This window comes from Siphonobacter sp. BAB-5405, from assembly GCF_002872335.1.
Lineage (GTDB): Bacteria > Bacteroidota > Bacteroidia > Cytophagales > Spirosomataceae > Siphonobacter.
Genome location: NZ_NJAG01000016.1, coordinates 1 through 55,818, shown reverse-complemented (window position 1 = coordinate 55,818; position 55,818 = coordinate 1). Strand labels below are relative to the sequence as shown.

General features: G+C 46.2%; 68 protein-coding genes, 3 tRNA genes and 1 pseudogene (1 of these 72 only partly in view). 54 read left to right on the top strand and 18 right to left on the bottom strand.

Features of this window, described 5'->3' with window-relative positions; translation table 11 throughout:
• Window positions 1-78, top strand: partial view of an HlyD family secretion protein gene (locus BWI97_RS14530; RefSeq protein ID WP_102201508.1) — the 3' end only. Its footprint begins 984 nt before the window's first position; the window shows 78 of its 1,062 coding nt (coding positions 985-1,062); its start codon lies beyond the left edge, outside the window; it ends in the stop codon at window positions 76-78.
• Between the two features lie 2 nt (window positions 79-80).
• Window positions 81-1,664, top strand: a complete 1,584-nt coding sequence (locus BWI97_RS14525) for an MFS transporter (protein WP_102201507.1) — start codon at window positions 81-83, stop codon at window positions 1,662-1,664.
• Window positions 1,665-1,738: 74 nt separating this feature from the next.
• Here BWI97_RS14525 and BWI97_RS14520 read toward each other — a convergent pair whose 3' ends face one another.
• The 8 genes from BWI97_RS14520 to BWI97_RS14485 all read right to left on the bottom strand — a co-directional run bounded on the left by BWI97_RS14520 (window position 1,739) and on the right by BWI97_RS14485 (window position 14,449).
• A complete protein-coding gene (locus tag BWI97_RS14520) occupies window positions 1,739-3,268 on the bottom strand; it encodes a glutamate synthase subunit beta (protein ID WP_102201575.1) in 1,530 nt (509 codons plus the stop codon).
• 107 nt (window positions 3,269-3,375) lie between these two features.
• Window positions 3,376-7,980 carry a glutamate synthase large subunit gene (gene gltB, locus BWI97_RS14515; protein WP_102201506.1) on the bottom strand — a complete coding sequence of 1,535 codons (4,605 nt, stop codon included), beginning with the start codon at window positions 7,978-7,980 and terminating at the stop codon, window positions 3,376-3,378.
• Between the two features lie 557 nt (window positions 7,981-8,537).
• The gene (locus BWI97_RS14510) at window positions 8,538-9,950 is read right to left on the bottom strand and encodes a glycoside hydrolase family 28 protein (protein WP_094816925.1); all 1,413 of its coding nucleotides are present in this window, start codon (window positions 9,948-9,950) and stop codon (window positions 8,538-8,540) included.
• Window positions 9,951-10,064: 114 nt separating this feature from the next.
• Window positions 10,065-11,012, bottom strand: a complete 948-nt coding sequence (locus BWI97_RS14505) for a ribonuclease Z (RefSeq protein ID WP_094816993.1) — start codon at window positions 11,010-11,012, stop codon at window positions 10,065-10,067.
• 86 nt (window positions 11,013-11,098) lie between these two features.
• Window positions 11,099-11,542 carry an STAS domain-containing protein gene (locus BWI97_RS14500; RefSeq protein WP_094816926.1) on the bottom strand — a complete coding sequence of 148 codons (444 nt, stop codon included), beginning with the start codon at window positions 11,540-11,542 and terminating at the stop codon, window positions 11,099-11,101.
• A gap of 185 nt (window positions 11,543-11,727) precedes the next feature.
• Entirely contained in the window at window positions 11,728-12,672 is a 945-nt protein-coding gene (locus BWI97_RS14495; protein ID WP_094816927.1) for a phosphoribosylaminoimidazolesuccinocarboxamide synthase, read from the bottom strand.
• Window positions 12,673-12,788: 116 nt separating this feature from the next.
• Complete coding sequence (locus tag BWI97_RS14490) at window positions 12,789-13,463, bottom strand: hypothetical protein (protein WP_102201505.1); 675 nt, start codon at window positions 13,461-13,463, stop codon at window positions 12,789-12,791.
• Window positions 13,464-13,486: 23 nt separating this feature from the next.
• On the bottom strand, window positions 13,487-14,449 hold the full coding sequence (locus BWI97_RS14485; RefSeq protein ID WP_102201504.1) for a VWA domain-containing protein: 963 nt from the start codon (window positions 14,447-14,449) through the stop codon (window positions 13,487-13,489).
• A 100-nt stretch (window positions 14,450-14,549) separates the two neighbouring features.
• Between BWI97_RS14485 and BWI97_RS14480 the strand changes: the two genes are divergently transcribed.
• The 6 genes from BWI97_RS14480 (at window position 14,550) to BWI97_RS14455 (ending at window position 19,087) form a co-directional block, all read left to right on the top strand.
• Window positions 14,550-14,637: transfer RNA gene (locus tag BWI97_RS14480), tRNA-Ser, on the top strand.
• Window positions 14,638-14,654: 17 nt separating this feature from the next.
• Window positions 14,655-14,728: transfer RNA gene (locus BWI97_RS14475), tRNA-Pro, on the top strand.
• A gap of 63 nt (window positions 14,729-14,791) precedes the next feature.
• Window positions 14,792-14,867: transfer RNA gene (locus BWI97_RS14470), tRNA-Arg, on the top strand.
• A gap of 785 nt (window positions 14,868-15,652) precedes the next feature.
• Window positions 15,653-16,555 carry a site-specific DNA-methyltransferase gene (locus BWI97_RS14465; RefSeq protein ID WP_199182011.1) on the top strand — a complete coding sequence of 301 codons (903 nt, stop codon included), beginning with the start codon at window positions 15,653-15,655 and terminating at the stop codon, window positions 16,553-16,555.
• A gap of 12 nt (window positions 16,556-16,567) precedes the next feature.
• Window positions 16,568-18,487 (top strand): AAA family ATPase, encoded by a 1,920-nt coding sequence (locus tag BWI97_RS14460; RefSeq protein ID WP_102201503.1) that lies wholly within the window; start codon window positions 16,568-16,570, stop codon window positions 18,485-18,487.
• Between the two features lie 12 nt (window positions 18,488-18,499).
• A complete protein-coding gene (locus tag BWI97_RS14455) occupies window positions 18,500-19,087 on the top strand; it encodes a hypothetical protein (protein WP_102201502.1) in 588 nt (195 codons plus the stop codon).
• 90 nt (window positions 19,088-19,177) lie between these two features.
• On the opposite strand, the gene BWI97_RS14450 is transcribed toward BWI97_RS14455, so the two are convergent.
• The 7 genes and pseudogenes from BWI97_RS14450 to BWI97_RS14425 form a co-directional block, all read right to left on the bottom strand.
• Window positions 19,178-20,899 carry a hypothetical protein gene (locus BWI97_RS14450; protein ID WP_146010947.1) on the bottom strand — a complete coding sequence of 574 codons (1,722 nt, stop codon included), beginning with the start codon at window positions 20,897-20,899 and terminating at the stop codon, window positions 19,178-19,180.
• Between the two features lie 131 nt (window positions 20,900-21,030).
• On the bottom strand, window positions 21,031-21,462 hold the full coding sequence (locus BWI97_RS14445) for a PKD domain-containing protein (protein ID WP_102201500.1): 432 nt from the start codon (window positions 21,460-21,462) through the stop codon (window positions 21,031-21,033).
• A gap of 258 nt (window positions 21,463-21,720) precedes the next feature.
• The gene (locus tag BWI97_RS14440; protein WP_102201499.1) at window positions 21,721-23,448 is read right to left on the bottom strand and encodes a hypothetical protein; all 1,728 of its coding nucleotides are present in this window, start codon (window positions 23,446-23,448) and stop codon (window positions 21,721-21,723) included.
• On the bottom strand, window positions 23,433-23,789 hold the full coding sequence (locus tag BWI97_RS14435; protein WP_102201498.1) for a hypothetical protein: 357 nt from the start codon (window positions 23,787-23,789) through the stop codon (window positions 23,433-23,435). Before BWI97_RS14435 ends, BWI97_RS14440 begins: the two co-directional genes overlap by 16 nt.
• Window positions 23,790-24,044: 255 nt before the next feature.
• A complete protein-coding gene (locus tag BWI97_RS28355) occupies window positions 24,045-24,251 on the bottom strand; it encodes a hypothetical protein (protein ID WP_233207863.1) in 207 nt (68 codons plus the stop codon).
• 99 nt (window positions 24,252-24,350) lie between these two features.
• A pseudogene (locus BWI97_RS28350) lies at window positions 24,351-24,629 on the bottom strand (PKD domain-containing protein); the annotation flags it as partial.
• 190 nt (window positions 24,630-24,819) lie between these two features.
• The gene (locus tag BWI97_RS14425) at window positions 24,820-25,179 is read right to left on the bottom strand and encodes a helix-turn-helix domain-containing protein (protein ID WP_102201496.1); all 360 of its coding nucleotides are present in this window, start codon (window positions 25,177-25,179) and stop codon (window positions 24,820-24,822) included.
• Between the two features lie 160 nt (window positions 25,180-25,339).
• Between BWI97_RS14425 and BWI97_RS14420 the strand changes: the two genes are divergently transcribed.
• From BWI97_RS14420 to BWI97_RS14380, 11 genes are all read left to right on the top strand, one after another.
• The gene (locus tag BWI97_RS14420; protein ID WP_102201495.1) at window positions 25,340-25,645 is read left to right on the top strand and encodes a hypothetical protein; all 306 of its coding nucleotides are present in this window, start codon (window positions 25,340-25,342) and stop codon (window positions 25,643-25,645) included.
• A 2-nt stretch (window positions 25,646-25,647) separates the two neighbouring features.
• Window positions 25,648-25,896: a helix-turn-helix domain-containing protein gene (locus tag BWI97_RS14415; RefSeq protein WP_158242765.1), complete on the top strand. Its 249-nt coding sequence runs from the start codon at window positions 25,648-25,650 to the stop codon at window positions 25,894-25,896.
• Window positions 25,897-26,065: 169 nt separating this feature from the next.
• Window positions 26,066-26,245, top strand: coding sequence for a hypothetical protein (locus BWI97_RS14410; RefSeq protein ID WP_102201493.1), 180 nt, complete (start codon window positions 26,066-26,068; stop codon window positions 26,243-26,245).
• A 1-nt stretch (window position 26,246) separates the two neighbouring features.
• Window positions 26,247-26,603, top strand: coding sequence for a hypothetical protein (locus BWI97_RS14405; RefSeq protein WP_102201492.1), 357 nt, complete (start codon window positions 26,247-26,249; stop codon window positions 26,601-26,603).
• A gap of 26 nt (window positions 26,604-26,629) precedes the next feature.
• Entirely contained in the window at window positions 26,630-26,827 is a 198-nt protein-coding gene (locus tag BWI97_RS14400) for a hypothetical protein (RefSeq protein WP_102201491.1), read from the top strand.
• Window positions 26,824-27,354 carry a hypothetical protein gene (locus BWI97_RS14395; protein WP_102201490.1) on the top strand — a complete coding sequence of 177 codons (531 nt, stop codon included), beginning with the start codon at window positions 26,824-26,826 and terminating at the stop codon, window positions 27,352-27,354. Before BWI97_RS14400 ends, BWI97_RS14395 begins: the two co-directional genes overlap by 4 nt.
• 2 nt (window positions 27,355-27,356) lie before the next feature.
• The gene (locus BWI97_RS14390) at window positions 27,357-28,349 is read left to right on the top strand and encodes a phosphoadenosine phosphosulfate reductase family protein (protein ID WP_102201489.1); all 993 of its coding nucleotides are present in this window, start codon (window positions 27,357-27,359) and stop codon (window positions 28,347-28,349) included.
• Between the two features lie 16 nt (window positions 28,350-28,365).
• The gene (locus BWI97_RS27415) at window positions 28,366-28,554 is read left to right on the top strand and encodes a hypothetical protein (protein WP_146010946.1); all 189 of its coding nucleotides are present in this window, start codon (window positions 28,366-28,368) and stop codon (window positions 28,552-28,554) included.
• Window positions 28,532-28,759, top strand: a complete 228-nt coding sequence (locus BWI97_RS14385; RefSeq protein WP_158242764.1) for a hypothetical protein — start codon at window positions 28,532-28,534, stop codon at window positions 28,757-28,759. The genes BWI97_RS27415 and BWI97_RS14385 overlap by 23 nt, the downstream gene beginning before the upstream one ends.
• Before the next feature lie 25 nt (window positions 28,760-28,784).
• Window positions 28,785-29,285 (top strand): hypothetical protein, encoded by a 501-nt coding sequence (locus tag BWI97_RS27410; RefSeq protein WP_146010944.1) that lies wholly within the window; start codon window positions 28,785-28,787, stop codon window positions 29,283-29,285.
• 119 nt (window positions 29,286-29,404) lie between these two features.
• On the top strand, window positions 29,405-31,291 hold the full coding sequence (locus BWI97_RS14380) for a hypothetical protein (RefSeq protein ID WP_102201487.1): 1,887 nt from the start codon (window positions 29,405-29,407) through the stop codon (window positions 31,289-31,291).
• A 37-nt stretch (window positions 31,292-31,328) separates the two neighbouring features.
• Here BWI97_RS14380 and BWI97_RS27690 read toward each other — a convergent pair whose 3' ends face one another.
• Window positions 31,329-31,481 (bottom strand): hypothetical protein, encoded by a 153-nt coding sequence (locus BWI97_RS27690; RefSeq protein ID WP_158242763.1) that lies wholly within the window; start codon window positions 31,479-31,481, stop codon window positions 31,329-31,331.
• A 240-nt stretch (window positions 31,482-31,721) separates the two neighbouring features.
• Between BWI97_RS27690 and BWI97_RS14370 the strand changes: the two genes are divergently transcribed.
• From BWI97_RS14370 to BWI97_RS14205, 35 genes are all read left to right on the top strand, one after another.
• Entirely contained in the window at window positions 31,722-32,000 is a 279-nt protein-coding gene (locus tag BWI97_RS14370) for a hypothetical protein (protein ID WP_146010943.1), read from the top strand.
• Window positions 32,001-32,118: 118 nt separating this feature from the next.
• Complete coding sequence (locus BWI97_RS14365) at window positions 32,119-32,370, top strand: hypothetical protein (RefSeq protein WP_158242762.1); 252 nt, start codon at window positions 32,119-32,121, stop codon at window positions 32,368-32,370.
• 61 nt (window positions 32,371-32,431) lie between these two features.
• Entirely contained in the window at window positions 32,432-32,803 is a 372-nt protein-coding gene (locus BWI97_RS14360; RefSeq protein WP_102201483.1) for a DUF5618 family protein, read from the top strand.
• A gap of 501 nt (window positions 32,804-33,304) precedes the next feature.
• Entirely contained in the window at window positions 33,305-33,958 is a 654-nt protein-coding gene (locus BWI97_RS14350; protein ID WP_102201481.1) for a hypothetical protein, read from the top strand.
• Window positions 33,955-34,362 carry a hypothetical protein gene (locus BWI97_RS14345; RefSeq protein WP_102201480.1) on the top strand — a complete coding sequence of 136 codons (408 nt, stop codon included), beginning with the start codon at window positions 33,955-33,957 and terminating at the stop codon, window positions 34,360-34,362. The genes BWI97_RS14350 and BWI97_RS14345 overlap by 4 nt, the downstream gene beginning before the upstream one ends.
• Window positions 34,359-35,045: a hypothetical protein gene (locus tag BWI97_RS14340; protein ID WP_102201479.1), complete on the top strand. Its 687-nt coding sequence runs from the start codon at window positions 34,359-34,361 to the stop codon at window positions 35,043-35,045. The genes BWI97_RS14345 and BWI97_RS14340 overlap by 4 nt, the downstream gene beginning before the upstream one ends.
• Before the next feature lie 55 nt (window positions 35,046-35,100).
• A complete protein-coding gene (locus BWI97_RS14335) occupies window positions 35,101-35,799 on the top strand; it encodes a hypothetical protein (RefSeq protein ID WP_102201478.1) in 699 nt (232 codons plus the stop codon).
• A 55-nt stretch (window positions 35,800-35,854) separates the two neighbouring features.
• Window positions 35,855-36,073, top strand: coding sequence for a hypothetical protein (locus BWI97_RS14330; protein WP_146010941.1), 219 nt, complete (start codon window positions 35,855-35,857; stop codon window positions 36,071-36,073).
• A gap of 2 nt (window positions 36,074-36,075) precedes the next feature.
• Complete coding sequence (locus tag BWI97_RS14325) at window positions 36,076-36,300, top strand: hypothetical protein (protein WP_102201476.1); 225 nt, start codon at window positions 36,076-36,078, stop codon at window positions 36,298-36,300.
• Between the two features lie 139 nt (window positions 36,301-36,439).
• A complete protein-coding gene (locus BWI97_RS14320) occupies window positions 36,440-36,793 on the top strand; it encodes a hypothetical protein (RefSeq protein ID WP_102201475.1) in 354 nt (117 codons plus the stop codon).
• A 5-nt stretch (window positions 36,794-36,798) separates the two neighbouring features.
• Window positions 36,799-36,999 (top strand): hypothetical protein, encoded by a 201-nt coding sequence (locus BWI97_RS14315; protein WP_102201474.1) that lies wholly within the window; start codon window positions 36,799-36,801, stop codon window positions 36,997-36,999.
• An 18-nt stretch (window positions 37,000-37,017) separates the two neighbouring features.
• Complete coding sequence (locus tag BWI97_RS14310) at window positions 37,018-37,338, top strand: hypothetical protein (RefSeq protein ID WP_102201473.1); 321 nt, start codon at window positions 37,018-37,020, stop codon at window positions 37,336-37,338.
• A 2-nt stretch (window positions 37,339-37,340) separates the two neighbouring features.
• Complete coding sequence (locus tag BWI97_RS14305) at window positions 37,341-37,655, top strand: hypothetical protein (protein WP_102201472.1); 315 nt, start codon at window positions 37,341-37,343, stop codon at window positions 37,653-37,655.
• The gene (locus BWI97_RS14300) at window positions 37,652-38,134 is read left to right on the top strand and encodes a hypothetical protein (RefSeq protein ID WP_102201471.1); all 483 of its coding nucleotides are present in this window, start codon (window positions 37,652-37,654) and stop codon (window positions 38,132-38,134) included. The genes BWI97_RS14305 and BWI97_RS14300 overlap by 4 nt, the downstream gene beginning before the upstream one ends.
• A 67-nt stretch (window positions 38,135-38,201) precedes the next feature.
• Window positions 38,202-38,846 carry a hypothetical protein gene (locus BWI97_RS14295; protein ID WP_102201470.1) on the top strand — a complete coding sequence of 215 codons (645 nt, stop codon included), beginning with the start codon at window positions 38,202-38,204 and terminating at the stop codon, window positions 38,844-38,846.
• An 85-nt stretch (window positions 38,847-38,931) separates the two neighbouring features.
• Window positions 38,932-39,678: a hypothetical protein gene (locus BWI97_RS14290; protein ID WP_146010940.1), complete on the top strand. Its 747-nt coding sequence runs from the start codon at window positions 38,932-38,934 to the stop codon at window positions 39,676-39,678.
• A complete protein-coding gene (locus BWI97_RS14285) occupies window positions 39,675-40,220 on the top strand; it encodes a hypothetical protein (protein WP_102201468.1) in 546 nt (181 codons plus the stop codon). The genes BWI97_RS14290 and BWI97_RS14285 overlap by 4 nt, the downstream gene beginning before the upstream one ends.
• Entirely contained in the window at window positions 40,220-40,894 is a 675-nt protein-coding gene (locus tag BWI97_RS14280) for a hypothetical protein (protein WP_102201467.1), read from the top strand. The genes BWI97_RS14285 and BWI97_RS14280 overlap by 1 nt, the downstream gene beginning before the upstream one ends.
• The gene (locus BWI97_RS14275) at window positions 40,891-41,337 is read left to right on the top strand and encodes a hypothetical protein (RefSeq protein WP_102201466.1); all 447 of its coding nucleotides are present in this window, start codon (window positions 40,891-40,893) and stop codon (window positions 41,335-41,337) included. The genes BWI97_RS14280 and BWI97_RS14275 overlap by 4 nt, the downstream gene beginning before the upstream one ends.
• 2 nt (window positions 41,338-41,339) lie before the next feature.
• The gene (locus BWI97_RS14270) at window positions 41,340-41,534 is read left to right on the top strand and encodes a hypothetical protein (protein WP_102201465.1); all 195 of its coding nucleotides are present in this window, start codon (window positions 41,340-41,342) and stop codon (window positions 41,532-41,534) included.
• On the top strand, window positions 41,534-42,148 hold the full coding sequence (locus BWI97_RS14265) for a glycoside hydrolase family 19 protein (RefSeq protein ID WP_102201464.1): 615 nt from the start codon (window positions 41,534-41,536) through the stop codon (window positions 42,146-42,148). The genes BWI97_RS14270 and BWI97_RS14265 overlap by 1 nt, the downstream gene beginning before the upstream one ends.
• 2 nt (window positions 42,149-42,150) lie before the next feature.
• A complete protein-coding gene (locus BWI97_RS29225) occupies window positions 42,151-42,255 on the top strand; it encodes a hypothetical protein (protein WP_158242761.1) in 105 nt (34 codons plus the stop codon).
• Window positions 42,252-42,377: a hypothetical protein gene (locus tag BWI97_RS28920; protein WP_255402867.1), complete on the top strand. Its 126-nt coding sequence runs from the start codon at window positions 42,252-42,254 to the stop codon at window positions 42,375-42,377. Before BWI97_RS29225 ends, BWI97_RS28920 begins: the two co-directional genes overlap by 4 nt.
• Complete coding sequence (locus tag BWI97_RS14260) at window positions 42,377-42,772, top strand: hypothetical protein (RefSeq protein WP_102201463.1); 396 nt, start codon at window positions 42,377-42,379, stop codon at window positions 42,770-42,772. The genes BWI97_RS28920 and BWI97_RS14260 overlap by 1 nt, the downstream gene beginning before the upstream one ends.
• The gene (locus tag BWI97_RS14255) at window positions 42,769-44,607 is read left to right on the top strand and encodes a right-handed parallel beta-helix repeat-containing protein (RefSeq protein ID WP_102201462.1); all 1,839 of its coding nucleotides are present in this window, start codon (window positions 42,769-42,771) and stop codon (window positions 44,605-44,607) included. Before BWI97_RS14260 ends, BWI97_RS14255 begins: the two co-directional genes overlap by 4 nt.
• 29 nt (window positions 44,608-44,636) lie before the next feature.
• Window positions 44,637-44,927, top strand: a complete 291-nt coding sequence (locus BWI97_RS14250; protein WP_102201461.1) for a hypothetical protein — start codon at window positions 44,637-44,639, stop codon at window positions 44,925-44,927.
• The gene (locus tag BWI97_RS14245; protein ID WP_102201460.1) at window positions 44,924-45,304 is read left to right on the top strand and encodes a hypothetical protein; all 381 of its coding nucleotides are present in this window, start codon (window positions 44,924-44,926) and stop codon (window positions 45,302-45,304) included. The genes BWI97_RS14250 and BWI97_RS14245 overlap by 4 nt, the downstream gene beginning before the upstream one ends.
• Before the next feature lie 23 nt (window positions 45,305-45,327).
• A complete protein-coding gene (locus BWI97_RS14240) occupies window positions 45,328-45,633 on the top strand; it encodes a hypothetical protein (protein ID WP_146010939.1) in 306 nt (101 codons plus the stop codon).
• A 100-nt stretch (window positions 45,634-45,733) separates the two neighbouring features.
• Window positions 45,734-46,216, top strand: a complete 483-nt coding sequence (locus tag BWI97_RS14235; RefSeq protein ID WP_102201458.1) for a hypothetical protein — start codon at window positions 45,734-45,736, stop codon at window positions 46,214-46,216.
• An 8-nt stretch (window positions 46,217-46,224) separates the two neighbouring features.
• On the top strand, window positions 46,225-46,956 hold the full coding sequence (locus tag BWI97_RS14230; protein WP_102201457.1) for a hypothetical protein: 732 nt from the start codon (window positions 46,225-46,227) through the stop codon (window positions 46,954-46,956).
• 2 nt (window positions 46,957-46,958) lie between these two features.
• A complete protein-coding gene (locus BWI97_RS14225; RefSeq protein WP_102201456.1) occupies window positions 46,959-49,148 on the top strand; it encodes a DUF3560 domain-containing protein in 2,190 nt (729 codons plus the stop codon).
• A complete protein-coding gene (locus BWI97_RS14220; protein ID WP_102201455.1) occupies window positions 49,145-50,431 on the top strand; it encodes a hypothetical protein in 1,287 nt (428 codons plus the stop codon). The genes BWI97_RS14225 and BWI97_RS14220 overlap by 4 nt, the downstream gene beginning before the upstream one ends.
• 4 nt (window positions 50,432-50,435) lie before the next feature.
• Complete coding sequence (locus BWI97_RS14215) at window positions 50,436-51,203, top strand: transglycosylase SLT domain-containing protein (protein WP_102201454.1); 768 nt, start codon at window positions 50,436-50,438, stop codon at window positions 51,201-51,203.
• Window positions 51,204-51,350: 147 nt separating this feature from the next.
• A complete protein-coding gene (locus tag BWI97_RS14210) occupies window positions 51,351-53,498 on the top strand; it encodes a hypothetical protein (protein ID WP_146010938.1) in 2,148 nt (715 codons plus the stop codon).
• Window positions 53,495-54,781, top strand: coding sequence for a hypothetical protein (locus BWI97_RS14205; RefSeq protein ID WP_102201452.1), 1,287 nt, complete (start codon window positions 53,495-53,497; stop codon window positions 54,779-54,781). The genes BWI97_RS14210 and BWI97_RS14205 overlap by 4 nt, the downstream gene beginning before the upstream one ends.
• 94 nt (window positions 54,782-54,875) lie before the next feature.
• Here the strand turns inward: BWI97_RS14205 and BWI97_RS14200 are convergent, their stop codons facing one another.
• Together BWI97_RS14200 and BWI97_RS27685 are read right to left on the bottom strand one after the other, a co-directional pair.
• On the bottom strand, window positions 54,876-55,460 hold the full coding sequence (locus BWI97_RS14200) for a hypothetical protein (RefSeq protein ID WP_102201451.1): 585 nt from the start codon (window positions 55,458-55,460) through the stop codon (window positions 54,876-54,878).
• Between the two features lie 9 nt (window positions 55,461-55,469).
• Window positions 55,470-55,818, bottom strand: a 349-nt coding sequence (locus BWI97_RS27685; protein WP_158242760.1) for a hypothetical protein, incomplete at its 5' end; no start/stop codon positions are given.

Below are 55,818 nucleotides of genomic sequence, written 5' to 3'. Positions count from 1 at the left end.
CTCACCGACGACACGAATACAACGAAAGGATTGCGGGCGGGTATGAACGCCGTTGTAACCCTTAAGAAAGGAGCGTAACGATGGAAACCCTGCCCATATTCAAACGCTGGGTACCCGAGTGGTTCATTCGGGCTACGCTGTTCATCGTACTGATGCCGGGGCTATTTCTGCTGGGTCTATATGCCGGAAACGTCAATGAAACCGTCGGCTATTACGGCATTGAGCCTGCCGACGTGCAGTTTTCCATTCTGGTGTATTACGTGGCACTAGCGAGCTTTTTTTCGCTGGAACAACGGCTGGTCAGCTATTTTGCGGCGAAACATTACTTTCTGCTTGGCCTTCTGCTAACGATCCTGATTAACCTGGCCTTGTACCACGTGCGTCAGTCACACATTCTGTTTGTCCTTCGGTTTTTCCAGGGAATCTGTATCAGTGGGATTATCGCTACTTCCATGAACCTGATTTTCTCGCGGATGCGTACGGAACGGGTTCGTATCATGGGCTACACCGTGTTTTACGGACTGCTGCTGGTCTCGGCTCCCTTGTCGTCGCTGGTGGTTTCCTGGGCCTTGCAGTACCTGGAATTCAATGCCTTGTATATGCTCATGATTTATATGCAGCTGCCCGGAGCCATCCTGCTGTTGCTGATCATGAATCACGTACGGTTGAAACGCCACATACCCCTGTATCAGGTGGAATGGATCAGTTTCGTACTGATGGTTCCGGCCTTGCTGATGTGGGCGTACATGATGGTATACGGACAACAGGAAAATGGCTTGGATTCACCCAGGATCTGGTTCTGTTTGCTCGGGAGTCTGGCTTTGGCGACCTTGTTTATCTTACGGCAGCGGTCCTTGAAACGTCCGTATATCAATCTGAGCGTCTTTAAAAGTTCGTCGTTCGTGCTGGGACTGCTGATCCTGCTGGTGTTTTACGTATGCCGGGGGGCCTTGGGGTTAAGCTCAACGTACTTTGCCACGGTATTAAAAATGGACCCGATTCACGTCTCCGAACTAATGCTGGTCAATATGGCGGGCATTGCCGTGGGGTCACTGATCGTATCCCGATTCGTCATTCTTAAAAAAAGCCTGCGACTGATTTTACTGACGGGCTTTGCCTTTCTGGGGATATTTCACGTCTGGATGTACAGTTTGTTTTCCAACCAGGCCGAACCGGTTTATTACGTCATTCCGCTGTTTCTTCAGGGACTAGGGGCTGCCACCCTGATGGTCCCAATCATTAACTTCTACGTGTCGGCCGTACCGGCGTCGATCAGTAGTTCAGCTTCGGCGGTGGGGATTCTCGTGCGATTTACGGGTTTTAGTTTAAGTATGGGGATTTTGAATTTCACCCGCCTGTTTTCGAAAAGTCTGCACTACCATCGTTTACAGGATGAGGTAACTGCCACCAACCCGTACACGCTGCAACGCTTAGCCCAGTACAGGGAAACGCTGATGCACCAAGGTATGGCGGGGGATCAGGCCAGTCTGGCGGCGAGCAAGCTGTTGAGTCAAACGGTAGATCTGCAAACCCAGCTTCGCTACTCGATGGATTATTACCTGATCGTGGCCGCTGTCATTGGCGTAACCATGCTGGCGATTGCCCTGGTACCTTACCTGCGGACGAAGCTTCTCTTTACGCGACAACCGCCGATACCGTTTTGATAGGATCATATGTACAAAGAAAAGCCCTCTGGTATATTCTATCAGAGGGCTTTTCTTCATTACTAAAATCTTATTTACACCACCGCAAACATCGACTTGGCTTTCGCCTCCAGTTTCGAAGTTCCACCGTTGAGGTAGCAGTCAGCGGCCCGGGCAGCTTCGCGACCTTCACTGATGGCCCATACCACCAGCGACTGTCCGCGACGCATATCACCCGCCACGAATACTTTGTCGATACCCGTCTGGTAATCATCCGAAAGGACGTTACCGCGGTTGTCAAATTCCAGTCCCTGTTCCGCCAGTTGCGACAGCAGACCTTCGCGTTGGGGGTGCAGGAAGCCCGCGGCAATCAGAGCGAGATCGCAGGGAACCACGCGTTCGTTCTGCTCTACGTTCTGAGCTTTGCCATCCACTACCGTCAGGACGATGTCGGCAATACGCAGGTGCGTCAGTTTTTCACCGTCACCGATAAATTCCTTCACAGAAATACTCCAGAAACGTTCGCAACCTTCATCGTGTGAGGTGCTGGTCCGTTTCATGTTCGGCCATAAGGGCCAGGGCGTACCGGGGTGACGATCTTTCGGGGGTTCGGGCATCACTTCTACCTGCGTAACCGAAGCCGCGGAATGACGGTTGGACGTACCGATACAGTCAGAACCCGTATCGCCACCACCAATAACCACCACGTGTTTACCCGTCGCGAGCAGTTCACCGTTTTTATAAGCCATACCGCGATGATCGTGTACGCGATCAATGTTGGCATTACGCTTGTTTTGCTGACTCAGGAATTCCATCGCCGGGTGTACGCCTTTGTTCAGATACGTATCCCAACCAATCACGTCTTTTCCATCCCAGGTTTTATTGATACCCCGGGCCACGGTCGAACCACCCGAAAGCATGACCAGATCATACTGATCGAGCAGTTCCGAGCCGGAAATTGCTTCGCCCACGTTAACGCCCGTTTTAAAGGTGATGCCTTCAGCTTTCATCACTTCCACGCGGCGGTCGATGGTCCATTTTTCCAGTTTGAAATCGGGGATGCCGTAGCGTAACAAGCCACCCACCTGATCGGCCCGTTCGTAAACGGTGACCCAGTGACCCGCTTTGTTGAGCTGAGCCGCCGCGGCCAGACCCGCAGGTCCGCCACCGATGACGGCTACTTTCTTCCCCGTACGGTCTTTCTCATCGATTTGCAGGGGCTTCACGTAACCGTTCAGAAAGGCGTACTCGATGATGGATTTCTCGATGTACTCAATCGTAACGGGGGGCTTGTTGATACCCAGTACGCAGGAAGCCTCGCAGGGAGCCGGACAAATACGACCCGTAAATTCCGGGAAGTTGTTCGTCGAGCTCAGAATTTCGTAAGCCAGACCCCAATTGTTTTCGTACACGGCGTCGTTGAATTCCGGAATGATGTTTCCCAGGGGACAGCCGTTATGACAGAAAGGAATACCGCAGTCCATGCAGCGGGCGGCATTGTGGGTCTGTACTTGTTCAAAAGACAGATCAATGTCAATTTCCTTGTAATCGAGTTTACGCTCAGCTACCGGACGTTTGCTAGGTAATTCTCGCGTAAATTCCAGAAAACCAGTTGGTTTGCCCATTGTACGTATGAATAGTGACTGCCCGAAGGCAGTACGAATGATCGAATTGGAAAACTTGAAAGGGGAGAGTAGAGAGGATTCCCAGGGGCGGGAACCCTCCCGAATCATTATTTTACCAGCACGTCTGCTACAAAGTCACCGTATACGACTTCTTTGTTCGCAATCTGATCGCTCAGGGCAATGCCTTTGTTGGCCAGAGCCTGCTTAAAGTCGGTGGGCATCACCTTCACAAACTGATCGGCAATGGTATCCCAGTTATCGAGTACGATGGTCGCCACTTTCGATTGCGTGTATGACTGGTGTTTCTCGACGTACATGCGGACAATGTTGTGATCTTCGCTGCTGAGTTTTTCCAGAGCAATCATTTCCGGATTGACCTTATCAGCAAAATCACCGTTTTTATCCCAGATATACGCGACACCGCCACTCATACCCGCACCGAAGTTACGTCCGGTATTACCCAGAATGATTACTAAACCACCCGTCATATACTCGCAACCGTGATCGCCGATGCCTTCGACGACTACTTTAGCACCCGAGTTCCGAACGCCGAAACGTTCGCCGGCCATACCCCGGATATAGGCTTCACCGGAAGTGGCTCCGTAAAAGCACACGTTACCGACGATACTATTCTGAGAAGGTATAAAGTCGGGTTTGATGTTACGGTCGGGGTAAATGATTAGCTCGGCACCGCAGAGGCCCTTGCCCACGTAATCGTTGGCATCGCCTTCAAGCTCCAGCCGCATACCGTTCGTACTGAAGGCTCCGAAGCTTTGTCCGGCCGTACCCCGGAATTTGAAGTGAATCGTTCCGGCGGGCAGACCTTTAGCCTTGTACACCTTCGTGATTTCGTTGGAAAGCATGGTGCCTACTGTCCGGTTCACGTTGATGATGGGGAATTCGCCCGTTACCTTTTCCTGGTTTTCCAGAGCCGCTTTGGCTTTTTCAATCATGGCCCAGTCGAGCTGTACGTCCAGTCCGTGATCCTGCTCTTCTACCTTCACCATCGGTTCGGTATCGTACATCGGATCGCGGTACAGAATGGCTCCCAGATTCACCGACTTGGCTTTCCAGTTCTGAACCCCTTCGCGTACTTTCAAACGCTCCACGTGACCCACCATTTCATTGATGGTCCGGAAACCAAGCTTCCGCATGTACTCACGTACTTCGTTCGCCAGGAATTGGAACAGATTCACCACGTGATCAGCATCGCCCGTGAACAGAGCCCGTAAGTCCGGATTCTGCGTGGCCACACCCACCGGGCAGGTATTCAGGTGACACTTCCGCATCATGATACAACCCATCGTGACCAGAGCCGCCGTGGCTACGCCGAATTCTTCGGCTCCAAGCAGGGCTGCAATAACAATATCACGACCCGTTTTCAGCTGACCATCCGTCTGAATGGTGACGCGACCCCGTAAGCGGTTGCGTACCAGCGTCTGGTGCGTTTCGGCCAGACCCAGTTCCCAGGGCAGACCTGCGTGCCGAATCGATGACAGGGGAGAAGCTCCCGTACCGCCATCGTGACCCGCAATCAGGATATGATCGGCGTGAGCTTTCGCTACACCCGTAGCTACCGTACCCACACCCGCTTCTGATACCAGTTTTACCGAGATACGAGCCTGACGGTTCGCATTCTTCAGATCGAAAATCAACTGGGCTAAATCTTCAATCGAGTAAATGTCGTGGTGGGGCGGGGGCGAAATCAGACCTACGCCGGGCGTCGAGTGACGCGTTTTTCCAATCCAGGCATCTACTTTATGACCGGGCAGCTGACCACCCTCACCGGGCTTGGCCCCCTGAGCCATTTTAATCTGTAACTCCTGAGCGTTCGTCAGGTATTCCATCGTCACCCCGAAACGTCCAGAGGCTACCTGTTTAATGGCCGAGTTCATCGAATCACCATTGGGCAGTACCGTATAGAAACGCTTCGGATCTTCACCGCCTTCGCCCGTATTCGACTTACCGCCGATCCGGTTCATGGCAATGGCCAGCGTGGAGTGAGCTTCCCAGGAAATGGAACCAAAGGACATGGCACCCGTCGCAAATCGAGTCATGATGCTCTGGATGGACTCCACTTCTTCGTCTTTCAGCCACTCCGATTGGGGCAACAGTTTCAGATCCAGCAGGCCGCGTAAAGTGGCCGTTTTCTGGGTCTGGTCGTCGATGGCTTTGCTATATTTCTTGAACAGCTCGAAATCGTTCTTCTTCGTCGATTGCTGAAGGGCGTGAACCGTTTCAGGATTGAAGAGGTGGAATTCACCCCGGTGCTTCCACTGGTACACGCCACCCACTTCCAGACGCGGATTGCCCACGTGAGCCTCCGGGAAGGCCTGATGGTGACGAATCAGTACTTCAGTTTGAATACCGTCCAGGTTCAGACCGCCAATCCGCGTAACCGTTCCGGTGAAGTATTCATCCACCACTTCTTTCGTAATACCCAGAGCTTCGAAAATCTGAGCTCCCTGGTAACTCTGAAGCGTGGAAATGCCCATTTTCGAGAAGATCTTGAGCAACTCACCGTTGACCGCCTTGATGTAATTCTGGCAAAGTTTATCGAAATCGTAGGGAACCGATACGAGGTTTTTATCCCGCATGTTCGAAATCGTTTCGAAGGCCATGTACGGGTTCACCGCTGCCGCTCCGAAACCGATCAGGGTAGCAAAGTGATGCGTTTCCCAAACATCACCCGCTTCTACGATCAGACCCACTTTGGCCCGTAAACCTTTGCGGCTCAGGTGCTGGTGGACGGCTGAGGTAGCCAGCAATGAAGGGATTGGAGCGTGGTTGGAATCCACGCCACGGTCGGAAAGCGTAATGATCTGGTAATCGTCATTGACGGCGTATTCCGCGTCCTCGCAAATCCGTTTGAGGGCTTTTTTCAGAGCACCCACGCCGCCGCTAGCCCGGAAGGTCGTGTATACCGTCTTATTGGTGAAATGCCGGGTGTCGATATTCCGGATTTTTTCCAGTTGTGTATTGTCCAGCACGGGCTGACGTAATTCCAGCACTTTGCAGTGTTCCGGTGATTCCGTCAGAATGTTTCCGTAACCACCCACGTAGCTGATCAAGGACATGATCGTACGCTCCCGAATCGGGTCAATGGGCGGGTTGGTTACCTGGGCAAACAATTGCTTGAAGTAATGGCTCAGGTGCTGGCTCTGGTCGGACAGAATCGCCAGTGGCGTATCTACCCCCATCGAACCGAGTGCTTCCTTACCGGTTTCCACCATCTGCGTCAGGATCATCCGGATGTCTTCCGACGTCATGCCGAATACCTGTTGCTTGGTGATGAGTTCCTTATCGTAAGGCGTATTCCACTCCGTTTTGGGTTCGGGCAGATCGTTCAGCGTGATTTTATACTTGTTCAGCCATTTCTGATAGGGCTGAGCCGCACAAATTTCGGATTTCAGTTCTTCGTCGGGAATAATGCGACCCTGCTCCATGTCCACTACGAACATACGGCCGGGTTGCAGACGACCTTTCGAAACTACTTTCGACTGATCGATGTCGAGTACCCCCGCTTCCGAAGACAGGATCACGGTATCGTCGTCGAGTACCCAGAAACGGCTCGGACGCAGACCATTCCGGTCGAGCGTAGCACCGATGATTTTTCCGTCAGTAAACGAAATTGACGCCGGACCATCCCAGGGTTCCATCAGGGCCGCATGGTATTCGTAGAATGCTTTCCGTTGCAGATCCATTTCCGTGTTACCATCCCAGGCCTCGGGAATGAGCATCATCATCACATGCGGCAACGAGCGACCCGCCAAATACAGTAACTCGATGGCGTTGTCGAGACTCGCCGAATCGGACTGACCCGCCGGACAAAGAGCCTCACGAATGATTTTCAGTTCCTCGTCGGAGAAAACATCCGATTTAAACAGGGCCGACGTGGCTTTGAACCAGCTTACATTTCCTTTAACCGTATTGATCTCACCGTTGTGAGCAATGAAACGGAAAGGCTGAGCCAGTTTCCACTCGGGGAAGGTATTGGTAGAGAATCGGCTGTGAACGATGGCAAAAGCCGAGGTCACCGATTCATTCTGTAAATCGAGGAAATAAGGCAGGGTTTGCATCGTCGTGAGCATCCCCTTATAAATAATGGTACGCGTCGAAAGTGACGAGAAATAGAACTTCTCGTTCACACCCCGTACGGCTTCGTTCACGACCCGCGTCACCAGTTGACGGAATACGTACAGCTTCCGTTCGAAATCCAGTTCACCCGTCAGGTGGGCCGGACGGCGAATGAACAATTGTTCCATCTGAGGTTCAGAGTTGCCGGAATCGGCTCCCTGAATATCCGCATTGTTCACGGGAACGACGCGGTAGCCCAGAATTTCCAGGCCCAGTTCCAGGGCCTGACGATGAATGACTTCCTTGCATTCCTGACGTACGGCGGAATCTTTCGGGAAGAACGTCATTCCTACACCGTAATCCCCGGCGGCGGGCAGACTAATGCCTTCCTTGGCACATACTTTCAGGAAAAACTCGTGGGGAATTTGCAGCAGAATGCCGGCTCCGTCACCGGAGTTCGGATCGCATCCACAGGCACCGCGGTGATCCATGCGTTCCAGAATCTGGATGGCATCGCGGACGGTACGGTGCGACTTGCGGCCTTTCATATTGGCAATGAAGCCAATGCCACAGGCATCGTGCTCAAATTCAGGGCGGTAGAGGCCCAGAGGTTGCTGGTTAGGCTGGTCAGACATATTCCTAACGGTTTGCTCGGTAAAAATTCAAAATTCGGTAATGCAATCAGATGGAAAATCTCAGAACAAAACCTGTATCAAGGGAGAAAAGAACAACAGATTTTAAACTGGTCTGCTAAGATACTACAAAAAATAATTGGTTAAAAATCGTATTAGCCATAGAATATTTGGAATCCTTAAGATTTAAAGAAATAATTAAATTTAGTGTTAACTTTTTTATATTCCTAATAAAAGACAATTAATCTTGAAAATTTAATAATTAACTAACTAGGTTTCTATTTCGCTGATTCAGAAAAGAAAATTTCAGGAACCGTCTGTTGAAGGTTTCAAAAATCGTTCATCGCTTGTGGAAAATGTAAAAAAACCGGTTTTAAGGTTTTGTTAAGTTTCAAAATGAATTTTTAATAAAAAAAAGATGAAACCTGCTGGGAAATGCTAAAACGGAAAACAAAATCTAGGCAAACCGGCCTGAATGGCGAACAAATGGGGTATTCACAGAAAAACCGTACAGCTTTCGGGCCATACGGTTTGGGAAAAGGGCAGGGAGGGCAGATTACTTATTTGAGTCGTTCCTCGTCTTCAACTCCACCTGTTTTCTTTTTAGGCTGTTTTTTACCGATTGATAGTTTCAACTGATCGAAATGCCAGTCGCTCGTGTACTCCATCACGCCTAGTTCCTGGGCCTGGATGCTGCTCTCGGTGAAGACAAAATTCTTCAGGGATGATTGCTCCAGTCCGGTAGCGACGAAAGCCGTCTGGGCGTTGGTTACTTTGACGTTCTTCACGTAGATATTTTTAGCGTAGGGAATTCCCTTTTCCGCCGGAGTTACTTTCTGAAGCATTGCTTTCCAGTGAGCGGGGATCGTTTCATGGGTATAGCCCGCGGGAAGCGTGGAGTAGCTGTAGGCCGGATACCAGTTGAGGTTAAACTGGAAAGCCGTATTCAGCGAATCCATTTCCGTATTCTGAAAGTAAATGTCCTCAATGGTACCGCCGCGGGTCGTGGCAGACTTGATGCGTAAGCCGTTATCGGTGTGTTTGGCGTAAAGATCGGTCGCCAGTACGTGGCGGATGCCGCCGGAGGTTTCGCTACCCAGCGTGACTAGTCCGGCCCCGCGGCGGGCAATGCACTTGCGAATGACCACGTATTCCGTGGGCTTATTCACCCGCAGACCATCCCAGTCGCGACCGGCCTTCAGGCAGAAATTATCGTCATTACAATCAATGTCACAGTTTTCGATCAGTACCCAGGTCGAGGAATCCACGTCCACGCCGTCGGTACTTGGACCGCTGCCGTCTTCATTATTCCGAATTACGACGCCATCCACGGTCAGGTGATCCGAATACAGGAGTTGTACCGTCCAGAAACCCGCGTTTTTGAACGTAAGCCCTTTCAGCGTAATGTCGCTGGAATTTTGCACCAGAAAGGTACGGACGCGTTTCACATCGTAATCCACGATCCAGCGTAGGCCTTTGGTATCGTATTCCTTGCGGGTTTTCCAGTATAGATCCCAGTTAAATTTTCCCCGGGCATTCACTACGCCTTCACCCGTAACGGCTGCATTTTTGGCGTCCATCACATTGAACAAGGCGGCGGGCCACTTCATTTCAATCCCGGCCACGCGGGTATCGATGTCGGGGTAATCTTCCAGCTTCTCACTGCCCAGAATCAGGACGTCTTTATTGATCTTTAAATGCACGTTCGATTTTACAAACAAAGCCCCCGTTACGTAGCTGCCCGGCTTGAACGTGACGATACCGCCGCCTTTTTGAGCACAGGCATCAATGGCTTTTTGAATGGCTTTGGTGGCGAGCGTTTTGCCGTCGGCTTTGGCTCCGTAGGCATTTACGCTAAATTCCTGGGAAGCCTCGGGGAAACGGCGGGCACCCGTCTTGGTAACCCAGTCCAGGTTTTGAGCCTTCGTATGCAGGCTCAACAGCAGAAAAAAGAGAAGCAAGTGTTTCGTCATAGTGTATTAGGTCGTGTGTTAGTAAAGAACCACGGCTTGTAAACCAATGACGAAAGAACCACATTTCTTTCAGAAACGAGGTTCCGGGCAGGAAGCTACAGGATAGTGTGAGCCCTAGAAAGGCTGATGCTCGATGCTCTGGGGATTGATCCCGACGGCATACGTATGTCCTTCTTCGGCCAGAAACGTGTTCGCAAACACTGCACGGGCTTCGGGCAAGAGGTGGTCTACTTCCCGGTACCGCGACGAGAAATGTCCCAACAGCAACTGACCCACCTGAGCATCGCGGGCAACCTGAGCCGCCTGTCGGGCCGTGGAATGGTTGGTCCGTACAGCTCGCTCAAGCAAATTGTCCGCAAATGTGGCTTCGTGGTACAGCAAATCCACTTCCTGTACGTACTGATACAGTTCGGGCAGATAAATAGTGTCCGAACAAAACGCGTAGCTGCGGGGCGTGGGCGGCGGAGTAGTCAGATCCTCGAAACGGTATTTTACCTGGCCGTTTTCATCCAGTACGTCTTTTCCGTGTTTCAGCTGAATCAACTCGTTCGGATGAGCCTCGGGGGGCACCAGCCCACGAATCAGATTCCGATCCCGGGGTTTTTCCCGGAAGATAAAACCGGTACAGGGGATGCGGTGCTGCAACGGAACAGTATCGACGGTCAGGTGCGGGTGATCCAGAATGCGTTCAACCTGGGTTGGATTGGTGGTGCGAAATTCCAGCGGATAGGTCAGTAACGTATTGGAGTATTTGAAATGCGTGGTAATGATTTCATCCAGACCGTGCGGACCGTAAATCACGAGCGGTTCCAGCCGCTGGGCCAGACTCATACTCGTCAGAAGTCCAAACAGTCCAAAGTAATGGTCACCGTGTAAGTGGGAAATAAAAATGTGGTGCAGCTTACTCAGCCGCAGTTTATACCGCAGAATCTGTAGCTGTGTACCTTCGCCGCAATCCAGCAAAAAATGCTCATTGTCATACGTAATCCACTGAGCCGTAGGATTTCTTTGCAGGGTTGGCGTAGCGGAACCCGTACCTAAGATGGTGACTTGAAATTGCAAAGCTTTGTAAGGTTTGTGTTTACGTGGGAACGGAAAAGAATTATTCCTCATCCAAAAAAAAGCCAGCCCTTAGGCCAGCTTTTCGTTTAATATTCTTCGTCTTTGCTGGAAGAGCTGCCGCCTTCTTCATCGGCACTTCCGCCGTAATCGTATTCATCGTCTTCTTCTTCGCGGAATTCGCCTTCGAGTTCGTTCATGAATACGGCGTCCACGGCTTCTTCGACGGTCGGCAGAATCGTCAGATCCCGGATTTTGGCTTCATCCAAGCTTTCGATTAAGTCCTCGTCCTTGCTTACCAGTACCAGCAGACCGCCGTCCCGCAGACACAGTTCGTTGGCTTTACGCAGTACCGAAAAACCATCCTGCTCGATCGTTTGTACCTTTTCCAGATCAAACACCATGTTCGTGTAGCCTTCTTTCCAGAGGGAGGCTACGGACTTGGAAATGCCCTGGGAAACTTCCGTATCAATAGTCGCCGTATTCACGTCGATCAATACGTACTGCTGGCTTTTTTCTATTTTAAACTCCATACGTTTACAGTGGTCCTTTATGATTTTTAGTTTCGGTTGATAGTCTATGCAGTGTTGTTGGTTGATAGTTGTTGGGGTTACTGGTCAGGAGATTGCTGAAGCTCTACAAATGTTCAGCTGATTAATCTAATGGAACTAGTGGCACCATTTTCAACTAAAAATCTATTTGTAAAAACAACAAACAACTAGCTATTTCTCGCCGCCAGCAAGGCCTGCACATTGGCTTCAATACGGGCCAGAGCGTTGGGATCGGGGGTTGGAGCAAACGTACGGCCCGTCACTTTTTCAAACAGCTCGATGTATCTATGCGATATTTCCTGCGTCCATTCTTCCGACATGGCGGGAACAGTCTGACCTTCTTTTCCCTGGAATCCATTAGCAATGAGCCACTCCCGCACAAACTCTTTGGAGAGTTGCCGCTGGGTTTCGCCCGCCGCCTGCCGTTCGGCGTATCCGTCGGCGTAAAAATAGCGGCTCGAATCGGGCGTATGAATTTCATCGATCAGGTAAATCTCCGTACCACGCTTCCCAAATTCGTACTTTGTGTCAACCAGAATAAGTCCCTGATCGGCGGCCATTTGGGTGCCCCGCTCAAACAAAGCCAGGGTATACTGCTCGAGTTGCGTATATTCTTCTTCAGAAATCAATCCCTGCCGGAGGATTTCCTCGCGGGAAATATCCTCATCGTGCCCTTCGTGAGCCTTCGTCGTGGGTGTAATGATGGGTTGAGGCAGTCGGTCATTTTCCTTCAGTCCTTCGGGCAGGGTTACGCCGCAAAGCTCCCGTAATCCGGAACGATACGTACGCCAGGCGTGACCTGCCAGATAGCCTCGAACGACCATCTCAACGGGATACGCTTCACATTTCCAGCCGAAACTAACGTTGGGGTCGGGTACTTCCAGTAACCAGTTGGGAACCAGGTCTGACGTCGCCTGCAGGAAGTGAGCGGCAATCTGATTAAGCACCTGTCCTTTGTAAGGGATAGGACTGGGCAATATCACGTCAAATGCTGAAATACGGTCGGAGGCAATGGCCAGCATCGTATCGTCAAAAAAGTATACGTCACGAACCTTGCCGTGATACAGGCCGGTCTGACCGGGAAATTGAAATTCGGTACGGGAGATAGGCATGAACCTTTGTATAAGTTGCGGGTGGCAAAATTAACGAGCTTCCGTACAAATGCCAACTTCTGGCTTCAATGAGTACGCACAAGCGGAAAGACCGTTCGAAGTTGAAAGATGAAGGGTTACCATTTTTCCTTCGTCTCTACCGTATTCTCGGCCCGGTGCGGGTGTTGCTGGAGGTACTGAATCTCCTGGTTGCGGGAAGATTCCAGCAGGCGTAAGGCCTGTTCTTCCGAAAGATTGACCTGATTCAGGGACTTTAGAATTTCTTCTTTCCGGGTGGAAGCCTGTACTTCGGCAGCCTGGGGTGGGGGCGTACTGGACGAGGAGTTGGGGGGCGGAGGCGTCGTGGGCATGTCAGGGCGGTCGATGTGCCGACGGCGAACAAATTCGTAATTAAAACGGGCCTGTTCGTTTTCGGAATTCCGCTCCAGGGCTCGCTGAAATTGTTCCTCCGCTCGTAGTGTATCGCCCGAAGAGCAGGCCAGAATCCCCAGCTGATTGAGGGCAGCGGACGCAATCCAGGCATCGGATACGCGAACCAGCCGACTATACTGCTCCAAAGCCAAAGCCGTGTCTTTTTGAGCAAAGGCCGCGTGAGCCATGTTCAGAATTATGTACGGATCGGGTACGAGTTGTGTTCGCTCCAGGTACTCGTAATACTGGATGGCCTGATCGTATTTTTTCTGACGATAGGCTTCCTCGGCCATGCGTTTGGCCTGATTTCGCTGGATAATTTGACTGGGCCAGCCCAGAGTTGTCAGCCAGATGGCAATTTTTAACCAGAAAATATTCATACACAAGCTCGACTCGGAGCGGATTACAAACGAAACGTACGCACCGTGATCAAAATATCCAGACTCAGTAATACCAGACCCAGAATAACGAAATAATAATAGCGATTGGACGTAATGGCTATTTTCCGCTGGTCGATCAGCCGCCCGGCTACCTGCTGGATGCTTTGGGTCAGTTTCGGGAAATCGTTGCGGACGGTGGTGATTTCGTAATAGTCGCCGCCGGTGGTCGCGGCCATTTTCTCCAGCGATTCGGATTGCAGATACGTACGTATAAAGGTGCCGTCCTCGCCTTTGATGAACCCATTACCCGAAGGAATGCGGCTACCCTCGCGGGTACCAACGCCCAGGCAAAAGAGCTGAATCCCCTGTCGGCGAATGGACCGAAGCGTTTTGGTAGCGACGCCGTTGAAATCTTCGCCATCGCTGATGAACACAATGACTTTCGAAGCATTGGCCCGTGTATGCTCGCCCGATTGTTTATCCAGGGCCATTTGCAGGGCTGGTTCGAAGGCGGTCCCCTGATCGGTCAGCATGCGGGTGTTGAGCGACTCGATAAAAACGGTCAGGGCGTTGCGGTCAAAGGTCAGCGGACATTGCAAGTAGGTGCCTGACGAAAAAACGATGAGGCCGAAGCGATCGTTGGGAAATTGCGTAATGAGTCGATTCAGTTCAAACTTGATGCGTTGCAGGCGGGAGGGCTGAATGTCCGTCGCATCCATGGAGCTAGAGACATCGACTACCAGAAAAATATCCTTGCCCACGGCCTGCACATCCCGTTCGGGATCGCCGAAGGAAGGCTCCAACAACCCAATGACCAGAGCACCCATGGCCGCCGAGCGAAGAAAAAACTTCAGGGCGACGGAGCGGGCAGAGGTATTGAGCCGGTGAGCGTACCAAAAAGTTCGACCCAAATAGATGAGGTATAGAATACCGAATAAAGCAATGAAAATCAGCTCCGTTCGTCCCCAATCACGATTAAAAATCATACTGCTATCAACGGTGAAAACTGCAAAAAACGAATTTTTTTTCGAAAAAACTTGTGTTTGGGGTTTTTAAGAGCCTATATTTGCGAACCGAAACGGAGAAGGAGAGGTGCCTGAGTGGCCGAAAGGAGCAGTTTGCTAAACTGTCGTACGCCTAAAGCGTACCGCGGGTTCGAATCCCGCCCTCTCCGCACAGTTTTGAATTTTTCGGGGTGTAGCGTAGCCCGGTATCGCGTCTGCTTTGGGAGCAGAAGGCCGTCAGTTCGAATCTGGCCACCCCGACTACTAAATTGACCAGTGCCCGTTCTCAGAATTCTGTGAACCACGCTGAAACCGGCTGAGTCTGGTCCTATAGCTCAACCGGATAGAGCAACTGCCTTCTAAGCAGTAGGTTGCGAGGTTCGACGTCCTGCTGGGATCACATTGGAAATCAGAGCCTTACGAATTTATTCGTAAGGCTTTTTTTATTGCCGCTCACCTACAAACTCACCTACATTACATTCTTTAATTGTCACCTATTAGTCTTAAAGCATACTAGCTAACGGGGGCTGCAATCTTATTAGATAATTAATTATTTGACCCTTCAAATCTTCTTTACTCGGCATTGCAAAGACTCAAAGGCTGGAAACTAGCTATCGTTATAGGGTAGCATTAGAATCATGTGAAGTTTAATATGTACCTGATACATTCTGTTGAAGTGAAAAGAGAAAGCTATGGCGTGGCTGCCTATGACACATACAGATCGAACGTACGAGGGTTATAGAATTTCTGAAAGGAAAGTGTGTTATCTGTGATGAAGTTACAAACGAATAGCTTATTCGGTTCATATCCTTGAACATAGAGACAATACTGATCCCTTTACCATTCTAGCGCGTATCAATTTTTTACAAGTAGTATATAATGAGGCTCGTAAACGTAACCTGGTTAGCCATGATCCTTTTGCTTCCGTATAGATAAAAGATACCAAGCCCCCGGAAATACGGTCAAGACTGAGGGAAATTACAGATATCGAAAAGTGAGATCTAATCTTTACGATATAGTAATTGAGATAGATCAGCTGACGATATATACAAATTATGTAAAAACACAATGCCCTAAAACATTGGGACTGAGGTTTGTATATTATTTTAATTATCATTTGTTAATTAAAATAATATTTTATAATAAGTTTTCATGAGGTAAAAAACTAACTTTGCTAGTTAGTACATGATAAAAGGAAGAATGTTCAAAGAGGAAGAAGTAGTTTCGAACAATTTGGGTGATATAAATAATAGATACTCAGGTGTAGCTGCGAATGGTAGCACATGGGAGATCTATAATGGGGACAGTTTAGCTGTTCTAAAAACTTTACCAAACGAATTCTGCGATTGTGTAGTAACTTCTCCACCTTACTTCTGGCTTAGGGATTATCAAAGCGAAGGACAACTAGGTTTGGAAGATACAGTTGAAGAATTTATTGAAAAATTAAATTCAGTAATGAATGAAATATATAGAGTATTAAAGCCAAGTGGAACGGTATTTATTAATATAGGGGATACCTATTATTCTGGAAAAGGCGAATCACAAGGGGTAGATAAAAAAAGTAAAAAAAGGAGATTCGGCTTAAGAGCAGTAGACAAAAGTGGAGGAATGGGTATAGGTTTAAAACCTAAAACTCTGATAGGAATTCCATGGAGATTGGCTTTAAAAATGATTCATTCTAATTGGATACTAAGAAGTAATATCATATGGTATAGAAAGCATTCTTTACCAGAAGCTGTAAAGGATCGACCCAAAAGAAGTTATGAGTTTATATTTATGTTTGTTAAAAAAAAGAATTATTATTTTGATAGAACTGATTTGTTAGAGCACGAGCAAGAAGATATGTGGACTATTACTGCTAGACCTAAAGCTGCAAAAGGAATACAAACAGCTCCTTATCCGGATGAGTTAGTTGAAAGATGCTTAAATGTAGGATGCCCAGAAGGAGGGATTGTATTAGATCCATTTTCAGGTAGTGGTACAACTGTTAGGGTCGCTAATAATTTAAGAAGGAACGGTATTGGTATAGATTTAAGTAATGAGTTTTGTTTGCATGCAGTAAAAGAATTACAAAAAAATTCGTTATAAGATCTGAAAGGCATGTATATACCAAATGATTTAATATGGTTTGCTTTAGAAAGGATGTACAACCTGCATCCTTTCTTAGGAATCACTTTTTTAACTTGTAAAAAAAATAACTTACCTATTGGGAAATCTATTGATTTTCCAATAGCAAATTATGAAACAAAGTTTCTCGAACAATATTTTAAGCCTGAAGAAGATACAAAATGGTATTTTAGGGCCTTTAGAATATCGGAGAAAAGTAAAGATTGGTTGAAGTATGACTATCCTTCATCAGGTTCGCAAGCTAACCGTACTCAAACCTTCGGAGGGGCTTTTATTCATGAAACAGGAACTGGCGAGTGGGGTTGGAATGAAAAATATATTAGTGAAATATCATCTGTAATCAATGCTAAAAAACTTTCTAAAATACCTGCATTTGCTATGGCATGTTGGCTATACAGAAAGGAAGATTTTTCGAGGAAGACTAATGCAGATGAAATTTTAGATAAATTTTTAAAGGAATTTAGTTTTTCTGACGAAGAGCTATTAAGTCTATTTGATTTAAATATACCTACTCGCTATCGAATTGGATATGAACTGGATGATAAACCTTTTGATTGGGAATTTACAAAAAGATTTTTAGGTATCTCTTCACCTCCTGATAAACCAGAAAATGATGTAAGTGATGCGACTTTATCCTACTTGCAAATAGTTAAAACAGGCCCAGTTGAAGATATAGAAGTTAATTTCAATGATAGAGTTAACATATTTACTGGAGATAATGGATTAGGTAAGACCTTTATATTAGATTGTGCATGGTGGATACTTACTAATACTTGGGTTTCTTATCCAATTTTTCCTGAAAATATAATAGAGGGAACAATTAGATATAGACTTATGAAAAAACTTAGAAAATATGCAACTCTACCAACTACTGTGTTTACATTCGATCCCCAAAAGGGAAATTGGATATCAAAAAAAGAAATTCCTGAAAATTATTTGCTAGGTATTTATGCAAGAGTTGATGGCTCTGTTGCTATAAAAGATCCTTTAGGATTTGAGCTTGACTATAGTTTGAAAACATTAAGAAGAGAAACCTTACTATTCTCTAAAAATGAGATTTGGAACGGGAAAAATTCTGATGTATTAACGACTAGAAAAATTTGCAATGGTTTGATTAATGATTGGACTACTTGGAGTAAAGATTACGAGAAAATATTTAATCTTTTCTCTGAAATATTTTCGATTTTAGCTCCTACGGAGGCATCAGATGCAAATCCAATACAAATTGGCTCTACACGTTCAGTCTCTTGGGATTCAAGAGAAATGCCATTTCTAAAATATTCTTATGGTGATGTAGCTATAGTTCACTGTTCAGAAGCGATAAAAAGAATTATTGCGTTATCCTATTTAATCATATGGTTATGGTTCGAGCATACACAAAAAGCTAATTTAGATAATAAAAATGTTTCGAATAAAATGGTAGTGATTATTGATGAAGTTGAGTCTCATTTGCATCCGAAATGGCAAAGACGAATACTGCCGTCATTATTAGCTATTACGAAAGAATTATCTTTAAAGTTAGATATACAATTTATAATCTCAACTCATTCTCCATCCGTTGTTGCTTCACTAGAACCACATTTTGACAATTCTATAGATTCAATATTTCATTTAGATATTAATGAGAAGGGTAAAGTAAAGATAGCTGATCAAGATTTTTCTATAATGGGAAGTATAGATGCGTGGCTGACGTCTGACTTTTTTGAGTTAAGTTATGCAGGCTCTTTAGAAACGGAAAAAGCTTGGCTTAAAGCTAAGAGCTTAATGAGTAAAAAAGATGTGACGATAGAGGAGTTGAAGGAACATACTGTTATATTAGAAAAACGTTTTCCAAATCATAATCTTTTTCTTAATCGTTGGTACCACTTCTTAGAATCCAAAGAAATTGACTAACCCATACAGTTAATGCTGAAAATTGATTTACATTCCGAGCCTTTAGATTTTGATAAAGATATTAGAACAAGAGGGTTGGAGTTTTTAAAAACAACACCCAATCCTAATCAAAATCAATGGAAAAGTCATGCATATTGGACTAGCTCCCTCGAAACGATGAGCAATTTGTACAATGGCGTTTGTAATTATTGTGCTGTAAAGTTGGGGAGGCATGCAACAAAAGGTAGTATTGATCACTTTATTCCAAAGTCTCAAAATCCAAATCTTGCCTATGAATGGAATAATTTTCGCTTTTGTAGCACTAGATTTAATACTAAAAAGGGGGTTGGTAAAATATTAGATCCATCTACGATAAATAATGATTGGTTCTGTATTGATTTTTCTAATCTGTTTGTTTGTGTAAATCCAACTATCTTAGATCCAATATTATTTAAAAAAATAGATGATACTATCACTAAATTAGCTCTTAATGATGATGATTTAGTTGATGAAAGATTTGAATATTATATTGAATACAAGAATTCTGAACGTACACTAGATAATCTGAAAAAGTGGGCTCCGTTTTTAGCAAGTGAAATGATTAAGCAAAATAAAATTTAAAAATATTTATTTTATCTATGTGATACGTAAAAATTACTGTTTTTATACCGAAAAAAGAAATATTATCCTTATATGAATTTTATTATTTATTTATTTTTTCTCCTGGAACCTCTCTATTAATTCCATGAATTCTTTCATCATGGTCGGTATTTCGATTTCAATTTCAATATTATTATTTATTAATTTGTCTTCTAAAAATCTATCAAATGAGATTAATCTATCTTGGATATTTGATGAAGTATTGATTAAATAGTGGTATTCATCAATAAATTTATTTAATTTAATTTTATCTTTTTCAAATAAGTTTTGGAATTTAATTAATGTGTCAATGTTGATCATTGTTAGATTGCAGACAATGAATTTATATTTTTTTAAATGTTTCTTAAATTCTTTGTTCAGAATGTGATTAATTCCTTCTAGGCCGAACGAACTATCAGTGTAGACTATAATTGGATATATGATAGTACTTTTATTATTGATATCGTCAATTGCTTTAAATGTTCCCTGACTAATAGCATTTATAGTGTTTATTATCTGCATTATACCTTCATCTTTGCCTTTTCTATCTTTTACAAACTTTATATATATTTCTTCTTTAATTCTATTAAAGTCGTAGCTGAATTTTGCTTCAGAGTTCAATAGACAGTTTTTAAATTCAAAAATAAATACGTCATTTTTTTTACGCATGTAATAGTCTGGCTCACCGGCTGTTATAATTTTTTTTAACTCTGATCCTGGTTGCATAGAATCCATATTCTTAAAATTAATTTCCATGCATCTGTAAAATAGATTGTTTTCTGTGAACTCTTGACCAAAAATACTCATAAAATCTATCGAGGACTTAATTCTACTATTGTTATATATAGCTTTTTCTTTTACAAGTTCAATTCCCATTTTAAAAATTATTCCTTGATATATTTTGTCTATAAGGAAATTTTTACTTAGATATATATACCTGCTACCACTTGCTTTATAAATAGGGTAATTTCTAATTTCTTTGAAATCTTTATCGTATTTTATAGGTTGATTATTTATAGCTAAAGTTTCTAGAAAATTTAAAGCAACTTGGTGATTTTTAGAAACTGTTGTATAGCAATCAACATTAAATGTTTCATAATTGGTCATATAAAATAATAATAGATGATATAGATATGAGTCTGAGTCCTCTATATTATAACTTTTAAGAAATATGTTTAAATAATCAGAAAATTGTTTGTCTGATTTGCAAAATTTAAAAAAATATGAAGATTTTATAAACTGGGGTCTAAAATCTTTAAATTCTTGGAGTTCTTGTACTGGTAATCTATATTCTAATAAAAATTTAATTATATCTTCAATAGAGTTAGAGGAGTATATATATTTATTTTTTTCTTGTTCATCAATCCATTTTTGAGTGCACCACAAATAAGCTTTAAATATATTATGATCTTTTTCAGCACTTCTTTTTGTTTTAATAGGTAATTTTTCAGCATTCATTAGTACATGCTGAATAAATATTAATGAAGAAGTGTTATTTATAAAATTAAATTGATGATTTCTTTTTGATAATATATAGTTGATATATGTTTGTACTTTTTTCTGAATTTGTTTTGGTAAACCTTTTTCTATCAAATTATATAAATATATTTGGGCTAATGAGTTTGAGAGTTTTTGATTGTGGATTTGAACAGTATATGAACACACTGAGAATAGTAATTCTTCCGCTGAAATATTTTTTATATACTCAAAGAAACTTTTTTTGCTATCAGATGAATAGATGTCATTGTAGGATAGGGAATTAACAAAAACTGGCTCTCTTTCTTTTGTGGTCATAATCATTAATTAAAATTATTAGTTTGAAATAATCAGAATGTAAGATATAATATTTATTAATAAATACTGTTATGAAAAGCATAAGGATAATTCATTATATGAATTATCCTTATGGCTTTTCATAGATAAACTTACTGTAATCCCAATTTACTACATTGCCCATTTACGATAGTCATCATCCCAGCCCAGCTTTCACCACTTTGTGCCTTAGCACCAATATTGTATGTTCCAGCAGGTCTGGTAAAGGTTGCATATCCAGCATCACCGCAGTTAGGTATACGCGTACCGTCGTAGATGGTAATGCTTCCCTCTGAGGTTCCATTGACAGTCACGGCTACATTCCCTTTTACATTGTTTATCCTATACAGGTAGACTATACCTTGCCCTGTAGTAGCAATGTTGTCCACTAATGCAGCCTTAGCCGTTGATGACTGTCTATCAGCCCCTGATACTACTAGCGTAATATTGTAGGTGCCGTTTTGCTTGTATGTGTGAGTCACATCAGTACCATTATATGAACTTCCATCTCCGAACGTCCAGGTATAGGTAAAGGCTGTGTTCATTATACCTTCTACTCTGGTTCTAACTTTTCCGCTCCCCAAGTATTCTAAAGTAAATTTTGAGTTCGGTGGTTCTGGAGTGGGTTCTGATCAAGAGCTAATAAATAACTTAATATTAAAAGATATATCGGTATGGGTAGATAAACATAAAACATAAGTTTTAAAACTGTTTGCTATAATTAAGATTTATTTATAGAATGCATTTATTCAAAGAGCTTCAATAATTTATTGAAGCTCTTTGAATAAACCTAATTATTTGAATTAGTTATTTTTTATTGATTCTGTTACTTTGTTGATTATGAGATACTTAGGATCGATTACATATGAATTGTCGGAAGTGATTGATAAGTTGGTTACTTTTTTGAGAGCTTCTATAAATGCTAATGTATCGAAATTTTCACCTTTATCGAATTGATTTTTTAGATCACTTATTGTAATATCATCATTAACTTTCGCTTTTAGATTTAATGAATTAATTAACTGAATGTTATCTTTAAAGGTGATATTAGATACAATATTATTTGTTTCTATTAATTGCTTGGGTGCATTGATTCTAAGCGGTAGTTTTCTGATATATCTATTATTATTGGCTGAAAATTCTATCACTGCTTCTAAGTCGTAAGATCTTTGATTGATGTTGAAGTGCTTAGAGTTTAATGGTATGTCAAATTCTAAGTTATATTCGTTTATATTAGTTAACGTAAATTTTGAAGCTAATATTGATTTTTTCAAATCTTCGCTAACTCCCAACGGTAGTCCAAGAAGATCTATCACTCTCGGGGGCTTAGGACTATTTATGATAACCATATTGATGTTTGGTAATTTAAATCTTACTTTTGTATTATATTTAAATGTATTATCTAATGGATTTAATGAAGGTATTACGTCATATACTTCGCAGAATGGATTAGGATAACGCTCTGTTGTTAGGTCATATTTGTCATATTTTATATCAAGGTATTTATCATTTATTGGTTTGTCTATAAAAAGACGAAATGGGATGCTAATATTGGCAATATTGTTTATGCTATTAAAATCATCCATTATTTTTTGTTCATCTCTTTCAATTGAAATTTTAAATGTATAATATCCGTTCCCATTGCTGATAGGATTATCTTTTATTAATTTAATACTTTTGATATATTCTGAATTTCCTTCCATATTTTTTTTAGAGTAATCAAAATCTAGACTTACTAGGTTAATAACATCTTGGTATGGTAAAGGTCCAAAAGTGACTGATAATAGCAACGGTTGGTCTGAAGGTATATTCTTAGTTGTCAATGTATTAATTGGATTAGTTATCTTGCTTAACAATTTCCATGTTTTTTCTATATCATCAACAGTTGGTAATGTTGTTAAATTTGGTTTTTCAAACATGTAAGTATAAAAAGTATTAGTAGAGCTTTTCATGTTTGATGAACTACCCCACTTTACTGAGCCATCCAATTGATAACTTAGAAATGGATATTTACCACTCGAACTCATTTGGTGATCAAATTTTATTTCATCTTTAGTTGAAACACCTTTAGATGTATAAAAGCTCATGCCGTAGAAACTCCCGATAATTTTATCATCTGTTTTAGCACTTTTATCATAATACTTTAACCAAAGACTGTATAAAGGTCCAAACTCTGCAGATGATATTTCTCCATACTTAGCTTTGTTATATATAGTTGCCAATTTATTCTTAAAGAAACCAGCTGCAATACTTATTTGAGAAGTCTGATCTTTAGTTGTACCTGTGCTAAATTGAGATTTGCCGTTATAGTATGCTTGAAAATTTAGATCTGAACTTAAATCTATTTGAGATTGAAATAGTTTATTTGTAGTATAATTTAATTTATAGTTACTTCCGTTATCGTCAGGGTTTTCTATACTAATCTGCCCCCCTGATTCATCGAACGAAGTATTTAATAAAACTGGTAGAACTGGTTCATTTGCCGGGCTTATTACAGATAAATCATTATTTCTTATTATATAACTACCCATCTTGATAATTTATTATCCCGAAATATAAGATTGTTTTTTATGTGATTATCCTTTAGCATTTGTTCTGCTGACGCAAGAAAATTTCTCAGTAATATAGTTTTTAAATTTTCGTCTTTATTAATTTCTTTTTGTCTCTGACTATTATTTCTCCATGGTGATCTAGGTCTGCAATCTTTATTCATACAAGCCTTTTGTTCTTCTGTTAGCAATATGCCATCTGATTGTAATATACTTATCATTTGTTCTTCTAAAACTTTTATTGCCCTCTTTTCCTGGGCATTACAAATTATAGAAACGAAAAAAAGGAAAATTGAAGTGAGTAAAAGTGCTTTAGTGTTCATTGATTTGTTTTTTAAGTATTAGGAGGTAGAATTTACTCAGTGTGAATTTTTATACGAATAGATTCATGATGCTTACATTCATCATTAAATGAAATGCAAGACGAAGTGCAGTCGAAGTTTAAAGAGCGAACAGGTATGTGTTAGTGTTGTGGTTTTATCAATACATCACGATTAATTGAAAAGGTTATCAAAAAAATAAAAAAAGACGAGTCGCTATACGACTCGTCTTTTGCAGGGATATGTCTGTAAATTATTTTACTGTAATCCCAGCTTACTACACTGCCCATTCATAATCGTCATCGTCGCAACCCAGCTTTCGCCACTTTGTGCCTTGGCAGAAATATTGTAAGTCCCGGCAGGTCTGGTAAAGGTTGCATATCCAGCATCACCGCAGTTAGGTATACGCGTACCGTCGTAGATGGTAATGCTTCCCTCTGAGGTTCCATTGACAGTCACGGCCACATTCCCTTTTACATTGTTTATCCTATACAGGTAGACTATACCTTGCCCTGTAGTAGCAATGTTGTCCACTAATGCAGCCTTAGCCGTTGATGACTGTCTATCAGCCCCTGATACTACTAGCGTAATATTGTAAGTGCCGTTTTGCTTGTAGGTGTGAGTGACATCAGTGCCATTATATGAACTCCCGTCCCCGAACGTCCAGGTATAGGTAAAGGCTGAATTGATTATACCTTCTACTCTGGTTCTGACTTTTCCGCTCCCAAGGTATTCTAAAGTAAATTTTGAGTTCGGTGGTTCTGGGGCGGGTTCTGATTCCTTACAGGAGCTAACAAGGAGAAACAAAGACAAAAAAACGAATAGGTAAGTGTAGGTACGCATAGGATGTGAGTTTGTTTTAATTATACATGCGTAATTATATTCAAAGGTTATCAACTCAACAAAGAATAATTTACTAGTATATTTTGCACAAAAAAGCCCCAAGGTCAGTTGGGGCTTTCAAAGGCTGTTTAATTGTCCAGATTATCAGGCCTTAGTAGTATAGTATCGTAGCTCAGGAAAAAATCCCGGATTAAAGTTTTTCGGCTTTCTCCTGAGCTTTTTCTTTTTCAGATCTTTCGTACATGGTTAGTTTCTGCTGAAGCTCCATGTTTTGTTGACTTAATTCATTAAGTCTTTCTAATACCTTTATATATTTTACATCGCTTTCTTGGGTATGGGGCTTTCTATCTAGTACTAGTTCTTCATAGGTTACATTGTAAAATGACAAGATCTTATTTAGTACTTCAAATGAAGGAGCCCTTTTGGCAGTCTCAAGCATACCAAGTGCAGATGTACTTAAGCCTAATTCTTTAGCTACTTGGGATTGATTTAATCCCATTTCCTCTCTGAGTGATTTTAATTTTCTACTAAAAATCTGAATTTCAGACATTTAAAAATATCTTTAAAATAATTATCACTTAAAGTGTTTTTAATTCACTTAAAGTGATAATATTTGTACGACGATAGACGAAAGTAAACGAAAAACACCGATAATCTCTAAAAATCGGTGATTCATCCTTCTGCGTGCCTCATTTAAAAAGTGTTAATCTATGGAACCTTCGAAATTGAATCGAAGCCAACTGGAAAGGGTCGTTCTTTTAGCCCGGAATGATTTTCTCACCCGTCGGCAATGCACAGAAATGGGCGATAAGTTTTATGACGAGAATCTTGTTCCGGAGGCTGCCCGGAGAACGATTGGTGAGTACCTTGGAAACAAAATCAGTAGCTTAAGTAATACTCAACTCGTAACGGTCGTCAAATACATTCGCGTAGTCATCACCGAAGAAAACTACGAAACGTTACTCACCCAGTGCGGCATCCGGTACATTCCTACTCAGCAACTTCAAGCTGCCTAATGATGAGCGTTAACCCCTTTGAAATCCTGGAGCAGAAGATCGATAATCTGGCTCTCCTGATTATGACGAAAAGTGCGGCTCCTGTTGAAGAAGAAGACAAAATGTTAAACCTGGAAGAAGCGGCAGCGTATCTGGGCATGGTGCAGCAGACCATTCGTCGGAACATCCGAAAAATACCCCATCGGAAACGTCACGGACGATTATTCTTCTTCAAAAGTGAGCTAGTACAGTACGTAAAGAATGGCAAATAGTCCCTGTTAACTTTCCCTCTCCATCCATGCAGAAAAAATCGAAGAAGGCTCTCACGCTGAGCCTTGTGACTGGTGTTGTGTCCTCACTGGTCGCCTGGGCCATTATGCGGCCTAAAGCCTCTAAGTCCACTGTCAAATCTCCACTCGAAGAAACTCACCCCCTCGGAGTATGAACCCCTCCCTGACGCCCCAGCAGGTAGAACTCCTGTTTTGTCTATTCATCTGGCTCTGTATTCCAGTACTTTTTTTCGGAGCGATGGGCCTGATCTGGCTCATCAATCGGGTGCCTCAAAGGTTTACGTATAGTTTAAATCGTTGGGTTGATAAAGTGCTTTTGAAGGAGGTGTAACATGAGCTATTTCGAAGATTTAGCCCGCCGTGAAGGTCACGCTCGTGAGCAAAGTGTCGTACACGGCCTGAAAGGGCAGATAGGGCTGGAACGAACCCAAAAGCGATTAGCCAAAGTAGACACCCGTACGCTATCCGAAAATGGCCTGAAAAACTTCAACGAGGCCACGATGGACGCCAGTTGGCAGGAAGCGGCCCTACAGGCGTATCAAAACGAGATTACCGTTCAGGCCGAACGCATTCGCTATCAGAGCCAGCTCATCCGACAGATGTTAACCCTGCATAAAATTTCCGAACTCGAAAAAGATCTGGTGCTGAGCGATGCCCGGCTCGCAGCCCAAGACCCCCACACGATTTAAATTCTAACGTTTCTATCTCCCCTTGTATGTCTATTAAAAAATCAGTCTGGCTCAGTCAGATGGGACTCATCTTTTGTGTCATTTTCGGCCTCTTGTTCTGGTGGGGCCTGATTGCTCTCCTGTTCTGGCTCGGGTTTCAGGTCATTGGCCTAATGCTGGTGATCATGGCATTCGGTACGGTGATGTATTCGCTTTATCAAACCTATCGTCCGGTATCCAAATGAATCATACACCTGTTACGCTGAATGAGAAGTGTCGGAACAATCTTCTTCAACTGGCCGAATACCTAATCCGTGGTGAACTCAAGGCCCGGTTTAGTATGGATCAGTTTGCCGAACAGCAATACGGACATACCGAATGCGGTACGGTGGGCTGTGCCGTGGGGCATGGCCCTCACGCGGGCATTCACAAGTTAGCTAACGAATCCTGGGTGGAGTACTCATACCGTTGCTTCGTGATGGATAGTGATGCCAAGAAAAATGATTCGAATGAAAGCGAGGTTTCGCCCTGGAACTGGTGCTTTGGAGCAAGCTGGTCTGAGTTCGATAACACGGCTGTCGGAGCCGCCCGCCGGATTGTATACATGCTGGTGTACGGCGTCCCTGATGTGTACGAGTCGCAGGGAGTCGAACTCTACAAAACGCTGATTGGCAATAACTGGGAGTTCATTTTGATGCAATACCCGGAGCTACGGACGGGGGAGGTGGTGGTGCGGGAGTGTCCGATCAAGGTTTTGCCCCAAATAAGATAGCTATGAAAATACTTGTCGCATTCTCCGGGGGCAAAGATTCCCAAGCCTCGCTGATTTGGGCCGTAGACAAATTCGGTATTAAAAATGTCTCTGCGGTTTTCTGCGATACCGGTTGGGAACATCAGTGGACCTATAACCACGTAGTGAGCATCTGCAAGAAAATGGGTGTACCGCTGGTAGAATTGTCCAGTAAAAAGTACAAAGGCATGGTAGGACTGGCTACTAGTAAGAAACGTTTCCCGTCCACCAAAGCCCGCTTTTGTACGGAAGAACTAAAGACCAAACCCATGATTGATTACGTCCTGGATGAAGTTAAAGACCACTGTATGATTATTCAGGGTATCCGGGCTGACGAAAGCAAAAACCGTTCACTCATGGCCCAGCAGTGTACCTACTTTAAATACTATTTCCAGCCGTATGATGATAACCAGCGAAAACTGGAGCGGTTAGAGGTAAAGAAAAACCTGTCTCCCAAAGAAGTAGCTAAGAAGGTCATTTTATTAAAGCGTATAGCGATGGGAAAGCTAGACCCGGTGTACTTCTCGTACCGAAAGCGGGATGTAATAGCTTTCTGCAAAACTTTCGCGGATGAAGTTTTTCGACCCGTATTTGACTGGACGGGGCAGCAGGTCATGCAGTACATTTTAGAAAATGGACAAAAGCCTAATCCTTTGTACTATCAGGGATATTCCCGGGTGGGGTGCTTCCCTTGTGTGATGTGTACGCATAGCGAACTCAGAATCATGCTTGAAAACGATCCAGAATACATTGACCGGGTTCGGGATGCTGAACAATTTGTAGGGCGTACATTCTTTCCCCCTAATTACGTGCCTAATCGATACGCTTCAAAGACGGATGTGAAGTCAGGTAAGCGAATCAACTCGATTGATGATGTAGTAAGATACATCAGTGATAAAAACGCAACGGGCGAACTCTTTCCCGAAGAAAAAGACACGGATCGGCGGTGTATGTCTTTCTATGGCATTTGCGAATAACTAACCTTCAATAAAAATGGCTCACCCTTGTTGCTGCTGTGGGGGCGAATGCCACTGCCACGGCGATATAGACGACTGTGTCGTCTCACTAACCCCGACTGATTGTACCACCTGCGGCTGTAATGGATCCGGTCGCTGGGACGATGCCTTTGAAGACTATCACGACCCTGACGGACTTGACTATGAATACGCCGAAGATGAATAACGCTGCTGATGAAATCTGTGTTGGTCTACGATTCAAATCCGTCTGGTTTGAGTGCCAATACGTAGAAGTGACGGACATCGACGAAACAGTCAATAAGCTTTCAGTGAAAATCGTGCGGAGTGCTCAGCATTGGCACTTTGAGGATCACTGGGATTTAGCGGTTACGCGGCTTGCTTTCAAACGTAAGGAGTACTTTAAAATCTAATCCAATGAAGAATTGTTTGAAAAACATGAGTCGTCTTTTACGTCGATTACATGACTACGCTATTTCCAGACCTTGGGTCTTGGCTGATCCCTTTCCAGAAGCTCCATACGTGCGTGAAAGAGAGATATTGTTATCTAGTTCAGATTGGGAAGCTGTACGCCATAAGCCCAAACTAAAGTTTCGGCTACTGAAACGCTACAAGTACACTACGTATACCTGTCTCAAGGTAGATAATCGCGTGTTCTTACTTCCTATTCCAAAGCAAAAGCTAAGGTTGCCGGAAGTTGAGCGGTGTAATCAATGTGGCACCCATGCGGTCGCTCTGGTATACGTTGGGGACTATAATGTGCCGGTGTGTGAGGAGTGTGAAAGACGTACTTGGTTTTCCTCTTACTGGGTTGTCAGGAATGAATTTGCCGCAAGCGAAAGTATTCGCCGTGCTTCTGCCTATCTGCTTACTTCCTACTACACCCCTGAACGCTTAGAGCAGCTTCAAAAAAGAAAGGGAGTTGATCAAACTTCTTGATGCATCTCACAAAGGATAAACCCTAAAAAGCGGAGCTTTTAAAATGGGATATTCTAAGGGTCGGTTCCCCGCCACACGCTAAAACACTGATAATCAGTAAAGCTTAAATTCATTTCCCAATGCTTATTCAACGCGATTCCTTCATTTCATTCGAACCCTCCCGAATTGTGACGTTCAAACGATGGGCGAAGTATAAGCCCGATGAACTGACCGAGCAACAAATGCTGAAGCTAGTCAGCGAAGGCATTGCGGGTAATGAAGATCTGGCCGGTGAGCGTATCAAACGGGAAAAGGATAAACGCGATGAAAACCTGATTCGCAGTAACCTATACAATGGCTGGCTGAATCCGGCAGCGGCCCGGAATATGCGTACGATCTTGATGAACTGGACGCAGGCCATTGAAATGCACTCAGATAAGCAGGCCGTCAATGCGGAGCGTATTTTCCCCATTCTGCTTACGCTGACGTGGCCAGGGACTCAGTTCGTAAGCGACTATGACGCGAAAATTTGCCTCGAAAAGTTTCTGAGTGGGTTAAATCGTTTTGAAGACACCCGGTACGAACGCGAAAAACGCAGCATTCAATTCCAATACCCAGGAAAGGAAAACCGATTAATGCGGGAAATCACACTGAAAGAAGCCGCGGACCGACACGCCAAAGCCCTGAGAAAGTATCTCTGGCGGGCCGAGCCCCAGGAAAACGGCAACATTCACTTCCACCTGTTACTGGATGGTTGGATCGACAAAGATTCCTGCCGTCAGTTCTGGAACAAAAAGGTGGAGGAATACACCGGAGCCGTGAGCATGTATCAGTACTCCCAGCAGCAGTTCTACCGTATCACCCATAAAGTTCGGAATGATCCTGAAACGGTGTACGGTACTTCGAAAGAAGATTGGAATCCACGAAAGCCGTTCGTCTACAATGGATACCGTTTTCGACTGGACCAGGATGCACAGAAAATGAAGATCAGTAGCATCCGTAACCGCATCAGCAAGGCCGTCTCTACGCAGAAAATGCCCTTTTTGATGGAAGAAGGGGAGGTACTTCGGGAGCTATTTCAGGAAGCTATCTATACCCGAAAACTTCCATCGACCAATGCTCTGACAAAAGCCGCCGAACAACTGCAGCTAAACGCCTTCTGTAAAGCGGTTGATAACGAATTCATGGATCCGCCGACTACACGCATTGAATCCATGCGGAACGTTCGAAGTCTGGCCGCGTATCTGGCCAAATACATGGCTAAACCCACGGTAAAACAGGTCACTGAAAAGGTAGACCTTGAAAAAGAGGCTGATAAAGAGGGTTACGAATGGGTAGGAGACAAGCTATTCGACGATCAGGAAAACGAGGTTTTGCCCGAAAAAACGAGCATCATTACTCACGGGCGGCGGCTTCACGGTCGAATTTGGGGCAAATCGCGTGCGTTGAACATCATCAAAGACTTTGGCTTCTTCAAGCTTTCCGAAAGCTCCTACACTAGTTTTCACGGCATGGTTGAAACCGGACATGAAGTCAAGGAAAAGAAGATACAAAAGCGAGTACCCAACCCGGATTTGTTTGGTGTGGTGCATTACGATATACAGACCGAGGTGGATCGTAAGATTGTCCCCGTAATCGATTACAAAAAAGCAACGGGAAGTCGCATTACGCAGGCTGCATTGCCTTACTATGAAGTCGTACGGGACTTTTTGGGCGAGGGTAGCTATTGGCAGGATACGGAAGAGGGCAAAGACCCCAACGTTACGATTGTCAAACTCTCCCAGCAACTACCGAATCCTTCTGGAGAAAAACCTACTTACGTGGGCTATACGCAAACGCAACTGATGCAAAGGTTTTCCCATGTGCTCAGGGATGCTTATCACGCCCACTATCACGATTTATTCTACACCCTTTATAATTCCCCCAAACACCTGGAGCACGGGGAAGAACCCCCCACTGATGCAGTCGCTACTAACCACCGACTCCGATTTATGCCAGTCATCGCAACCGCTGTTGTTGCTGCCTGAGTATGAGATCGGGAACGGGATACGAATGAAAACCTACTTACACTTCGGCTTTTGGGTAGTTGGCACTCGGGGCGAATTGGCCCATTTTCGGGTAAAGCACATCATCGAAGGCAAAGTAGAAAAGGAAGTATTCGTACCCCATTTTGTCGTTACTCATGATCAGATCAATGCTAAATGCTGGATTACTCATGTATCTAGGCATTTCAGGGTGATAGACTGGAATCAATTTATGCCCGCTTATATGTGTGCCCTGGAACTTAGAGGCTATGAACTGGGCGATGAAATGCGATTTGTTGAACTCTAACTTTAATTCTTAGACTATATTTCTTCCATGACGACTCAAGCAGGCTCTCTTTTCCCTTCAGCATATGGAACCATCGATTTTTCTACCAATTGGAATAACAAGCTGAACTGTAATTTTTTTACTACCGTGCGGCTTTGGAGAAATCAGTTTCGCGTAGGGGATAAATGGATCGTTCGGTTGAACGAGAAAGAAATCAAGCTAGTACAGGTATTAACGGTAAAACCGGTACGACTTCATGAATTAGATAGTACGATAACCCTACTGGACGCCGGACTAATGCCGGAGAGATTCCGGGAACTCATGCTCGAAATATATGAAGACCATGTGCCTTCCGTCGATGATGCCTTGTTCGTATTAGTGGCATTGTCGACTATTGAAACGTACGCTGTAGCTCCTGCCCAGTAATTCCGGTATATGCCCGGAGATTGCCGGGAAGTTTTGCAAAGCCATGTTCGTAGACCCTCAAAAGTTATCTATTCTCCGGGACTTCTCCGGTAAATCCCGAAATGATCCCGACCCGGTAATGCGGGAAATATATCGGCAACTGGTAATTGAGAAAGCAAAGGAAATTGGAGTGCATTTAACGCTCGACCACTTTCCGGCGTTTGCCCGAGAAACGCCGGAAAATATTGATGAAAACGCACCGGAAACAGCCGGAAACGAAAAACCGAACATTCCGAACGCATTACCGGAATATCCCGGAGAATGCCCGGTGTGCGGGATAGCCATTAAAAGTAACTTAGCTTGGTTAGGACACAAGAAGGTTCACCATTAGCCGGAGATATGCCGGGAAACTCCCGGAAAATTCGTATTTTTAACTCACTAATCAGACAGTTATGGCAAAGCCTTTAACGCCTCAGTACTATTTATCAAATGCCCGAGAAATGCTGAGTGCGAAAGCCGAGAAACAGGGCAATCATTACGGAAATGTAAAGTACGTGCAAACCGCTAGTGGTACGGCGTACCTGGCGGTATTGTTAGCTATTGACCGCTTTCTGCAACAAAAGGAAGGGGCCAAGTTCGTTAAGCCAAGATCTATCGAGGAATACCGGAGTCGAGTCGGAAAACATAGTCGCAAACTGCTCGACCTATTAAATGAAGCCTACGATATGCTACATCTGGTCGGCTATTACCACGGCACTACGTCGGTAACTTCCATTCAGAACGGATTAAAAGCCGCTGAGAAAGTAATCGAAATGACAGAGTAATTATCTATTCATTATTGGTGATAATTCCACTAAAAAAGCCCGGTAATAACCGGGCTTTTTCGTTTCGTTTAATTCAGGTTGAATCGGCATCGGAGTAAGTGGCAGCGGCCAAAATGTTGTTCAATGATGGGAACGTCCGTTCCGTAAATGGTCGCCCTGTTTTTTGCGAGTTTGGGTAGGGCGTGGTGTAGGCCGCTTTCGGTAATTCTCCGGCGAAAGGTGGGGAGAGTAATGCCGAGAAAATCTGCTAGTTCAGTCTTAGAAATTCCGGCTGATTGTACTGCTGTTTGCATAAACTGAAAGGGGAGTGAAAACGAACTGAAAGCGTACTGAAAAGCTCTTGATTCGTTGGGGTTCCGGTTCAAATCTTTGGACACGAAACGGAAAAGCCCGAAATAAAAGTCCTACGGTTGGTCGCCGATTGTACTTTCTAAAGTAGGGGATTTTCCTAAAAAATCCTACTGAAAAACCCGGTTTTTGCCGGGATTATCCCGGTAAATTATGGAAATGGCAGATAATGAAAATATCCCGGCAAATCCCGAGGAAACGCCGGTAATACCTGCGGAAACGGCAGATCAGAAAGACGCTGAAAAGCCGCCCAAAACGCTTATTCTTAATAATTTTCCTCCTGAGTTATACCACCGGCTCAAACCGACCTTTGATGCCTGGAACTCGAAGAAAGTTCCTAAGCTTCCGTTCGGGCATTACATCATTCACCTGCTGGCCGATGAAGAAGGTACCAGCGTTACCATCGCTAAACTCCGAGAACGTATCGAGGTAATTGTTCAGGAGAATGAGCAATTAGAAGGACGCATTACGGAGTTACAGACAACCGTTTCTGAGAAACAGGAACGCATTGATGAACTGGAAAATGAGTTATCTGAGGAATCGTCGGCAAAAGAGCATCATCACTTGCGGATAGTAGGATTGGAGTCGCAAATAAAGTCTCTCCAAGCCCAGCCCGCTCCGGCTCCGGTAGCTCGGGTAGTGCCCGGCCAGTACTCGGAAAAAGCAATGCTTGCAGGTATGCAGGCAGTGATGGATAAAGCGGCGGAGCTAACCAGCCCCGGCATTTTCAACCGTTTCCAAACCTTCACGCGGGAACAGTATCAGGCCGTGTTCCAGGAGGCATACGCCAAAGCATTACTGCCGTGACCCGGTCAGGCGTGACCCGGCTGGCTCTGGTAGAAACGGATGCAGCCGGGAAAGTCTCGGCGGTTGTCCGGGATATTGAGGACTGTACCTCCGAGGAATGGGACGAAATCGTACGGAGAACGCAGGAAAACGCCGAGAAAGCCCGGCTCTTTACCAACAATGAGGCAAAGATGAACCTGATCTTGCAGGGACTTGCATCTGCCGGACTATTCCGGGAAAATCAACTCAATCTGTACCCGGTCTTAAAACCCTACTTCGATACGCTGATTGCCGAGCATGAGGAAAAGAAAGGATGGGCCAAAAAGCTCGATACCTGGAAACGGAATCAGCGAAACAAGGTATTCCGCTGGCTTTTTGACGTGGCCGGAAAGATTGTAACAGCACTTTTAAATCCGAAGAAATGAGTATCAAAAGCGTTTTGGGCATGGCCGAAAAGGTGAGTACGGCGGTTAGTGCCCTGGGAGCGGCTTCGGAGGCGGTACCGGAAGTAGCCCGGCATTTCTCCGGCGGTGCGGCGGCCTCGATTGCCCCGTTGCCTGAGGTACCGACTACGCCTGATTATCCCCCACCAATGCCGGTATTTCCCGGCGTAAACCCGGCAGCACTCAGCCCGTTTTACGTACCGCCCGTTCCCGTTAGCGATGAAGATATTCAGCGGGAAGCCGAAGTACGGGCGGCCTTCATCTTGGCCCGGCTCCGGTTCGGATCGAGCGTTACCCGGAATTTAGTCGCTGAAATCATTGTCAAAAGCACCGATCAGCAGACCGTTGACCAGTGGAATACGACCGTAGGTGGGCCTGCCGAACCCGGTTCAATGGTCGCCAAAGCTCTGAAACGCCTTGCGATCCGGGACCGGCTGAAAAACTACAAAAGTCCGGTAACGGGTGATGATGGTGAACTGGTGGATTTGCTCAAAGAGGGGCTGTATCTGGATTTGAAAGAACAGGCTCAGCAAGGCCGTTTCAAGAAAATGAGCTACGATCAGATTCTTTCCAAACTGATCGGTACTGAAACCTTCGGCCTGTTGGAAGCCGTAGTCGAGCCCTTGACTGAATTAGCCAAAGACTCACTTTCCCGGTCCAAATGAAACGCCTTTTATCAGTGGCCCTTTGGTGGCTGCCCCGTAAACCTTACTGCGTAGGATGAACATACAAGGAAATAACTGGATGTTTTTCGGGAAGAAGAATACCGGCAAAACGCACGAAGCCTTAGAATTTGCCAGGCACTTTTTTCAGCGGAACGTAAACCCGAAACGGATTATCGTTTTCGATCACTCCAATAACACGAGTTACAAGGAGATCACCGACGTAATCCCGATGGAGCGGCTTCAGTATCAATTGCCGAAAAAGGCTATCGTAAAAGTTCAGAGTGACGATTTTGATACGTTCGCTGAATACTGCCTGATGTACGTTCGGAATGCGGTTGTCGTCATTGATGATTCATCGGCTTTTTTCCAGGGTAACGTACGGGGAACCCGTCTCAAATTCCTGAAATCACCGAAGAATAACGGGAACGAGTATATGTTCCAGTGCCACAGCGTCCGGGAAACGGCCCCGTTGCTGTTGGAGAACACGGATATTTTCGTTTTGAAGGAAACGCGGGACGATGCAAACGACCTTCCGTCCAAACTCGTAGGTCGAAACCGGATCATCCCGTTAATGAACGAACTGATCGAGGAAAACGACACCTATCCCTCCGGCCAAAAGTGGGCGACTCGGGTGTACGATCAGGAAGAAGATACCATTTGGTTTAAAGACCTGCGTATTCCGCTAGATGATGTAGAGTCGGTATTTGACACCTACGGTATTATGCCCGCCCGCGATTATTTGAACGCTTCTTAATTCTATTCAACTCATGCAGGATACGCAGAGTACAAAACCGGGATTCAATTTCCCAATGCTCGCCGCAATTGTGTTGCTGGTGCTGATTGCAGCGGCTGCGGCGGCAATCGTCGTACGCCGTCGAAGTCAGCAAGTTATCAAACGCGGCAAGGCAAATCATCAGGCCGAAGTAAATAGCTTGAATGCCCGTTTGACGCAATCGCAATATGAACACGCGGCCCTGCTTTCCATTACTGAAACGCCGACGGTAAACGAAGAATCCCAACCCGCCTAAATGTGAGCCAATCCCGCTTTAAATCGTGCTTTTTATCTGATCTGGCAACGGCTGCCGGAGTGGATACCCGTACGTTCGGGGATTGGCTCACGGAATCCGATCAAATCAAAATGATCCGGCTCGGGCACCATATCACGGATCGAAAGCTAAAGCCTAAAGTAGTCGAATTTCTGGTGACTAAGTTTTTGCCTGAAATGATCCGTAAGGACTTTGTAGAGACAGGTTAATAAGTACTTAATCGACATTACCAAGGGGTTAACAAGCATTACCAAGGGATTAGCGAGCATTACCAAAGAGGGCGGCGGCATTGGCGTTGAAACTTTGGGCCTCATTCATACCAATTCTCGAAAGTAACAACTACAGTGCATGAACGATCTGACCCCTTTTCTCACTGCGTACGGTCTGACCGAAGCCAATCTCACCCCTGAACGCAAACGCCAGCTAGGAAACGTCCTACTGGAAGCAGGCCGTTCGGCGGGCGGTACGGCAGTGAAAGAAGTGACGAAGATTCTTCAGGAAGAAGCGGCCAAACGTGGCATTCAAACCGGGACGATGGGTACATCTGCTAATTCTAACGCTCAGAAAGAGGTCGAAGACCGCCTTAAAAAGCAACAGGAGGAAGAAGCGGCCCAACGTCAGCGAATGTACATACTTGGCGGGATCGGTGCTGTAGTCCTTGCAATCACTGGAGCCGTCGTCTGGCGGGTCCGTAAACGTTAACCCTCATGGCAACCCGAAAAAAGTCGGTGACTCGCAAGAAAGCCACTCCCCGCAAGAAGGCCGCACCTAAAAAGAAAACTACGGTTAAAAAGGCGGTTTCCTCTAAACAGTCTAAAGTAATGACGGAAATGAACCGTCTACTGCGTACAGGAGCTACCAAATCCCGATCTGCCGCTATGAAGCGGGCCCACGCTAAGTACGCCTAACCCCTAAAAATCAAACCGATGGCAAATTTTTTCGACTCAGGCGGATTCAACACCGCCCTGACAACAGCCGGGGGGATTGCCGGGGGCTTTATCCAGAACGCCAATGCTGAAATTCAGGGAAAATACGCGAAAGAACTAGCTCAGATCAACGCACAATCGGCCTTAACCGAGTCCGAACGGCAGCAGAAAATCGCCGCCCTCAATGCTCAGTACGAAATCATTGTGCAGGGTGGCAAAGACGAAGCTCGCGGGGATTTTCTCAAGTGGGGACTCTTAGTCGGTGGGGTGTTTCTGGCGGCACTGGCTCTCTGGCTGGGATTCGGTAAAAAGAGAAAATAACGATGGACCCTATATCGCTCACCCTCATTGCCGTTTCTGCGGGGCTTTCCGTTTTTAGTGGAATCAAGCAGAATCAGGCGGCCAAAGAGCAGGGTCAACAGGCCGTCCAGGAGAAAGCAGAAGCCAATACACTCGCCCGATACAAAAACGAATTAGCAGAAGTCGAAAAGAAAACCGCGATTGAGATTGAAACCGCCCGACTGCGGGAACTGGCACGCCAACGGCAAAAACGATATGTACAGTTAGAACTGGTGGGGGTATCCCTGCTGGCCTTCATGGCGGTTTTAATCTTAATCCGTAACATTAGAGAACGATGAAATTAAATGGTTTGTATCAGGACGGGCAGGTGATTGCCAAAGGCTCGTTCGGTGTCGTATATCTCATACCGTTTGAAGATCGCGTAGCTGCGATTCTTGAAAATGCCGGAAGCCGAAAGTTTCTTGCCCGTGAGCGTTTACTAAAGCTCGTGGAGACGGATAAAACCCTGGCCTTTGACGAGAAATTCTACCGGGATGATGCCTACGTGATCTACTCGGAGGCGGAGTTGAACAGCCGGTATTCCATGCAAGGCGGCTGGAACCTGACCACTAGTGCCGCCGATGGCACCTATTCGCCGTATACGCAAGCCTTTACGGGGCAGTATATCCAAACCCCTGAGATGCTGGCGAGTCGAACGCAGACGGATTTAACGATTGCCGTGGTGGCGGGAGCGGTACAGGTTCATTTGCAGCAACAACAGGAAGCCCAAAACGGCTTTTCCGCATTCGTTGAAAAGTACACCGGCTGGCGGTTTTAAGCCCGGAGCCTTCTTACCCTTTTAATCACACTGTTTATCCAACCCAACAACAAAAAATACGTAACGTATGCCATTACCTACGAGTGTAACCCTACATAAATCGGCTGGTCGTCTGGCCGATGGTGATGAAGTAATGACGCTGGCGGTCCCTGAGATCGACAACAAAAAGCGTTTTGAAAAAATGATTTTTCGGGTGATGCCTTCGGGTAAGCCTGTTTTGGTACTTCGCATTGCCCCCGATGATGGTACGGGCAAAGCGGGAGCCTTCGGCCCCGAGCACATCAAGCAAAACGAGTACTGGCGTAACTACGTTGACTGGGCCAACTTTGACGCTAAAGACTTGGTTCGCAAACTGGTCGAATCGAACATTTTTGCTTCCGGTGCCGAGCTAACGGGTCAGTATCAGCCCAACAGCCCGTTCCCGAGCTTCCCCACTTCCCAGGCTACGGATTACGTAATCAATGCGGAAGGCACGATTACCAAAGACCCGAAACCGGCTTCAGGTAATGACATGAAAGAAGGTCAGGATAAGCAGAACAATCTGCTGGATAACATTGCCAAGAATCTGGCCAATGGCGGTAAAACCACGGCCACGGGTGGAACGGGAACTACCACGACCACGCAAAAGATCGTTCGTTTCGTGCTGATCGGCTTGGGTGTCGGAGCTTTGATCTGGGCGGGAACAAAGCTGCTGGGGAAAAAGAAGAAATAAGCCTTGGCTTAACGTGAAGGATTAGCGAAAAAAGCCGCCGACAGTGAATGCGGCGGCTTTTTTTCGATACAAACGCAAAGAAAGCATGGCAGCAGACCCGAAATTTAATGATCGAATCGTCGCCGGGCCGGGTGGGGCTATTATGTATTCGTACCCGCCCAATGATGAATGGAAGTGGGAGAACAAACCCGTTATGCTGGCCCAAAATGATTATCTGTTTGCTACGGGTGTAAAGTCGCAGGATGGTCTGATGTATGAGGTCTATATCTACCGTCGTAAAGGCAGTGGTACCGTATATAAAACGCAAGCGGCGGCTCAAGGGAAGGGCGATGTGTTAAACAGCATTGGCAACCTGATCACCTTCTCACCGGATAAAGTTGTCAAAGAATATAAGTGGTTTAAAACCTCCCAGGTACGGGTTGAAATTGATTCGGCCAATGTGAATAACACGCCGGATACGGGTTCTTCTACCAGTCAGGAACTGACTGAAAAGGCAAGACTCGAGGCGGAGTTAGACAAACTGGTGTATGGTCCCAGCCCAACGCTCCCGAAGCATACTTTACTTACGAAAAACAGTGAAGGGAAATGGATACTGGCGTTTCAAAATGGCTACACGGTTGACTACAGCACCTTTATCAACCTAACCCCAGTAGAACGGCAAACGGCGGTTACAATGGACTTAAGGACAGGTATGTCGCCGGGAGGGCCTAAACCTCCGGGGGGGGATGAAAAGTTTACTTTCCCCACCTGGGCGTATGGCATCATTGCCGTATTGGTAGTATCCGTGATGGGTCTGTTCGTGCTTTCTGCTAAACCCAAATCAAAACGATGAGCGAAGTTAAAGCAGGACAACTCGTAATTGCCAAATCCACCGATGCGGCGGTTTTCTCTGACTACAAAGGCTCGGGCCTTGAAAAAGTAGTCTATTCGGCTAGTAAAGTAGGTGAATCGCTGGGCGTTGCAACGGGCCTTTCCTTTCCCGGTACGGGGGTCAAATTCAACTGGCTTGAAGTCGTTTATGTACAGCAGACGAACTTCATTTTCGGCCTTCCGCAATTGGAACGAAAACTCGGATACGTACCAGACGATCAGGTAACGTTCAAAGACCCGGAGCCCACGAAAACGACAGCTACGGGTACTACGACTACCACGCCGGGTACTACGCCAACTCAGCCGGGAAATACGCCTAATCCAGACGTGACCCCTACGCCGGGCAACGATGGGAAAATGACGATCACGGCTAATGACAAGATCATCACCAAAAAAGCAGTACTGCCCACCTGGGCGTACTGGGCACTCGGCGGGCTGGGCCTGACTGCGGCCATTCTCATTGGTGTACTCGTCGGAAAAAACAAGAAAGGGGGAAAGAATTAATGGCCGATCAGTCCGCACAAATCGCAGTCCAACCCAACGACGTATTCCGCACCAAAGCGGTTACGACGGGCTGGAATGCGTATCAGACGCAGGCCGACATTGCAGCGGGGAAGGTGGCATACTCCTTCCCCGGTAATGCTCAGGTCGGTCGGTTCGTTCGGGACGTTCAGACCGCGAAAGGTTGGTACTCCCTGATGGAGCTGACCATGCCCGTTACCGTATCCACGGGTGTACTTTCCAAAGTAACCCTTACTCACCTGTGGATTCAAAACGTGGGCCTTGAGAAAGCGACGCTGACGATGTATACCATCACGAAGGGAAGTACGAACGTGAATCGCCGAATCGGGCCGGGTACCGAGTACGCAAAGATCAACCCGCCTTTACAGGGCGGCCAGACGGCGGGCAAATCCGACGGTACGGTAATCAATGGTTTTGTTCCTCTCTACACCGAAGAAGGCCGTTTACAGTGGGTGTCAAAAACCTACTTAACGTCAGCCGGGCAATTCGAACAAAGTACGGTGGATAGTCTGGCTAACAATCTGCAAACGGGTACCTCTTTTCTGGACTGGCCCTTGCTTCTGAAATCCATCGGCTTTGGTATTCTGGCTGTCGGCTTGGGCTGGGGCATTGGCTATCTGGTTGATCACTTTCCTAAAAAACGCCGAGCCCTATGAAAAAGACCGCCTTTGATTTCGTCAAAAGCAACCCCATTGCCTGGATCGCTCTGTTTTTCGCGGGGGTGTTCGGCATTTACTATTTGGGCCGCAAATCGAATTCTACCCAGGAATACGACGTACGCAATTTGCCCAATTCCGGCAAGTCGGTACCGGATGGCTGGGCCGAACGCGAAGCCTCCGGGCTGGTGGACGATATGCACAACGCTCTTTCCATCTTCTGGTACGAGATCAAGTGGACCGGGCCGAAAATTCTAGTAATGACCCGCTGGTACACCCTGACCGACGATCAGGTAACCATCCTCGGAAATCTCTACAACAGCCGGTACGGGGAGAAAGACGGGGTGAGTATCGTCGAAGCCGTTGAAAAGCAGTCGATGGGCTTTTCCGACGACATCCAAAACAAATTAGCTAAACGCCTTCGGGCCTTGAATTTCAAATAAGTATGGACGTAATCCAGTCAATCAACGACGTGCTCAATAAGCTGCAAACGCTGGGCAAAGACGGCATCCCCTTGAATCACTCGGTCGATACCAAAACCGTGAATAATCTGGGGATGTGGATCGTCGGCGGCTTGTTGCTGGCGGGCCTTGCTGCGGGTGGTATTGTTGGACTTATACTTTCTAGCCGTAAACGATAATGCAAATTTCAGAAGAGTTGATGAAGCGGTTATATCCCCGAGCAAAGCAGGCAAATATCCGCACCCATTTACCCTACATTAACGAGGCTCTGGTTTGGTATAACATCACGTCAGCGAAACGAGTAGCCGCGTTTCTAGCCGTTTGTGGACACGAAACCGGGCAACTTACCGCCTTCACCGAGCGGGGCAATGCAGCCTATTTCCAAATGTATGAATACCGTAAAGACCTCGGTAATGATCAGCCGGGCGATGGACCCAAGTACAAAGGTCGGGGAGCTATTCAGCTAACGGGACGGTATAATTACACCATGGCATCGAAAGATTTCGGCGTTGATTTTGTCAATAATCCCGACCTAGTACTTGAGCCAAAATATATCTGGAAAGTCTCGGGTTGGTACTGGGCAGTGCTCTGGAAACGGTACGGTGTAGATCTGAATGGCCTAGCCGATAAAGGCGATTTGAAAACCATTCAGTTGCGGGTGAACGGCGGACCAAAAAACGGATGGGAGGAACGCAAAGCTTTGTATGATGTGATTTTACCCATTCTTGAAAAAGAGATGGGATCGCAGCTCATTACGCAAAAAAAAAAGTCAGTACAACTGACTGGACTTTGATTGTGGCAGGTATCCTTCTCGCGGGAGCGGGATACCTGTATTTCCAATCTCGCAAAAAGAGGAGAAAGGCCCAACCTACAAAGGTCGAACTCCTGCATATCTTATGAATAAACGACAATCAAACTGGGCGGCATGGGCTGGAATAATCGCCGTCCTCTTTACGATTGGAGCGGCGGGAAGCTCGCTCTACATCAATTATAAAAAAATCAGCACTAAAAACTGGAACTAATGGCAGATGCAAAAACCCACGAATTCGTGACCCGAACGCTCAATACGCTGACGGGGCGAGCCATGGCACGCGGGGATAATGAATTACTCGTTCTGATTGGTCTGGTCGGTGTCCTGAATCAGGGCATGATGGAACAGAAAAACGATCAGAAGTACGTGGCTCAGGAAGCGGTGACGGCCGTTGGTAAAACGATCCCTGTTACCGGATTGAAGGATGGTGATTTGGTCTACCACGGTTTAGGTACGGAACGAATCATGGTTTCCGCTAAAAATGAAAAGGGATTTCCCGATTATAATATCTTAGGAGCGGCTGAAGACACGGATCACTTGGTAGTCAGCATTCCGCAAGACGAAACGTTCACTGGAAACCTAATTATTGACGTTTACAACGCATGAAAAAGCTACTTTTCTTTTTCCTCATATCTATTCTGAGCCTAACTACGACGGTTGCTCAGGTCGTTGAAATTACTTCCGATACCACGAAACTGGCTACCAAAACCGGGCGGTTCCGTGAGGCCTACCGTCAGGGCGTACGCTACGCCAAAGGAGCTTCCGGTACGACGGAAATCACCGGAACGCGGGTATTTCGCTCCCTGGCCGAACTACGGCGGTTTACTTCGCCGGTCGAAGGGATTCAGTACTATTTGTCCGAAAAAGGCAAGGAAGGCTACTGGTATTACGATGCTGCCGATCGTTCATCGGCTGATAACACGGGTACCGTGCTGGTAACTACCAGTCAGAAACGTCTGAAACGGGCCGATGTCAATCAGATTAATTGTCGCTGGTTTCTTGTAGGCGAAGGGGGGAATACTGCTGACGCTATTCAGGCGGCCATCAACGCCGGAATTCAACTCAGTCAGGATGTCCTTATTCCAGCGGGCCGATGGTTGGTCAATAAAGCTTTAGTATTAGATGTACCCTTAGACAAAACGATACGTATCATCGGGCAGTTCGGTACAATACTAGATTTCAAGGCAGCAAATGCGAGTGCTTTTATGCATACAACTCCCGTAAATGATTCGACCCATGTGTACGGCAAGATTTATCTAGCCGGCATTACGTTCGATGGTCACAGGAACCCCGTTACTCCAGGTAATGCGTATGCGTTAAAAACGTTAGATTTCCGTAACTGTTTGTGGGTTGAACTCTCCAATAGTACGTTCCAAAACATGTACGGTCATGGCTTGATTTTTAGAAGATGTGCGGGCGGCATAATTGATCGGAATACTTTTAGTGGGGTCTACGGCAGAGATAGCGTGTACGATGCGTACGGAGATGCCATCACGCTTTTTGATCGTTCGGAAAACTTTAGTATTCAAAACAATACGCTTCGCTTAGCATCGGGTCAGGTAGGAAGGTGTGGAATTGCCGTGGATGTAAATTGTAACTATACCACCGTGATCAACAACAACATCACGGGTTATGAACGTGGTATTCATGTGGAGTCGTGTCGTCACGTACTGGTTACGAAAAATCAGGTTTTCAGGGCTCCAATCGGGGGCTATTCAGCGTTCAACGAAGACGTAAGCTGGGAGGGTAATTCCTTTAGTGCGGGCGAGGTCACGCAGCCGCCCTTGCTTTCACAATCCGGCGTTTTCTTTGTTTACCTGGACAACAAATGCAGTTATAGAGGCAATACCATAAGCAATTGGCATGGGCAAAAAGATGTCAGAGGGGAGAATACCTATCTGGCTAAATTTTGGGGTGATGGGTTAGTAATCGAAAACAATATTTTTTCGAAAGGCAATGAGGTGTGGGCCTACGGGAGCCACAAAAGCCAGCAGTATCTAAGAAATCAGTTTTTAGATACGGGCCTTCGAATTGACAGGCAAGACAGCCCTACGGTAGAGTCCAATTTTTTCTACGGGGGAACGCTCAATCTGCAAAGCACGAGTAAGGCCAGTATTACAAAAAACCAGTTTTACCCAGCCGTAGAACAAATGCAGTCAGGCAATATCAACGCCTATGGAGCCAGATTCGCCTATGTGGCTGATAATGTTCTGCGAGATTGTAAGAACGGATTCGTCATTGATAACCAGCAGACCGAAAAAGCAGTATTTGAAGGCAATATCCTGATACGAACCCTGAGTCAGGCTCCGGGCAATAGCTACTTTTATACCGACTCCAATCGTCCGGTAGAAAACGTTAGTAAAAGTTACCGTCCCAATCAGATTAGAGATTACCTAATCAATGACAGTTTCCTGGTCGGTAATTCAGGCGTGGCCCAGTAACACAAGAGTAGTTTTAAAATCCAACCCCCATGAACCTTTCCCGATATAACCAACCCCTGCCGCCCCGGCTGGGCCAGCTCTTACTGTTTCTAAACGCGGCGGTTGCCATTGTGGCGGGTCATTCGCTGGTGACCAATAACCCGCAAACGGCGGCGTATGTAGCTCTGGCGGCGGGTCTTCTCAATCAGGCCGTACACATCTTCATCGGCCAAAATCCAACCCATGAACAAACTACTGATTCTACTCTTTCTAATCGCCGTGAACGGGTGCGGAAAGAAAAAGGCCAAACCCGATCTAACCGAAAAGGAGGTGCCGCATGAAGTCCACCAAATCGAAAACGGGGCTGTGGTTAACGCTACTTCTAAGCCTGATTCTGTCGTATTCAGCCAGCTCGCAACGGATACAGTCTTCATCCGTGAGCTGTCAGGACAGCGTTAGGGCAACCGCTCGGGCTTGGTTTGCTCAGAAAAGCCGGGCTGATACGCTGAAGAAATCGCTGACCGATACGACCGTACGGTTCCGGCAGTATCGCAAAGCGGCCATCGTTCGACAGGACAGTACGGCTCAGGTCGGTTTTAAGGCAGGCAAGAAAGCGGGACAAAAAGAGGGCCGGGCTTACGGACGAAGGCAAATTCTAACCCTGGAAGCCGTGGTGATTGTAATCGTCGGCATTTTCAAATTCCTGGTTTTCAGGTAAAGTAGTTATCCAACCCCCAGTCATTGAAAATTATGGAAGCCCCCGTAGAAAAACCCAAACCCTCCGATAAAAGCTCATTTGGACAAACTGCTATCGGTCTGATCGTCGGAGCCGTACTCACCTATTTGGTGCAGGTGCCTCTTGATAAAGCCCGTCATGCTGACTCTGAATTGACTGAAAAAGTGAATAGCCAGGAAATCAGAATTGGCGTATTGGAGCGTACCAATGTACGCGTTGACGTGCAAATAGGTCACTTAGGTACAAGTCTCGAAAAGATTGATGGCAAGCTGGAAGAATTACTCTTAGAAAACAGAAAGTCCAAAAAATGAAATACGTACTGGCCGTTGCCGCTTTTTTCCTGCTGCTCTATTCTGCTTTCAGATACTACGCTTACTGGTACGCTGGTCAGCTCCAACCCCGAACGCATCCATGATTATCGCCTTTAAACGCAATGATAAAAGCTCAGTCATGGGTCAGATGGTAAGTCTGGCCCAAAAGCTGAACGGTGAGTCAGGATATGAGTACAAGCATTGTGAAATCCTTTTTCCGGAAACCGGCGAAGCCATTGCCGCCCGAACCGAAGAAGGAGTAAAGGTTCGCCCGATCAGCCAGATCATTAAAAACCCCGCCGTTTGGGATTTTTACGAGGTGCCCGCCGATGATGAAAAAGCCAGAAACTGGCTGTTGGAGCAATTAGATGCAGAGTACAATTACGGGGCCGTGCTCGGCTGGTACGCTCTGGGTTTAGCCCTCACACCCGAGAATGTTTTCTACTGTTCCGAACTGGTGTATATCGTTTTGCGGGATTTTGCTCAGCTACCCATTGACCGAACCTTGAACCCGGCCCGAATCACTCCGGCCTACCTACGTCAGCTCCTTGTAAAGGCTGGAGCTAAACCCATCCAACCCTAACAAACCCCATGAAAAAATACACTGCCTCCGAGCTGCGGGATATGAATAGATCAATCTATTATCGAGGCTCAGAATCGTTTGGCGGCACCAAATCAGAAAACGCGGCTAGTGCCACTGAAAACTATATCGTTATCACCCAGCGAATGCACGAACTACAGGCCATTCGCCATTTTCCGAGCGAGAAAGTGAAAGGTGAAACTCAGCGGGCTATTGAATACGCCCGTACCCAGTTACGGCAACTACGGCAACAGTATCCCAACGAAGTAGTAAAGGCCGATGCCCGTATGAAAATGTACGACATCCAGCCGGATTCAAAGGCAATGCCAGCCATGTTGCCGGGCCTTACGGTGGTGAAGTCTCCAAAAGGAAAGAAAATTCTGGTTTCTAACCTGGTCCGCAAAAGAAAGCCGATTAAAAAGAACGATCCGGTGAAAGCCGTTCGCAAAACGGTATCCGCTAGTAAACCCACTCGCAGACCCTCGCGGCAGACGATTTCGGTAGCATCGCTGATCGGTAAAAAGAAGCCGATCCCAAAGAATGATCCAGTGAAAGCCGTTCGCAAATCGGTAGCCAGGACAAAATCGGGAAAGTTTGCCAATTCAGAGTTTGGTAAGATTCTCAAACGGGCCGATCAGATCCACCTAAATAGTCCGGTCGTATCCACCCGTACCATCCGCATTCGTAAAATTTCCCGTTCCCAGGCCAAACGCCTTGCCCTCAAAGAAGCCAAACGCAAATAGTTATGAGTAACAGAACCCTAGCGGTCAAATTGGAAATTCAAACGCTCGCGGATGCGGTGGCTACGCTGGTGTACCGGCTCATCCCGATTTCGTCGGGTAGTTACGAGCGTTTTGGTGATAAAAACCGCATGACTCCGGGGCTTCGTAAAATGTGGCTGGCCCCGGTAGGTAAGGGCCGCTCGCTGGATTTGATCGCTCAGGACATCAAAGCCTACGAGCAATTTTCCTTTTTAGAGGAAGATTTTGTAATCGGAGCCATCATTGATTTTACCGAATCGCACGACTCATCGAAAAGCCTGGAAACTTACCTGAGAACCCGGCTTACGGAGCAGCAGCAGGAACGCACGGCCATCGAGCGGAAACTTTCCAAAGTAGCCGTGGACAGTGAGGACATTCAATGTTTTGTCGATCATGCCCTAGCCATCCTGCCCAAACCCGAACTACAGAAAGAAGCTCAGGACTTCATCAAAAGCCCAAACCTGTATTTCGGGCCTTTGCTGGACGTGGAACGCTGCAAAGAGGATTTATTCGATTTGCCCGACGATCAGCAAATCAAAGTCGTTGAATCCATCCTGATTGCCACTAAAAACCGACCCGCGTACCCCATGCGTAGTAAACCCCGTAAAGCCAAAGTTACGTCCCTGAAAAAAGCCCTGGGACGCAAAAAACCAGCTCCTAAAAAAGCGGCTTCCCCGTACGTTGATCCGGATGAAGCCCCCATTTATTACCTGAAAAACCGGGAAACGCAAAAGCTGGAGATTCACAGCTCACAGCTTCAGTGGCAAAAGCTGGACGTGCAGCAACAAACGTTCATCAAACGGCACTGCCTGTTTTCACGGCCTAAAGGGGCGTGGATATCCAAGGCAACCTACGACCGGGCAACGTATCTGAAAAGTCAGCTCAAGGAATACGGGATTCCCGAGGCGGCTCCTATTGGTGAGCGTACCAGCTATGAAGAACGGTTCGATTTGAAGCGGGAGCGGGCAGAGAATCGCTCAGATCGGTACGCGGTGAAAGCTGATAAAACCCGCGATGAAGCCTACCGTAGTCAAAATAAGGCGGTCGATATGCTGCGGGTTATTCCAATGGGACAACCGATCCTAGTCGGGCACCATTCCGAACGGGGGCACCGGCGTTTGATTCAGAAATCCGACGATGCCATGCGTCGTGGAGTCCAGGGAGAAAAGAAAGCGGATTACTACGATCAGCGGGCGGTTTCGGCTCAGATTACCGCGGACGCTTCCCAGCTCAAAGACAAAGGGTATTTGATGCGTCGAATTAAGGAAAATCAGAAGACCATCAATACCTATCAAAAAAAGTGGAAACCGGGCACCTTCGAAACCCGAGACGGCTATTTAGATGCTGTTGAAAAACTAGCTTTCTATCAACGAAAACTAGCTGAATTAGCCGCTAGTGGGGTAGTTGTGGTGAGTAAAGAAGTCCTAAAAAAAGCAGGGGCAACGGCGGTGAAATTTTGGGATGGATGGCGAGAAATCGTCCGTATTAATGAAAAGAGCGTAACCGTAACTACGGGTTATTCATGGACTCGGACGGTACCCTACGATGAGATCAAAGATTGGCGACCCAAAGCCGAAGAAAAACCCGCCGAGAAGAAACCCACTAAAACCCCACGTAAAACGAAAGTTTCTCGCTTGAAAAAAGCAGTAAAAAAGAAGCCAGCTACGCCGAAACTAGCCATGAATAGCAACGGAGAGTACGTAGCATTAGTGCCTAAGAAAAAATCAACCGCGAAAGCCAAAGCGGGCCGGAAGGCTTCAGCTACCGTGAAAAAGATCAAAGCCGTGAAGGTAGCTCGGACGGCCAAACGCAAGGCCGTAGCCGCTAAGGTGGTGAAACCCGCCCCGAAAAAGGCAACCAAACCCGCCCAGCTCAAAAAGCAACGCGAGGCAGCAGCAGGTAAACTCAAAAGTAAGATGTCGCCGGTCGCGGTCATTAAAACGGGTCGTCAGTTTAACGAAACCTACCGAAGTACCCGCTCGCAGCTGATGGATAATCCCCATACGCATAAAAAGGTACTCGCTCCCACGGCTGAGAATCTAAAGAAGTGGGCGGGTAAGCCGGGCAAATATGATCTGGTAGGCGTGGATACGGGAAGCCAGAACGTAACCATCCGGAAGAAAAAAGAAGGCGAATTAGATAAAACTACGAAGCAATTCCTCAAAAAGTCATGATAACGTTTCAAACCCCTGCCAACCTGGTTATTCAACGCGACGAAACCGACCGGGCGGTACTGCCCATCAGCGGTACGTGTGATTTATCCGTTTCGTCGGTGTTTATTAAGCTCGTACCCGTAAAAGAGGGTTGGGGTACCGAGCTGGAAGTTACTTTGTCCGTATCGGCGGGTAAATTCAACGACACCCTGACGGTAAAAAAAGGCTGGTACAACCTGATTGCCGCTGACGAAAAAGGCGAAACGCAGACGCAGAAAATCGGCGTCGGTGATGTGTTTCTGGTATCCGGGCACTCCATCGCCTCAAACAACGGAAAAGGATATCCAACGGATTTACCCATCGGGGAACGGGTAATTACTCTGGACTTTGACAATGCGGCGGTTAGTGATTTGTACAATCAGAAGCTGGACCCCTCTTACATTCAGTTCAAGTTCGTTCCCGTCTCGCTTCGGAGTCAGGTTGCCATCGGCTCTGACCCCCAACACTGGGGCAACATGGCTCACCAACTCTCCGAGAAATTCAACGTTCCGGTATTGGTCATAAATGTTGCCTACGGAGGGTCCAACCTGGAAATGTGGGAAAAAGGGATTCGCGGCCAGAAATACGGCTATTTCGATAATCCAGACGGAGAGCGGGCACCGGGTCAGGTTTTTAACTGGGAAAAGCCCATGCCCTGGGGAACGCAGAAACAGGTGCTCGAAAAGATCATCTCAAAAACGGGTATCCGGGCTGTTTTATCTCACCACGGCGAAAACGATAAGCAGCGTACGCCCGAGCAGGTAGCAGGCTACTATAAAACCCTGATTGAAACCACCCGCCAATACGCCCCCGACGTTCCCTGGCTGATCAACCGGGCGAGTGTTTGCGGTCGCAAGCAAGATGGTAGTATTCTCTATCTAACGGAAGTACGGCAGGCTCAGGAGCTGACCATCAAAAACGTACCCAAATGCTACACGGGTCCGGATTACGACGCGGATTTAAACCAACTCAAACCCGGTGCGGATGAAATTCTGAATCTGTCGTCAGCGGATCGCTACGACGATCTGCATTTGAACGTGGCCGGGCTCCGGAAGGCTTCAACGCTCTGGGCCAATTCGATTAATAGTCAGATGGCCCTTCTTACCCCGTACGTGCCGGTGAAGCCAGCTACGCAGACGAATACAAAGCCTGATACGCTGGCAGTGCCCCCCAACCCCAAAAAAGACAAGGATTATACGGTAGAAATCGCGGTTGCCCTGTTGGGAGTAATCACCTTTTTAATTGTGGCACTAAGAAAGGAGTAAGCACATGGAATGGCCCTATATCGAGTACATCCCCGCTGGCATTAAAAGCCAGTGGGTCAACAAATTAACCGCGATCTCGAAGCGGCTGAATATTCTCCCCGAGTGGCTGATGGTAGTCATGTATCAGGAATCCAAACTCAATCCACAGGCGAAAAACGGGAATAGTGCGGTGGGTCTGATTCAATTCACCAATGCAACGGTGAAAATCACCAAAAAGAGTCTGGCTGAAATTTACCGTATGAATCACCTCCAGCAGCTTGATTTAGTCGAAGCCTACATCAAAGCCGCCATGGACTGGAAAGGTCCGATTCGTTCCCTGGGTGATTTGTACATCGTTACGTTTGCTCCTCAGTACCTACGCAGCTCAAACGCGACGATCTGCTTTGCCAAAGGGACGGCGGGCTACAACGGAAACAAAGCCCTCGATTTCAACAAAGACGGCCAGATTAGTCGGGCCGACGTGGTGAACTTCATTCAGGATAAAGTACCCGTCACGCATAAAGACGCGGTGGCCTTTAATCCCAGTGGTGGTGGCGTTCCCAGCTCGTTTACGGGGAATGGTACTGCTCAACAACCCGGCGATCGTGGCGTATGGTCCGAGCCCTCGGACCCCACCCAGGGAGATCCAGGTAAAGCGGCTCCGGATTGGTACGATCAGAAGGACTACGAGCCGCAAGGCATCACCATTCAGCCCTGGTTTCCCTACGCATTGGTAGCTGCCGCCGTGGTCGTCGTCGGGCTGTTTTCGGCGGTCGTATTGACGAAAAAGTAATTCTGCCGTCGTCGGCCGTCAAAAATGCCGTCAATGGCCATGGTAGGAATGCCGTCGAAGCCAGGTAGAGCCGCCGTCATTTTCCGGCATAACTGCCGTCAGGATCCGGAAGGAAAGAAAGTAGCGTACCCCCCATTATCCAACCCTATGAAAAAGTTACTTCTTCTTGTTCTGCTGCTATCGGGAGTGATGGCACAGGCTCAACAATTTTCGCCCGTATTTATTCCCAGGCTTACAAAGTCTCAGGTTAAACAAAGTCCTGTTTCTACGGGCGAAATGCTATTCATCGATGATGAAACGGGCGATTTGACTTCGATTAATTCCAAAGGTGAGTTTCGGGTATTAACTAAAAAAGACGTATCGAATCTGCCCGTAACGCCGCCCCTAACACAGGTGCCCGTTATTACGGCACCGGCTGATCTGCTGAATGTTCATGCCTCCGGACGGCTCCAGGAAGGGGATGTACTCTTCACGCTCAAAGTCCCGCAAGAGGCTACGTTTCGCTACGAAAAGGTGAGTTTCGGACTGATCGGCTCAAAACCTGTATTTGTCGTCCGTACGTCCATGGCTGATGAGAATAACTATGGACAACCCGGATTGAAGCAAAACGAGTATTTCGCTAACTATTCGTACCTGCCTTTCTACGCGTACCTGAAAGACCTAATTGATTCTAAGGTTTTCGGTCTGACTGCTGACATTGAAGGGAAGTCGGTACCTGTAGCATCCGGTCAGGAAACCGACTACGTTTTTGAATCGGGACGGGTAATCTATTCGCCCAAACCTATGCTGCCGCCTACGCAAAACGTAAAAGAGGAAACTCAGAATCATAGTACGATTCCTAGCCCAGTACAAACGGGTGAAATTTCACGTCTGCAGCTCACGAAAGAGACGGGACTATCTGCCCTGAAAGAAATCCCCGGGTATACCCTTCCGGCTGGTGCAATTAATATTGTTTCGACGGATTTAGGGTTTGAGGCTCAGGTAGAATTAGTCCGGGCGGGTAAGATCAACTATATCCACCTGGGCCAACTAGCCGACCTGTACGGCGGTTTCTACCATCCCGAGTGGAATCAAAAGGGCATTAAAATGGAGCGTTTCCGGGAAATTCTGGCCACCTACCATTTGCCCGAAAACACCGGCGTGTACCGCATGATGTACAGTAACGTTTTTCCCAAGGGTTGGATTGATAAGCCGGGTGTAGAAAAACGCTATCAGGATATTTACAATGCTGTAAAAGCGTACGCCATTGACACGCAGAAAGACGCGGGCTGGGAGAATCACCCGGCCCTGCTGGATTTGGATTTGGAAGAAGCCCCGTATACCTATATTGGGGTGAAGCTGCTTTGTCAGGCCATCCGGGAGGTAAAAAGTCAGTATCCGCAGGTGCAGTTTCAGGTGTACTGTTCATCCCATAACAGTTTATGTAACACGCCGGGAGGCTCCGAGAAAGCCCCGTTTGGATGGCTGGGTAATTACGAACGCTACGAAATGTTTCGTCAGGCGGGGGTAACGGTCTTTCAGGGTACCCTACCTTACTTTCATTTACCCTCGTTTTTTTGGGATGATCCAAACCACGAATCCAGCGTCATTGGTGCGGGTAAACTGTACGTTTCCCAGGCGGACTACGCTCAAAAATCATTGCACCCGATCATTGCAAAACTGGGTTGGACGGATTCGTTTTTTCAATCTTTGCCCGATGGGCACCGGCCCGGCAATATTGAATGGTTGATGAATATTTATGAGGGGGGAGACGACGGCGGCGAGCGGCGGTACTACGTAGAAAACGGAAAGCAAGTGCGGTGGTCGTCTTACAACTGGCCCGAAGTCGGAAACTGGGTACTGGAAAGTATGGCCGTGTGGGGCTACGTCACGGGCTCGTACCGATTCGGCGGCGGCTTGTACAACTGGACGGATTCACGGCCCCGCAAGATCGGTCAGGACTACATCGAAGCGGGGAAGTGGCGAGCCTTCCAGTTCAATCGTTTCTGGAACAATCCCGTCACGGTCTACAATATCCAACTGGAATTTTCCCTCGATGGCGGTCAGACGTGGCAAACTGATAAACGGCCCGGCATGAAGCTACTCGACGAGCATCAGGACGTACGGCCATTCGTGCGGGGTGCTTACGCAAACGGTGAGCTGCTGATTGTAGCCACGGCAGGCCAGCCGACGCACCTGGGCACGGCTCCGCAGGAAATCATCGTCCGGTACCTGGGCAAACAGTTTCCACTATCACTTAAAAGCCATACCGTTCATTCTATCATCGTATCCACTCTTAACGACGTACGTCCGTGAAATTTAATCTGTCGTCTGTATTGCCGAAATTGCCCAAATCGAAAGGCTCTCAAAATAACCTGCTGCTCTGGGGCGGTGTGGCCGTGGCGGTCGCCGTGGCGGCATGGCTGATCTGGTATGAAAGCCGGAAAAATAAAGGGCTCGTCCCTCCGGATGGAAAGGTAGAAGATCAACCGAGTAATCGCCTGAAATACATCTACGGAGCCCCTTACGAAAAGCAGACCCAGACGCAGGATTTCAAACCCGAGAAATTTCCGGTTTTCCAACTTAACAAGGATGAATACTTTATCTGGGATGGCTTGGTGTTGAATGAAGTAATGTCGAAAACGCTTTACAGCCGGGGCGTATCGCACATCAACGTAAAAAAGACCGATTATACGCTTCCCCAGGGGAAACGGTTTTTGATCCTGTACCGGAACTTCTTTGCCCTGCCGATCAGCTACGCAACGCTTTCTGAGAATAAAGCCCGTTTGCAGCGGGAGATAAACTCGCACAATCCGGGCGGGATTGATGTACTCAATATAGACATTGAAAACGATGAGCATACGCCAGAGTACGCGACGGTATGCCGCGAGCTGGCCGTGTACGCCCGTGCTGAACTAGGTGTGAAGTATGTGGACTACCTGGGCATGACGATTGCCAACAGCGATTACAACGTGACGGGAAGTAATGTAGGTCGTACCTATTTTGCTCCCTATTTTTCGGGCGTAACGAATATGGATGATCCCTACCCATACATTCAGAGTAGTTGGTTTGAAAATGGGGACTGGCTGTATTCAGCCGCTCACGTGACTGAGCAGGCCAGAGCCGTTGATCCTACCATACCACAGGTGTCTTTCTGGTGGAAAATGGACGTAACCGGCCAGATGTACATTCCGGAGCATATTGCTCACGCAGTACCGCTCTTTTTATTGCTGACGGGTGCAAAAGGACTCATCAACTGGGACGTTGCCGGTCGAAACCAGTATTTCGATGTCGATGAAGCCCTGATTTCGGGATTCTACCGGGCAAGTCTGGTCAACGATATTCGCCAGGGCAAACCCGAATTTCTGATCCCTGAAATTTCCCTCGATGGGGGCAAGTCGTGGACGTCAAACGAAGCTCTAGCCGCGAAGAAAAACCGGCATCCGCTCGTAAGGGTTGTAAAGAATGGGGGTAAGTATGTGGTGGTGGGGCACAATCCGGTACTGAATGCTAAACCACTTGATGTGATGTTACGGGTAAATGGTTTCCAAGATACAATTCGTTTAAAGGATAGGCAGACGTACTTGGGAGTAGGATGATTAGTTTGCTATTAATTATTATAATTATAGTATTGATTTATATTTGAGGTTGTTAATGAATAAAAAAGCCTGCTTACACAAGCAGGCTTTTTTACTAAGCTGGAATAATGGTTTGATAAGTACCATCAGGATTGAAAACAATAATTATTTCACCAGCATTTCCAAGGAGATTTCTACGATTACCTTCTGATCTTTGCTTGTTAATTATTGGTAACACATCACTGGTCCAACGACTTTTTATAGTAGGGCTAGTAAAAACTCTATCCCCAATAATTTTTTCTAAACAGCCATTTAATGCTTCTTTATTTTTAGTGCTCTGAACTCGAGAACCCGATTGATTGCCTTGAAACACTAAAATAATATCTCCTAAGAAATCCATAAACTGACTAGGAGGATTATTTTTATAGCTATCGTCAATTCTTGGTATCAGATGCCAACATAATTTTCCTTCTGAGTTAGTAAATTGAATCAAGTGAACAATCCCTTTATCATAAATGGCACTGAATCTCTTTTCATAAATGCATTTATCAATAAATCTAGAAAGTATCTTGAATTTGATTGAATCCGTAGCAAGGTTTACTTGTTCCACCTCGTGGCACGGCACTGTAATGCTCTGTTGAGCATAGCTTTGTTGGCAGTAGAAAAAAGTTATTAAGAAGCAGAATAATATGTATTTCATCCTTACAAGTTAGTTAATAGTTGGACAAACGGAATGTAAATTTTGTTTATTGCCTTCACCATATGAAGTATAGTGTACAATATTTGATGAATTTAGAATATATTTTGGCATACCAAGGTATGCATTTGTAGCAAATGCCTTATCATTATCGCTAGCTATATCCTGATTCACGCCATTAGGATGAGTATGATAATGCCCTGCAACTGTGTGAGTTCTGTATTCAACTGGATTCTTACTATAATCATAAGTAGTTATTTCCCATGTACCATTGCTTGATTGACCCATAGAAAAAACAGTTCTGTTGCTTTCATCTGTATATTGATTAGAAGTATATGAAGTTACCGGGTTATTCTCAATA

Bases quoted from the DNA above. Each gene is read 5' to 3' on its own strand.
- BWI97_RS14330 (WP_146010941.1), top strand. From the start codon at position 35,855: ATGCTCGCCGCAATTGTGTTGCTGGTGCTGATTGCAGCGGCTGCGGCG.
- BWI97_RS14290 (WP_146010940.1), top strand. From the start codon at position 38,932: ATGGCAGCAGACCCGAAATTTAATGATCGAATCGTCGCCGGGCCGGGT.
- BWI97_RS14500 (WP_094816926.1), bottom strand. From the start codon at position 11,542: ATGGAGTTTAAAATAGAAAAAAGCCAGCAGTACGTATTGATCGACGTG.
- BWI97_RS14440 (WP_102201499.1), bottom strand. From the start codon at position 23,448: ATGGGTAGTTATATAATAAGAAATAATGATTTATCTGTAATAAGCCCG.
- BWI97_RS14350 (WP_102201481.1), top strand. From the start codon at position 33,305: ATGGAAATGGCAGATAATGAAAATATCCCGGCAAATCCCGAGGAAACG.
- BWI97_RS14300 (WP_102201471.1), top strand. From the start codon at position 37,652: ATGAAATTAAATGGTTTGTATCAGGACGGGCAGGTGATTGCCAAAGGC.
- BWI97_RS14285 (WP_102201468.1), top strand. From the start codon at position 39,675: ATGAGCGAAGTTAAAGCAGGACAACTCGTAATTGCCAAATCCACCGAT.
- BWI97_RS14525 (WP_102201507.1), top strand. From the start codon at position 81: ATGGAAACCCTGCCCATATTCAAACGCTGGGTACCCGAGTGGTTCATT.
- BWI97_RS14390 (WP_102201489.1), top strand. From the start codon at position 27,357: ATGAAAATACTTGTCGCATTCTCCGGGGGCAAAGATTCCCAAGCCTCG.
- BWI97_RS14490 (WP_102201505.1), bottom strand. From the start codon at position 13,463: ATGAATATTTTCTGGTTAAAAATTGCCATCTGGCTGACAACTCTGGGC.
- BWI97_RS14395 (WP_102201490.1), top strand. From the start codon at position 26,824: ATGAATCATACACCTGTTACGCTGAATGAGAAGTGTCGGAACAATCTT.
- BWI97_RS14230 (WP_102201457.1), top strand. From the start codon at position 46,225: ATGAAAAAATACACTGCCTCCGAGCTGCGGGATATGAATAGATCAATC.
- BWI97_RS27690 (WP_158242763.1), bottom strand. From the start codon at position 31,481: ATGAGTAATCCAGCATTTAGCATTGATCTGATCATGAGTAACGACAAA.
- BWI97_RS14315 (WP_102201474.1), top strand. From the start codon at position 36,799: ATGGCAACCCGAAAAAAGTCGGTGACTCGCAAGAAAGCCACTCCCCGC.
- BWI97_RS14385 (WP_158242764.1), top strand. From the start codon at position 28,532: ATGAATACGCCGAAGATGAATAACGCTGCTGATGAAATCTGTGTTGGT.
- BWI97_RS14365 (WP_158242762.1), top strand. From the start codon at position 32,119: ATGCGGGAAATATATCGGCAACTGGTAATTGAGAAAGCAAAGGAAATT.
- BWI97_RS14220 (WP_102201455.1), top strand. From the start codon at position 49,145: ATGATAACGTTTCAAACCCCTGCCAACCTGGTTATTCAACGCGACGAA.
- BWI97_RS14380 (WP_102201487.1), top strand. From the start codon at position 29,405: ATGCTTATTCAACGCGATTCCTTCATTTCATTCGAACCCTCCCGAATT.
- BWI97_RS14415 (WP_158242765.1), top strand. From the start codon at position 25,648: ATGAGCGTTAACCCCTTTGAAATCCTGGAGCAGAAGATCGATAATCTG.
- BWI97_RS14245 (WP_102201460.1), top strand. From the start codon at position 44,924: ATGAAGTCCACCAAATCGAAAACGGGGCTGTGGTTAACGCTACTTCTA.
- BWI97_RS14270 (WP_102201465.1), top strand. From the start codon at position 41,340: ATGGACGTAATCCAGTCAATCAACGACGTGCTCAATAAGCTGCAAACG.
- BWI97_RS14215 (WP_102201454.1), top strand. From the start codon at position 50,436: ATGGAATGGCCCTATATCGAGTACATCCCCGCTGGCATTAAAAGCCAG.
- BWI97_RS14400 (WP_102201491.1), top strand. From the start codon at position 26,630: ATGTCTATTAAAAAATCAGTCTGGCTCAGTCAGATGGGACTCATCTTT.
- BWI97_RS14200 (WP_102201451.1), bottom strand. From the start codon at position 55,460: ATGAAATACATATTATTCTGCTTCTTAATAACTTTTTTCTACTGCCAA.
- BWI97_RS14335 (WP_102201478.1), top strand. From the start codon at position 35,101: ATGAACATACAAGGAAATAACTGGATGTTTTTCGGGAAGAAGAATACC.
- gltB (WP_102201506.1), bottom strand. From the start codon at position 7,980: ATGTCTGACCAGCCTAACCAGCAACCTCTGGGCCTCTACCGCCCTGAA.
- BWI97_RS14520 (WP_102201575.1), bottom strand. From the start codon at position 3,268: ATGGGCAAACCAACTGGTTTTCTGGAATTTACGCGAGAATTACCTAGC.
- BWI97_RS14460 (WP_102201503.1), top strand. From the start codon at position 16,568: ATGTATATACCAAATGATTTAATATGGTTTGCTTTAGAAAGGATGTAC.
- BWI97_RS14305 (WP_102201472.1), top strand. From the start codon at position 37,341: ATGGACCCTATATCGCTCACCCTCATTGCCGTTTCTGCGGGGCTTTCC.
- BWI97_RS14410 (WP_102201493.1), top strand. From the start codon at position 26,066: ATGAACCCCTCCCTGACGCCCCAGCAGGTAGAACTCCTGTTTTGTCTA.
- BWI97_RS14445 (WP_102201500.1), bottom strand. From the start codon at position 21,462: ATGAACACAGCCTTTACCTATACCTGGACGTTCGGAGATGGAAGTTCA.
- BWI97_RS14485 (WP_102201504.1), bottom strand. From the start codon at position 14,449: ATGATTTTTAATCGTGATTGGGGACGAACGGAGCTGATTTTCATTGCT.
- BWI97_RS14425 (WP_102201496.1), bottom strand. From the start codon at position 25,179: ATGTCTGAAATTCAGATTTTTAGTAGAAAATTAAAATCACTCAGAGAG.
- BWI97_RS14295 (WP_102201470.1), top strand. From the start codon at position 38,202: ATGCCATTACCTACGAGTGTAACCCTACATAAATCGGCTGGTCGTCTG.
- BWI97_RS28920 (WP_255402867.1), top strand. From the start codon at position 42,252: ATGAATAAACGACAATCAAACTGGGCGGCATGGGCTGGAATAATCGCC.
- BWI97_RS14225 (WP_102201456.1), top strand. From the start codon at position 46,959: ATGAGTAACAGAACCCTAGCGGTCAAATTGGAAATTCAAACGCTCGCG.
- BWI97_RS14250 (WP_102201461.1), top strand. From the start codon at position 44,637: ATGAACCTTTCCCGATATAACCAACCCCTGCCGCCCCGGCTGGGCCAG.
- BWI97_RS14495 (WP_094816927.1), bottom strand. From the start codon at position 12,672: ATGCCTATCTCCCGTACCGAATTTCAATTTCCCGGTCAGACCGGCCTG.
- BWI97_RS14320 (WP_102201475.1), top strand. From the start codon at position 36,440: ATGAACGATCTGACCCCTTTTCTCACTGCGTACGGTCTGACCGAAGCC.
- BWI97_RS27410 (WP_146010944.1), top strand. From the start codon at position 28,785: ATGAGTCGTCTTTTACGTCGATTACATGACTACGCTATTTCCAGACCT.
- BWI97_RS14465 (WP_199182011.1), top strand. From the start codon at position 15,653: ATGATAAAAGGAAGAATGTTCAAAGAGGAAGAAGTAGTTTCGAACAAT.
- BWI97_RS14405 (WP_102201492.1), top strand. From the start codon at position 26,247: ATGAGCTATTTCGAAGATTTAGCCCGCCGTGAAGGTCACGCTCGTGAG.
- BWI97_RS14280 (WP_102201467.1), top strand. From the start codon at position 40,220: ATGGCCGATCAGTCCGCACAAATCGCAGTCCAACCCAACGACGTATTC.
- BWI97_RS14235 (WP_102201458.1), top strand. From the start codon at position 45,734: ATGATTATCGCCTTTAAACGCAATGATAAAAGCTCAGTCATGGGTCAG.
- BWI97_RS14455 (WP_102201502.1), top strand. From the start codon at position 18,500: ATGCTGAAAATTGATTTACATTCCGAGCCTTTAGATTTTGATAAAGAT.
- BWI97_RS14255 (WP_102201462.1), top strand. From the start codon at position 42,769: ATGAAAAAGCTACTTTTCTTTTTCCTCATATCTATTCTGAGCCTAACT.
- BWI97_RS14360 (WP_102201483.1), top strand. From the start codon at position 32,432: ATGGCAAAGCCTTTAACGCCTCAGTACTATTTATCAAATGCCCGAGAA.
- BWI97_RS14265 (WP_102201464.1), top strand. From the start codon at position 41,534: ATGCAAATTTCAGAAGAGTTGATGAAGCGGTTATATCCCCGAGCAAAG.
- BWI97_RS14510 (WP_094816925.1), bottom strand. From the start codon at position 9,950: ATGACGAAACACTTGCTTCTCTTTTTTCTGCTGTTGAGCCTGCATACG.
- BWI97_RS14450 (WP_146010947.1), bottom strand. From the start codon at position 20,899: ATGACCACAAAAGAAAGAGAGCCAGTTTTTGTTAATTCCCTATCCTAC.
- BWI97_RS14340 (WP_102201479.1), top strand. From the start codon at position 34,359: ATGAGTATCAAAAGCGTTTTGGGCATGGCCGAAAAGGTGAGTACGGCG.
- BWI97_RS27415 (WP_146010946.1), top strand. From the start codon at position 28,366: ATGGCTCACCCTTGTTGCTGCTGTGGGGGCGAATGCCACTGCCACGGC.
- BWI97_RS14210 (WP_146010938.1), top strand. From the start codon at position 51,351: ATGAAAAAGTTACTTCTTCTTGTTCTGCTGCTATCGGGAGTGATGGCA.
- BWI97_RS14420 (WP_102201495.1), top strand. From the start codon at position 25,340: ATGGAACCTTCGAAATTGAATCGAAGCCAACTGGAAAGGGTCGTTCTT.
- BWI97_RS14260 (WP_102201463.1), top strand. From the start codon at position 42,377: ATGGCAGATGCAAAAACCCACGAATTCGTGACCCGAACGCTCAATACG.
- BWI97_RS14435 (WP_102201498.1), bottom strand. From the start codon at position 23,789: ATGAACACTAAAGCACTTTTACTCACTTCAATTTTCCTTTTTTTCGTT.
- BWI97_RS14310 (WP_102201473.1), top strand. From the start codon at position 37,018: ATGGCAAATTTTTTCGACTCAGGCGGATTCAACACCGCCCTGACAACA.
- BWI97_RS14275 (WP_102201466.1), top strand. From the start codon at position 40,891: ATGAAAAAGACCGCCTTTGATTTCGTCAAAAGCAACCCCATTGCCTGG.